Origin of the sequence: Myxococcus sp. AM010 (assembly GCF_013372585.1) — a bacterium.
Taxonomy (GTDB): Bacteria; Myxococcota; Myxococcia; order Myxococcales; family Myxococcaceae; genus Myxococcus; species Myxococcus vastator.
Window position 1 is genome coordinate 1 of record NZ_JABXEO010000070.1, and the last position, 47,711, is coordinate 47,711.

Consider the following 47,711-nt stretch of genomic DNA (forward strand, 5'->3'; position numbering starts at 1 on the left):
GTGATGGAGAGCGTCACGGTGCCCTCCACGCCCGCGCCCCTGGTGGTGGGGCTGTCGATGTCCTCCACGACCAGCGCCGGAGGTTTCGCGGCGCCCGTGGGCAACACGCTCTACGGCAGGACGGGGCCCACGGCGAAGGCGCCCCAGGACGTGAAGGGGTACAGCGCGCCGAAGTACGCGCCCATCTACCAGGTGGACTCCGAGCCCACGGTGGCCTCCGAGGTGAAGATTCCCTACCCAGAGGAGGCGCGCCGCGCGGGCGTGGAGGGCACCGTGACGCTCTCCATCACCATCGACCACGAAGGCAAGGTGGTGGCGGTGAAGCTTCTCAAGGGCCCCGGTTATGGCCTCAACGAGGCGGCGCGGGATGCCATTCGCCGCTTCCGCTTCAAGCCCGCAATCAAAGGCGGCGAGCCCGTCTCCACGGAGATGAAATACGCGTACACCTTCCTGCTCGATTGATGTCGCCACTCCCGCTGGGAGGGGGGCGGAGCGCGGGCGTGCCCGGCATGCCAGGGGTACCCCTCCCCACAGGCGCCGCCGGGATTCCACCTCGCCTTCGCTCCGGCTCTCTTTCAGCGGGAGCGGCAACTCCCTCACCCGTATGCTTGGACACGCCATGTCCTCCCTCCTGAAAGCCCGAGGCGCGCTCGTCGCGACCTCGCTCCTGCTGGCGGCGCCGGTGCTCGCGCAGGCACCCCAGGCCGGCGCGCCTCCCGCGGACGCGGCCACGCCACCCCCGGCGCAGGCCCAGCCCACCATCACCAGGCCTCCCGAGCTGGTGCAGCAGGTGGAGGCGCAGTACCCGCCCGAGGCGCTCGCGCAGGGGCTCACCGCGTCGGTGCGGCTCATCATCACCATCGCGGATGACGGCTCCGTCGCCGAGGTGCTGCCCACCGAGCCGGTGGGCAACGGCTTCGACGAGGCCGCCATGGCGGCGGTGCGCCAGTTCCGCTTCTCGCCCGCCGAGGTCGACGGCGTGCCCGCGCCGGTGCAGGTGGAGTACGTCTACCACTTCACCCTCACCGCGCCGGAGCCGGAGGCGGGCGCCGAGGCCGCGGAGGCCGAGCAGCCCAAGGCCACGCTCACCGGCCAGCTCATCTCCCGCGGCAGCCGCTCGCGCGTGCCCAACGCCACCGTGCGCTGCGGTGACGACCCGGACGCGCCCGAGGCGATGTCCGACGACGACGGCCGCTTCACGCTCGAGGTGCCCGCGGGCCCCTGCGAGGTGCGCGTGGTGGCCACGGGCTTCCAGCTCTACCAGACGAAGGAGGAGCTGAAGCCGAACGAGACGACGGAGGTGAACTTCTACCTCGCGCCCTCGGGTAGCGGCCTGGAGACGGTGGTGCGCTCCGCGCGGCCGAAGAAGGAGGTGGTGCGCCGCACCATCACCCGCGAGGAGGCGCAGAAGACGCCGGGCTCCTTCGGCGACCCCATCCGCGTCATCCAGTCGCTGCCGGGCGTGGCGCGCGCGCCCTTCATCTCCGGCGAGCTGCTGGTGCGTGGCTCCAACCCGGGCCAGACGTCGACGATGATGGACGGGGTCGAAATCCCCCTCCTGTTCCACCTGCTCGGCGGGCCGTCGGTGGTCAACGCCGAGTTCATCGACCAGCTCGACTTCTTCCCGGGCGGCTACGGCAGCCAGTACGGCCGCGCGGTGGGCGGCATCGTCGAGGTGGGCACGCGCAAGGGCGCCTCGGACACGCTGCATGGCTCGGTGAAGGTGGACCTGCTGGACGCGGGCTTCTTCCTGGAGAGCCCGATTACGGACGGCATCAGCGTGGCCGCAGCCGCGCGCCGCTCCTACATCGACGCGATTCTGCCCGCCGTCCTGCCGGAGTCGGAGGGGGGCACGCTCTCCGTGGTGCCGCGCTACTGGGACTACCAGCTCCGCGTGGACTTCGGTGCGAAGCGGGGCACGGCCAATGACGACACGGCCGTGACGCCAGGGGGCGCGCGCAGCTCCGGCTACATCATGGCCTTCGGCAGTGATGACCAGCTCCGCGTGGTGTCCACCGGCCCCGAGACGGAGCGGGACCTGGAGCTGGACACACGCACGAACTTCCACCGGGTGAAGGGCGACTGGACCTACCGCAAGGGCGCGATGTGGTCCGTCTTCACGCCCTTCGTCGGCATGGACCGCAGCAGCGTCGACTTCGGCCTCGCGCGGCAGGATGGCAGGACCTACACGCTGGGCGCCCGCGAGGTGCTCGGCATCGAGCTGTCCTCCGCGCTCACGCTCCGCACCGGTCTGGACATCGTCTTCGAGCACGAGCGCTACGACGTGTCCTTCCCCGCGCCGGGCGGCGTGGAGTACGTGCCCTTCCCTGGGGCCGAGCCGGTGGGCCAGCAGTTGGAGGAGCAGATTGCCTTGAGCGCCTTCGACGGCGCGCTCTTCCTCGAAGCCGACCTGCAGGTGGGGCAGTTCACCTTCACGCCGGGCGTGCGCGGCAACCTCCAGTCGGTGGGCAACACGCGGAACCTGGCGCTGGACCCGCGGCTGTGGGTCCGCTACGCGGCGACGTCGCGCACCAACCTCAAGGGCTCGCTGGGCCTCTACAGCCAGCCGCCGGAGACGTTCCGCTTCATCACCTTGCCCTACGGCAACCCGGACCTCGCCTACCAGCGCGCGTTCCAGAGCAGCCTCGGCGTGGAGCACCGCTTCAACGACGTGTTCAACGTGGACGTCACCGGCTTCTTCAACCGCCGCTTCAACAACGTGGTGTCCCCCGGTCAGCTCGTCACCAACGAGGGCGGGGGCGTCTTCACGCTGCCGTACTCCAACGACGGCATCGGCCGCGCGTATGGCGTGGAGGTGATGCTGAAGAAGGACCGCGCCTCCGCGACCGACAAGTGGTCCGGCTGGCTGTCGTACACCTTCAGCCGCGCCGAGGACGGCCGCGCGGGGCCTCGGCCTCAGGGCGGCGGCCTGTTCGGTGGCGGGGGCGCCGTGCCGGACGACTCCACGTACGGCCTCAGCCCGTGGGACCAGACGCACATCCTCACGCTGGTGGCCAGCTACGTGCTGGGCAACGGCTGGGAGCTGGGTGGCCGCTTCCGCTACACCAGCGGCCGGCCCATGACGCCGCTGGCGGGCGGCTATGATGTCTACGACTCGGACCGCAACCGCTTCAACGCGACGTTCGGCCCGTACTTCTCCGACCGCACGGGTGGCTTCCACCAACTGGACGTGCGCGTGGACAAGAGCTGGCGGTTCCAGAGCTGGACGCTCACGGCCTACCTGGACGTGCAGAACCTCTACAACGCGCAGAACGTCGAGTTCGTCTTCAATGACTACCGGTTCCGCCGCGAGTACGAGGTGCCGGGCATCCCCATCCTCCCCGTGGTGGGTGTGAAAGGAAGCTTCTGAGATGAAGGCCCTGCTCGAGTCCTGCGGCCTGTCGCTGCTGCTGTTGGGCGCCGCCGCGTGTGTCGACGTGGAGGACCAGCCGTCGCGCGTGTTTGACTTCCGCGTGCTCGGTATCGCCACGGAGCCTCCGGAGCTGATGGCGTCCGCCTGTGAAATCACGCAGGAGACGCTGGATGAGCTCTCCTCGGACGTGACGTACCGGACCCTGCTGGTGGACCCGGCGGGGGAAGGGCGGCCCATCCAGTACACGCTGTGGGCGTGCGCGGACAGGGAGGACCGGACGTGCGCGAACGCGTCCAACCGCGTGCTGCTCTCCGAGGGCGCCACCGTGGCGGGCGAGCTGGCGCTCAGCGTCCGTCCGGGCGCGTCCACGCTGGCGGAGGACATCCCGCTGCTCCAGCGCGTGCAGGAGCTGGACCCGTACCGGGGGCTGGGGGGCCTGCGCATGCCGCTGGTGCTGCGCGCGCAGGCGGGCGACGAGGTGGTGTACGCGCAGAAGCTGATGGTCTTCTGGTGCCCGGCGGTGGAGGGCATGCGGGTGAACGAACAGCCGGTGATTCCAGGCCTGCGCGTGGATGACGTCGCGTGGCCCGCGGAGGCGCCGCTGGAGCTGCGGGGGGCCGGGCCCTTCGTGGTGACGTCCGAGGACGTGGCCGCCTTGCAGGAGACCTACGTGGTGCCCGGGCTGCGGCTGGAGGCGGTGACGCTGCGGGAGAGCTGGGAGATTTCGTGGCACGCGACGCTGGGCGAGTTCGCGCCGCAGGAGACGGGAGGCTCGTCGTTCGGCGGGCAGGAAGGCCGGCACCGCACGGAGTGGGAGCCGCCCGCGGGCGCGCAGGCGCAAGAGGTGACGTTCTGGGCGGTGGTGCGGGATGGCCGGGGCGGCAGCTCCTGGGTGGTGCGGCGGGCGCTCTGGAGTCCGTGAGCCGCGCTCGCGCGCCGGCCACCAGTCGAGATATGCCGAGGGACTCGCTTGAGGCCGGGCCGGGCCTGACGCGTGGGGTGGAACGCGGATGATGAGACGCACCACTGCTGGGGGATGGGGCCGCCGGTGCGGTCTGCTGGCCGTCGCCTGCCTGGGCGTGTGGGCCACCGTGTCCGCCGCGGCCACGCCGCCCCCGGCGGAAGCGCCCCCGGTGACGCTGCGCCGCTTCGCGCTGCTCGTGGGCTCCAGCGAGGGCGGCGAGGGGCGCGAGCGGCTGCGCTACGCGGGCTCGGATGCGCTGGCCATGTCCCGCGTGCTGGAGGAGCTGGGCGGCGTGGCGGTGGCGGACCGCGTGCTGCTGCTGGAGGCGGACCGCAAGGGCCTGCTGGCGGCGCTGGCGCGGATGCGGGTGCTGGTGGAGGCCGCGACCGCGGACGGCGTTCGCAGCGAGCTGGTGCTCTACTACTCGGGCCATTCGGACGCGGAGGGGCTGCTGCCGCGCGGTGAGCGGCTGACCTACGCGGCGCTGAAGCAGGAGCTGGGTGCGGTGCCCGTGGACGTGCGCATCGCGATTCTGGACTCGTGCGGCTCCGGCGCGCTGACGCGCTTCAAGGGCGGGGTGCACCGGCCGGGCTTCCTCATGGACGCGGCGTCGCAGGTGAGGGGCCACGCGTACCTCGCCTCCAGCTCCGCGGACGAAGTGGCGCAGGAGTCGGACACCATCGGCGCGTCCTTCTTCACGCACTTCCTGGTGACGGGCCTGCGCGGCGCGGCGGATGCCAGCGGCGATGGCCGCGTCACCTTGCACGAGGCCTACCAGTTCGCCTTCCACGAGACGCTGGCGCGCACGGAGCGCTCGCAGGGTGGGCCGCAGCACGCGGCCTATGACATCCAGCTCGCGGGCAGCGGCGACCTGGTGCTGACGGACCTGCGCACCTCACGCGTGCGGCTCACGGTGGCGGAGGACGTGCAGGGCCGCCTCTTCGTGCGCGACTGGGGCAACCAGCTGGTCGCGGAGCTGCAGAAGCCCGCGGGCCGGCGCCTGGCGCTGGGACTGGAGGCGGGGCGCTACCACGTCGTGCTGGAGCGGCCGGCGCAGCGGCTCGAGGCGGAGTTGACGGTGTCGCCGAAGGGGGGCTCGGAGCTGCGCGCGGAGCACTTCGTGCCCATGACGCTCACCCGCACGGCGGCGCGAGGCGGGACGGACATGCGGGCCCAGGCCCTGTCCGTTGGCGAGCCGGTGGTCCTCGGCGACATGCCCTCCGTGCCCTTCAATCTGTCACTGGTGCCGCCGCTGGCCACCACCGCGCTGTGGGGTGGCGGCGGGCGCAACCACCTGGCGCTGGGCGTGCTGGGCGTGCGCTCGATGCAGCTCCAGGGGCTGGGCGTGGCCGTCGGCGTGGGGTGGGTGGACGGGACGTTGGAGGGGTTCCAGGTGTCGGGCATCGCGAACGTGGCGGGCGGGGAGATTTTCGGGCTCCAGACGGCGTTCGGCGGCAACCTCGCCTTCAGTGGCGGCACGGGCGGACAGGTGTCCGCCGTCTTCAACCTGGCCGAGCGGGACTTCACGGGCTTCCAGGTGAGCGCCACGGCGAACCGCGCGGCGGCGCGCCTTCGTGGCGTGCAGGCGGCCGTGGGCATCAACCTGGCGGAGCGGCTCGCGGGCGCGCAGGTGGGCCTCATCAACATCTCCGGGGACGTCGCGGGCGCGCAGGTGGGCCTCATCAACGTGGCGGCCGAGGTGCGCGGCGTGCAGTTGGGGCTCATCAACATCGCCGACGACGTGTCGGTGCCCATTGGCCTCTTGAGCATCGTCCGCAAGGGGCGCTTCGTGCTGGAGCTCTCCGCCGACGACGTCATGCCCCTGTCGGTGGGCATCAAGTATGGGAGCCGGACTGTCTATGTACTGGCCACCACGGGCGTGGGGATTGGCGAAGACTCGCTGCGGACCTTCCTCAACCTGGGCCTGGGCGTGCACGTCCCGCTGGATGCCGCGGACCGCTACTCGCTGGACGTGGACCTGTCATACGGGAGCTGGCAGCCGAACTTCTATGGCACGGGGCCCAAGAACACGCTGTTCCGGATGCGCGCCACGCTGGGGTGGGAGCTCAAGCGGCGCTTCGCGCTCTTCGGCGGTGTGTCGCTCAACGCGTACGACCCGTCGTCTCAGGACGAGGACCGCGACGTGAGCTGGCTGCCGCAGTGGAAGCTGGGGCGCGGCCCCGGCGGCGTCCGCATGTGGCCCGGCCTGTTGCTGGGCGTGCGCATCTGACCTGCCCTCGTGGAGGCGCGCAGCGCTAGCGAACGCTGGATGGCAGCCAGGCCAACACCGCCCGCGGCGCGTCTACGTGGACGAAGTGCCCGGCCTCCGGCAGCGTCTCCACCGGGCAGCCCGTGGCCACCAGGCGCTCCACGTCCGCGTCGCTCACGTACTTGGAGCGGCCACCCCGGAGGCAGCGCGTGGGTGGCCCGTCCTCGCGCTCCACCGCCGCCCACAGGTCCGTGTCATTCACGCGCGAGTGCAGGTCCGCCAGCCCCTGCCGGTCGAAGCGCCAGCGCACGCCGCGCTCCTCCGTCGCCAGGTTCATCAGCAGCCAGTCCGCCAGCGGCTCCGACAAGCCGCGGCCGGTGAGCTCCGCGCGCATCGCCCGGCGGTTCTCCGCCTGGGCCGGCGCCTGGAGCAGGATGCCCAGCACCTTGCCACTCTCCGACAAGTCCCCCGGGACAGGCCCCGGGGCGATGTCCAGCAGCGACACGCTCCGGACGGCCTCCGGCACATTCAGGCTCGCCGCGAGCGTCACCCGCCCTCCCAGCGAATGCCCCACCCAATCGAACGGACCTTGGAACCCCTGCGCACGCGCGGTGTCCACCACGTCCCGGGCCATGCTGTAGAGGTCCGAGTTCGCCGGCAGGGCAGGGGACGTCCCGTGCCCGGTGAGGTCTGGCAGGAGGATGCGCCGGCGCGGGTCCGCCGCGCTCCACGCCGCCGCCAGCGAGCGCAGGTTGCGCCCCGTGCCCAGGAAGCCGTGCAGCATCACCGTGGGCACATCGCCCTCACCCACCAGGAAGCTCTCGAGGACCATGCGATTCGTGCCTTTCTCTCCGCCCCGTTCGCCTTGACGCGGGGCGGGCCGTGCCGCTTCATACCTTGAACGCCCTGCCTGACGAGGTCTTCCGCGTGCCAACCGTTGCCTTGCTGTTCTTCGTGCTCGCCTCCACTCCCGCGAACACGGCTCCCGCTGACCCGAAGGCCGCCATCACCGCAGTGCTGGATGACTGGCACCAGGCCGCCGCCGCCGCGGACGAGGCGCGCTACTTCGGCCACTTCACCGAGGACGCGGTGTACCTGGGCACCGACGCCACCGAGCGCTGGACCCGCGACGCGTTCCGCGCGTGGGCGAAGCCGTACTTCGCCAAGGGCAAGGCCTGGAACTTCAAGGCGACGTCGCGGCACATCGCCCTCTCGAAGGACGGCGCGGTGGCCTGGTTCGACGAGACGCTGGACACGCCCAACCTGGGACCCAGCCGCGGCAGCGGCGTGCTGGTGAAGGACGGCGGCGCCTGGAAGATTGCGCAGTACAACCTCTCCATCCCCGTGCCCAACGACGTGCTGCCGGAGGTGAAGCGGCGCATCGAGCGGCACCTGGCCCGGGGCCAGAAGACGCCCGGGAAGTCGTCCACCTGGAAGGCGCCGCCGGCGAGGGTGCCCGCGCCTCAGACGCCGCCCATCAAGGAGAAGGCGCCCGCGCCGGCGAACTAGGAGCGTGTTTCAGTAAGGGGCAAGGGGCCGGGTAAAGAGCTCCCCGTTGCGTCCAGGCCAACTGCCCCGCTGTCTGCGGGGGGCTGCGGTGGAAGGAATGTTCATTCCACGGGCGCCTCGGAGGGGGGCCCCTACAGCTACGCGGCCACCGTCGCGCCGTGCAGCTTGCGCAGGTTGTGGGTGAGGCAGATGAGCGCCCACTCCCCACGCGCCTTCTCCAGCCCCCGCAGCTACGGTGCCTATTGGGTTTCGCGCTGGCCCTGAGAGTAGAAATGTAAAGCTGGCGGAGCTTGCTGAGGAACTGACTGCCGAGCGATAGCTGTCGGCGCGGGACGCACGCTTGCCTCGGACTGGATGCAGGAGCGCCCTGGTGGGTGGGAAAACGAGCTGCTCGTCGCGTACCTGCTGCCGACAGGGTACGTCGCGGCCTATGGCGTGCCGCTCGTCGGGGTCGCATTCATCTGGGGTGGAAAGGTGTACCGCTGAGTTGCGGCGGCGCGGACAGGATGCACGCGGTTCTGGCTCCACAGGGGCCGCGCTGCGAGACTCAGGCGCGTTCCGAGCACCTTTACTGTCGAGCGTGGCGGGCGGAACCCCATTCGTAAGGACGTGACCATGCGACTCCGCGCCTGCGCCGCACTTCTGCTCCTTCTCTCAGCCTGCGCTACGTCGGCGCCGAGCCGGAAAGGCTCAGCGGCCCGGAACCCGAGGGTCGCCAACCTCCAACGGGCCGCGACGTTGCCGTGGGCGGATGGCGGGCGATGCGTGGTGCGGGAGGCATCCAACGAATGGGCCGTGCTTGTGGAGCGGTGTTATCACGCGCTCGACCTTGACCGGATCGAGTTTCGCGATGTCACGGGAAGATGCTCTGTCGCCTCTGCGGGTGGTGCTGCTATTGGATTGGGCGTCTGCATTCTGATAGCACCCGAGATAATTATTGGGGCTGTGGTTGTCGCTGGCGCAGTCGTGGTGGCAGTCGCCATCAAAGAGGAGTTGGATGCATACCGGAGAGCGTCTCGTGAGCAAGCCAAGCCCGAGACTCAAACGCGGCCATCCAATGAGCAGGAGCGTTTGACGCACCGAAAGCCCAAGCCCGAGTCATCAGGGCAGGACTGGCTCCCCCCGGCGCCGACCGATCCACTGGACCGAGAGCGCCGCCCCGAGTGCAGGCCCGTCCCAGTGCCTCAACGAGGTGGTAATGACCCTCACAATGAGTGTGCCGACAAAGTCCCGAACAACAGCTTCCCCGGTTGGGACGTGCTCGTCAATGGAAAGCAATTCGACGCACTGGCGCTTGCTACGCGCACGCTGTGGGAAGTCAAGACTGATGATTTCGATATACACTCGCCTCGCTCACAAGCATTTTTTGCCAGAGTGAAATTGCCGGAGATACGACGCGAGGCCAAACTCGCAGCGGAATGTGGATATGATTTCTTCGTTGGCGTCAAAAGCGCAGCGCACAAAGCCGCCTTGCTCCGACTCGTCCCCAACCTCAACATTGTCGTCATGGATTGGTGCTGACGTGTCACCCATACAGAGTTCCCTACACCTTGCAGTCTATGCGCCTGCGCTGGTGGGCGACGATGGGCGTCCTGTCGCCATCGTCCATGGAATGGAGGGTGCGGTCCCCGGCCTGCGGCTGGGGTGGACGACTTCTGAAAAGGACGACCTCATTCCGTTGCCTCACCGCGACGAGTGGGTCGCGGCAGATAGGACAGACAATGGCTTTCCCTTCCTTTGCAACGATGACGACGACCGTGTCGTGACGCTTAGCGGGTGGGAAAATGCGATGGGCCTTGCCGCAATTGGGGCGCCTCATTTTGAAGTCCATGCGACGCTGCCACAGGATGCAGTCGGCATCGCAGCGGCAGCGGATGCGCTGGAAGCCGTAGCGGAGAGCGCACGTGCGTTCTGGGGGCGCGCGCTGCCGTCTGGCGTTGCCGATACAGTGGCGCAGCAGTATCGCCACCCCGGGGATGAGCGGTCTGTTCCGCCTCATGGGCTGCCTTGGCTCAAGCACTCATGGGACATCCCCGCGCCTGAGATTCCGCACTACCTCGGGTGGCTGAACTACTGGTCGGATGCTGCCGCCCGCGCCATCGGGTTCCCGGACCCTGCCCGCGACGCCGAGCTGCTCTCACGGGCACGGCGCACGGCATCGGGCGGATGGGTCGTGCGGCTCACGGACACGCCGCTCGACCTGGTCAACCCCGCCCACCTGGTCGCGCTTAAGCGGGCCTACGAGCGCTTCCCGGCGATTGGGGGGCGCTCGGCGCCTTGACTCCTCTGGTCGGGGCGCCCCTGCGCGTGCCGGCGATGGTAGGGTGACCATCTCAACTGCCGGATACGAAATGTCTCACTCACGTTGGCAGAGAGGGGGAGGCCGCGGATTCTGTCCGCGAGTTATTCAGAGCCGAAGGTCTCGGTAGGATCCGCGTCGTACACACCCCGCCGCTCCCATGGGTGAGGTACCAGATGACCGAAAAATACTACGCTGGCGCCTATTGGCCCGGACGACGTGAGCCGGTGGAAGAATACGCTCGACGTGCTGGAACCTTCTTCCGAAGGTTGGCCCCCTTGGACGGAGCCGTTTCGCAGTGGTACGAGCAAGCAAGCTCTCTGGAAGAAGCTCGAAGTCGTCGGTTCGAACCCGACGAAAAGACCCTGATGGGCCTGTTCGACAAGGAGAAATACCAACAGGGGGCTGGTGACGTTTCCTTCGCGGCTTGGAACGGCATGGTCGAGGGCAACAGTGTGGCGAGCCTCTCTTGCGGTTCGCGCTCGCGGCATGTGGTGGATCGCTGCACCCTCACACTTCCACCGATTGGACCCGTTGCGGAGCGACTCCTCTCCTCCCTTACTCTCTCCCAGGTCGTGAGTGCGCTGGCGCTGGCCTGGGACCCGGAATGGGGCATCGCCACATCCGTCACCCATCGGGACAGTTCTTCCGAGTTTGCGGACCCGGGCACGTTCGTTGGGTGGGTGACCTACCTCGCGCGGCATCGAGGGCCGGTGCCTCCCCTTCCTGCTCCGGTGCGCGTCGAGCAGGTAGAGGACAAGGGCACCATCCTCGTTCTCACGCCCGAGCGCTTCACGGCCAGCAATCCGGAGCATGTGGCGCTGGCTGAGCGGGTGCGAGCGCTGCTGGACCGAGCGGGACTGTTGAAGCCGCTACAGGCCCAACCGTAGGACGCGAGAGGGGCTGGGTCATCCGCTGCCCGGGCCCTGACACGCGAGCCCGTCGGTCCGAGGCGGCCGCGTGACGTCAGGCCCCCCGAGCCCCGGTGCGCTGCCGCCACGCGCCGAGGATGTGCTCGGCCACCGCGTCCACGCCCACGTCCTGGGTGACCTGGGTGAAGACGAAGGGCCCGTCGCCGCGCATCTTCCGCGCGTCGCGGTCCATGACGCCCAGGTCCGCGCCGACATACGGCGCCAGGTCCGTCTTGTTGATGACCAGCAGGTCGGACTGGGTGATGCCGGGGCCGCCCTTGCGTGGCACCTTGTCCCCGCCGGCCACGTCGATGACGTAGACGGTGTAGTCCGCCAGCTCGCGGCTGTACTGCGCCGCCAGGTTGTCGCCGCCGCTCTCCACGATGAGCAGCTCCGGCGCCAGCGCCTCCATCAGTTGCTCCAGCGCCAGCAGGTTGTGGCTGATGTCCTCGCGGATGGCCGCGTGGGGGCAGCCGCCTGTCTCCACCGCCTTGATACGGTCCGGGGACAGCGCCTGGTGGCGGACGAGGAACTCCGCGTCCTCCTGGGTGAAGATGTCGTTGGTGACGACGCCCAGGCGGTGGCGCTCGCGCAGCTTGCGGCACAGCGCCAGCACCAGCGCCGTCTTCCCGCTGCCCACCGGCCCGCCAATGCCAATGGTGAAGGCGCGGGCCTTGTAGTCGCGCCGCTGGGGCTCCTCGCGCTCGTGGTAGTGGCCCGGGTGGTCCCACTCCTCGTGCTCGTGGTCATGGTCGTCGTCGTGTCCGTGGCCGCGGTGGTCGTCGTGCATGTGCGCTTCACCTCACTCAGGACTGGAACAGCCTGGAATAGAGCCGGTCGTGCGTGGCGCCGAACAGGTCGAGCAGGGGAGACGGCTGCGCCAGCGCCTCCACCCCCAGCGCCGCGCACTGCGCCAGCACTTCGTCCAGCAGGGGCGTGGCCTGGTGCTGGAGTTGGTGGGATTCATGCGTGCCCGCGATGCCCAGCCTCACCGCCGCGGACAGCGCGCCCCTCAAGGTGAGGGACAGGAAGAGCTGCTGCGCGTCCTCCAGCGACACGTCCAGCGCGTGCAACACCGCGCCGAACACGGGCGCATGATGGAAGCGCAGCCCGGCGGCGCGGGCCGCCTCGCGGACCGGCGTCACCGGCCGGGGGAAGATGCGCGCGCAGGTGTCCAGGAAGGCCCGGCCCTGCGTGCGGCTGGCGCGGTTGGCCATGTGACTGGAGAGGAACGACTCCGCGCGCGCGTCCAGCGCGGGCAGCGACGTGGGCTCACGGTGCGCGGCGCTCAAGAGCGGCAGCGCGCCCTGGCCCGTCTGCCACAGCAGGTCCCGCACGAAGCGCCGCAGCTCCGCGGGGCCTCGCACCTCGCCCAGTTGCACCGCGGCCTCCAGCCCGCCGGAGTGCGCGAAGCCGCCGGTGGGAAAGCCGGAGTCCGAAAGCTGCAACACCCGCCACGTCGAGCCCATGTCTCGCGTCCCTCTCAGAACAACGAGTAGAGCTGGGCCAGGGGCAGGCGCCTGGCGGGCTCGCAGCGAAGCAGCTCGCCGTCCGCGCGGACCTCGTAGGTCTCCGGGTCCACGGTGATGGCGGGCAGGGCGTCATTGAGCTTCATGTCCTTCTTGCCCAGGCCGCGGCAGCCACTCACCGCGACCAGCCGCTTGGCGAGCCCCAGGTCCTTCACCGTGCCCTCGGCGAAGGCGCGTCCGGAGATGAAGGCCACGCTGGTGGCGCCTGTCGCGCGGCCTCGAGCGCCGAACATCGGCCGCATCATGTAGGGCTGCGGCGTGGGGATGGAGGCGTTGGCGTCCCCCATCTGCGCCCAGGCGATGAAGCCACCCTTCACCACCAGCTCCGGCCGGATGCCGAAGAAGGCTGGGTTCCACAGCACCAGGTCCGCCAGCTTGCCCACCTCCACCGAGCCCACCTCGTGGGACATGCCGTGGGCGATGGCGGGGTTGATGGTGTACTTCGCCACGTAGCGGCGGATGCGGAGGTTGTCATTGTCGCCGCGCTCGTCTGGCAACCGGCCGCGCTGCTCGCGCATCTTGTGCGCCGTCTGCCACGTCCGGCAGATGACCTCGCCCACGCGGCCCATGGCCTGGCTGTCCGAGGCCATGATGCTGATGGCGCCCAGGTCGTGGAGGATGTCCTCCGCGGCGATGGTCTCCCCCCGGATGCGGCTCTCCGCGAAGGCCACGTCCTCGGGAATCTCCCGGTCCAGGTGGTGACACACCATGAGCATGTCCAGGTGCTCATCCAGCGTGTTCACCGTGTACGGGCGCGTGGGGTTCGTCGAGCTGGGCAGCACGTTGGGCTCGCCGCACACGCGGATGATGTCCGGAGCGTGCCCGCCGCCCGCGCCCTCGGAGTGGTACGTGTGGAGGGTGCGGCCCTTGAACGCGGCCAGCGAGTCATCCACGTAGCCGGACTCATTGAGCGTGTCCGTGTGGATGGTGACCTGGATGTCCTCGCCCTCGGCCAGGGTGAGGCAGGTGTCGATGGCGGCCGGCGTGGTGCCCCAGTCCTCGTGCAGCTTCAGGCCGATGGCGCCCGCGCGCACCTGCTCCACCAGCCCCTGCGGCAGGGACGTGTTGCCCTTGCCGGTGAGGCCGATGTTCAGCGGAATCGCGTCCGTGGCCTCCAGCATCCGCTGGAGATTCCACGCGCCCGGCGTGCAGGTGGTGGCCTTGGTGCCCGTGGCGGGCCCGGTGCCGCCGCCCACCCAGGTGGTGACGCCGCTGGCCAGCGCCTCGTCCGCCTGCTGGGGACAGATGAAGTGGATGTGCGTGTCCAGCGCGCCCGCGGTGACGATGAGGCCCTCCCCGGAGATGGCCTCCGTGGTGACGCCCACCACCATGCCCGGCGTCACGCCCGCCATGACGTCCGGGTTGCCCGCCTTGCCGATGCCCGCGATGCGGCCGCCCTTGATGCCGATGTCCGCCTTGTAGATGCCCGTCCAGTCGAGGATGAGCGCGTTGGTGATGACGCAGTCGAGCGCGTCCGCGTCCCCCACGCCGGCCTGCTGGCCCATGCCCTCGCGCAGCACCTTGCCGCCGCCGAACTTGCACTCGTCGCCGTACACCGTGGCGTCGCGCTCCACCTCCGCCCAGAGCGCCGTGTCCCCCAGCCGCACCCGGTCTCCCGTGGTGGGGCCGAACATGTCCGCGTAGTGGCGGCGGTCCATCTTCCGGCTCATCAGCGCTCCTCCTCGTGGCCGAAGCCCCGCGCGCGCACCGCTTCCAATGCGCGCTCGCGGCCCTCTGGTGTCACCTTGCCGCTGCCCAGCGCGTTGCCGCCGCGCACCACCGCGCCGCCGGCGATGGCGACCAACTGCACCGTCTTGCGCTCACCCGGCTCGAAGCGCACCGCGGTGCCCGCGGGGATGTCCAGCCGGCGGCCGTAGGCCCGGGCCCGGTCGAACACCAGCGCGCGGTTCGTTTCGAAGAAGGGGTAGTGGCTGCCCACCTGGATGGGCCGGTCGCCCCGGTGGGTGACGCTCACGGTGACGGTGTCGCGTCCCTCGTTGAGGAGGACGTCGCCCGGCCGCACGCGCACTTCCCCGGGACGCCCTTCCTCCGTCCGCGCCGCCGCGCTGAAGCGCTCCAGCGGAGGAACAGGGAGGAAGCTGCCGTACAGCGCCAGCGCCAGGTCGCCGTGCTCGGCCACCACGGGGTGGTGCACCGTCACCAGCTTGGAGCCGTCCGGGAAGGTGCCCTCCACCTGCACCTCCGCCAGCAGCTCCGGCACGCCGTCCATCACCTGCGCGCGTCCCAGGAGCTGACGCCCCAGGTCCATCAGCTCGGCCACGCCCCGGCCGTCGCGGATGAACTCCAGGAGCTGCGTGGCGATGAGCGCCACCGCCTCCGGGTAGTTCAACCGAACCCCGCGCGCGAGGCGCTTCTGGGCGAGGAAGCCGGCCTGATGCAGCAGCAGCTTGTCGACATCGCGAGGGGACAGGTGCACCCCATCAGCCTAGCGCGCTGCGTCAACGGCTTCCAAGCGGGCACCGTCAGGCGCGGCGGGCCCAGGGGTCATCGCCCAACAGCGCGGGGAGGAAGGACAGCCACGCGTGTGTGGTGTGCAACAGCGCCTCCACGGAGATGGCCGCGGCCCGGAGGAGCAGGCCGTCCTCGCCCAGGGGGCTGACCGCGGGCACCAGCTCCGCGCGAGACGTCACCGGCAGCGCGGCGAGCTGGGCGGAGAGGGGCCCACGGGCCTCCGCGAGCCTGGGGCCCACCAGCAGCACGGTGGCCAGCGCGTTGAATCGGCCCAGGCGCTCGGGCAGCGCGCCATGCCGTGGGTCCAGGAGCCAGCGCTCGTCCACGAGCGCACGGCCGCCCACGGTGACGCGCAGGGTGGAGTCATAGTGGGTGAAGGCCCACCGTTCACCACTGGCGCCGCGGCCGGAGGTGATGACGTCCACGAGCACCAGCGAGGCGCGGGGCGCGAGCCGGACGTCCAGCGTCTGGGCATACCGGGCGCCGGCGAAGCACGCGGTGGGGTCCGGGACGAAGGCCAGCAGCGCGCCCTCCTCCACGCGGGCGGCCACGTCATTCCGGCAGCCATGGGGTGAGCGGTAGACGCGGTTGGCGCCCTGGCTGGCCAGCAGCGCCGTGGCACCCGGGGCCACGTCCACCTCCAAAGAGACGTGGTCGCCGTCCACCAGGCCGCCTCCGAAGGAGCTGGTGTAGGCCCAGGCCGCGTGGCCGTGGTTCCGGGGCGTGAGCAGCCGCAGCGGGCTGTGCGCCAGCGCGGTGCGCACGACGGTGCGAGGACCGACGCGCTCGAAGGCGAGCCGCGCGCGCCCGGCCCGCTGGGGTTCAGCCACCGCCATCTGCTCGGACGCCCTCACGGGGCCAAGCCTGCGGCAGGCGCGGCCGGAGCACAACGCCAGGGACGACGCCCACCCCCGGCCACGCGGCCAGGGCGATTGTCGTGAAAATATAGGTCGAATGACCTAATAAGTGCTTCGAGCGGCGTGGATGGCCCACGCCAGGCGGGTGGAGCGCGCAATGGTGTCTGAGGACAGTGTCGTTCTGGTGGGCGGCTACGGCGTGGTGGGGACGTGGCTCGCGCAGGTGCTGCGGGAGCGGCATCCGGAGCTCCCGCTGGTCATCGCGGGTCGTCGCCGCGAGCCCGCGGAGGCGTTGGCCCAGCGCTTGGGGAACGCGGAGGCGGCGGTGCTGGACGTGACGGCGTCCGATCCGCTGGCGTCCCTGTCCGGACGGCCCCGGGCCGTGGTGTCGCTGGTCAATGACCCGGACGACGCGGTGCTGCGCTCGGCGGTCCGGCGGGGCGTGGCGGTGCTCGACATCACCCGCTGGACGTCGCGGGTGAAGTCGGCGGTGCTGCGGTTGTCGGGGACGCCCCCACGGGCACCCGTCCTGCTCAGCTCCGCGTGGATGGCGGGGCTGGTGCCCAGGCTCGTCGCGGGCGCGGCGGAGCGGGTGGGGGGCGCCGAGCGCGTCGACGTGGGCATCCGCTTCGCCATGGCGGACCAGGCGGGCCCGGACTCGCTGGAGTACATGGACCGGCTGGGGGTGGCCTTCGACGTCACGGAGGGCGGGCTGGAGCGGCAGGTGTTGCCGCTGACGGACGGCCGGCGGGTGATGTTCTCGGATGGGCGCCCCACGCGGGTCTTCCGGCTCGACACGCCCGAGCAGGCCACGCTGCCGCTGGTGCTGGGCGCGCGCACGGTGTCGACGCGGCTGGGGTTCGACTCGGGCGCCGTCACCTGGCTGCTCGCGGCGTTCCAGCAGGTGGGGCTGCTCCGGCTGCTCCAGCATCCTCGCCTGACGTCCGTGCGGCGCGCGATGATGACCGGCAGCGGCACGGGCGGCGAGGCGGCGTGGGTGGCGGACGTGGAGGGCCCTCGCGGCGCGCTGCGCATCGAGGTGGTGGACCCGAAGGGCCAGGCCCACCTCACGGCGGTGGGCGCGGCGCTGGGGACGGAGCGGCTGCTGGGGTTGGATGGCGCGCCGCCTCCCGCCGCGGGCGTGTGGTTCCCGGAGCACGACGCGCGGATGGAGCAGACCCTGGAGGCCCTGCGCGCGTGCGGCGTCCAGGTGCGGCTCGAGGCGCCACGGCGCCAGGAGGCGGCCTGATGCCACGCGCCACGCGAGGGAAGCTGCCGTCGTCGAAGCCTCGCGAGGGGACCGCCGTCCACGCCAAGGGGACCGAGCGCGTGGCGTCCATCCTGGATGCGGCCACCGACACCCTGGTGGATGAGGGCCACTCGGGGCTCACGCTGCGCCGGGTGGCGCAGCGGGCGGGGCTCAGCGTGGGCAACCTCCAGTACTACTTCCCCGCGAAGCAGGACGTGGTGCGGGCGCTGCTCGCGCGCTACCTGGAAGCGGCCAGCCAGCGGGTGCATGCGCGGGTGGAGGAAGGCGGCAGCGCGCCGGTGGAGCGGCTGCGGCGCGCAGTGGAGGCCCTGCTGGAGGACCAGGCGTCACCGCGTCATTGTCAGCTCTTCGCGGAGCTGTGGGCGCTCGCCGCGCGGGATGAGATGGTCGCGGACGCGCTCGCCGTCTTCTACGCGGGCTTCCGGGCGGGCGTCGTGGAGCTGCTGCGAGACCTGGCTCCCGACCTCGGCCCGGCTCGCCTGGAGCGGCGCGCGGCGCTGGTGGTCGCCTTCCTGGAGGGGCTGTCCCTCTTCGGAGGGGGCGGTGCGCTCCGGAGGGCCTCGGTGCCGGGGTTGGAGCAGGAGCTGCGCGCGGTGCTGGAGGAAGCCCTGAACGGCGTCCCCGCCGCCCAGCGGCTATGAGTCGGCCGGGCCGCCCTCGTCATCCGTGACGAGCACCGACTTGAGCTTGTCCATGGCCAGCGGCGGTACGTCCGTGAAGGCCAGGCCGACTTCAAAGCGCGCCACCGCGTCCTTGGCGAGCTTGCGTGTCCAGGCCACCCGCGCCTTGCACTCCAACGAGGTGCCGTCGCGCAGGAACAGGTCCAGCTCCAGCTCGGAGTCCTGGGTGTACAGCTCGTCGGAGTAGATGCGGATGCCCCCCAGGCTGGCGTCCAGCACCTGCTGCTTGTCCACGCGCCTCAGGCGCGCGGGCCGGGCATAGAGCGGCGCCTCGAGCCGAGGAAAGCGGCGACGATCCATGGGGGATTCATTCACGCTTGCGCTGTTCATGTTCCAGCCTTCTCCGGGGGGAAGTCCGGCCGGGCTCCCGGGCGACTGTGACGAAGCATAGGGGATATGACGGGTTGGTACGAAATCCCGGAATCCAAGCCAGCCCGCAGTACAAGGGAGACAGGTGTCGCGCTGGACCCGTGCCCCGGGCCTCCTGAAGCCCGCCTGAAAGGCGCTCCTGGGCCGCCTGAGGTGTAGCAGGGCCCGCCACAGGAGCCGGGTCTCTGTGACGCCGCGCGCTACGTCCCGTGCTCCCGGGCGGGGTGGCCGCTGAGCCCGCACCGAGCGACGGCGCCGTGCGCGACGCGCTGGCGCGCCAGGTGCAAACGCGGCCCCCGGGTCTTCTGCCGACCCGGCAGTCGTCCATCCCCCCCAACGAGAGGTTTTTCATCCATGAGCATCAAGCTGACGGGCCGCCTGATGGCGGCGGCACTCCTGAGTCTGACGGCCGCGGGTTGCCAGGGCGAGGAGTCGCAGCCCGCCGAGGCTGACGCGCTTTCGAACCAGGAAGCGCCCGTGAAGCAGCAGTGTGTTGGGACCTTCGCCGGAGTCACCCACTGCGCGACGGGCGACGCGAAGCTCGCGCGCACGGAGACGGGCCTCAACGTCACCGGCCTGGCGAACGCCGCGAGCGACGGCGTCTCCAGCAACTTCGCCGCCGCGACGCAGTGGGAGCAGAAGGCCGTCTTCCAGGACCTGGCCAAGGCTGGCCAGGGCTTTGCCCTGGCGGCGCGTGACGGCGAGCAGGTGGTCAGCACCATCCAGGTCGGCATCGGCAATGAGCCGGGCCGGGTGACGTTCCAGCCGCAGTTCACCGGCACGCCGGGTGGCTCGACCTACAGCGTGTACGTGTACAGCGGCGGCCAGCTCCAGGGCCGGCACATCAACCGCGGCCTCTGGTTCCCGATGGACGCGTCCTGGTACGACATCCACATCCGCTTCACGCCCATCCACACGGGCTTCCGCAACCACACGTCCTTCGGCGCGCATGACCCCATCGCCTCGGGCGCGTGTGTGTGGGCCTTCCGCAGCGCGACGCCGGGCGCCTTCACGTTCGACTTCGACGGCCGCATCGTCAGCGGCGACCACGTCGAGTTCGTCGAGGAGCTGGGCGACGGCCACTACCCGTACACCAGCTTCTCGGCCATTGACCTGACGGCCGCCGCGAGCGCCCTGAGCATCCAGAGCGAGTCCATCATCCGCGGCAAGTAGTCCGCAGTCTGAAGCCTCCACGCCGGGCGGGAGCCGCTCCCGTCCGGCGTGCCGTCTCCGGCGCGCTACACCGCCAGCACGTCCTCGAAGGCGAGGATGCGGCGGAAGTCCGCCGCCCGCCAGAAGGTGTTCCCCTGGGCATGGAAGCGGCGCAGCTCCTCCCGCTCCGGCCAGGAGCGGTAGGGATGGCGCGCCCGGCTCACGTCGATGGGACGCGCGTCCGGCGTCTCACCGCGCTCCAGCGCCTCCAGGTGCCGCTTTAGCAAGGCGATGCCCGCCGCGGTCGCCTTCGCCGTCAGCGCCAGGTGGGAATCAGCGGCCGTGCGGGTGAACGCGCTCTGGGCCAGCACGTCGCCCGCGTCGATGCGCGCGGTGGTGCGGTGAAGCGTCGTTCCAATCTCAGACACGCCGTTCAGCATGGCCTGGAAGACGGAGTCCACGCCGCGAAACTCCGGCAGCAGCGACGGGTGGATGTTCAGACAGCCATGGCGCGGCAGGCTGAGCAGCGGCTCCCGGATGATTTGGTCGCACATGCTGGTGAGGAACAGCTCCACCCCGTGCCGCTGAAGCTCGCTCACCGTGGCCGCTCCGGAGAAGTCATCACTGATGACCAGCGGAATGCCATACGCCTGGGAGAGCGCCTGGAAGCTCATCAGCCCCGAGGCGGGGATGCTGAAGGGCAGCGAGCCGCTCAGCCCGGCGAGCACGTTGTAGCCGGTGAAGCGCGGGCCGAACTGCTTGAGGAAGACAGGGAGCACCTGGGCCGGGGTGTAGCGCTTCTTCTGGAAGCGCAGGCCCCCCGCGGACAGGAGGAGGCACGCGGGCACGAGCCCTGCTCGCCGCACCAGGGTGTTGGCGAAGTACAGGGACATGACGGAGGGGATGCAGCCGTAGGCGAAGCGGAGCATGGTCAGGCGGCCTGGTCAGTGGGGGGCTGCGAGTCGCCGTCGAACGTGGAGACGCGGAACTTCCGCCGCTCCTGCGGCTGCTTCTCGCTCAGCAGCGCGGGCAGCAGGGGGTTGAGCAGGGGACGCAGCCACGCGGACTGGACGCGGGCGGCCATCGTCATGCCCTCCAGCTCCGCGCCCACCGTCTGCTTCACGAAGTAGCTGGTGAGGCCCAGGTCCACCACGCGGCACCCGGTGCGCGCCGCGTGCTCGATTTCCTTCCACATCATCAGGTAGTAGGCCGGCGTGCCCTCCGTCCGGGCGTAGTCCATGCCGATGCAGAAGGGGTTGTTGATGCCGCCCCCGGTGCCCGTGAGGATGAAGGCAATCAGGTGCCCCGCCGAATCCCGCAGCGTGAGGAAGCTGCTGGTGGTGGGCATCCGCTCCGCGATGGTTTCAAAGAAGGCCCGGGGGAACGGGTTGCGCTTGAACTCCGAGGCGCCCTCATGGACCTGGAGGTAGAGCGGGTAGCACTCGTCCAGGAGGGGGCGGAAGTCCCGCACGCGCTCCACCTGGAAGCCCAGCGCCTCCGCGTCCTTCAGCTTCTTGCGCAGGTTCTGCCGCGACTTCTTCTTCAGCCGCTGGAAGTGGGCCTCGCTGCTCAGCCCGTCCAGCGTCACCGTGGCCATGGGGTGGTTGGCCACCTGCTTGAAGCCTCGCTGGAGGAACCACGACTCCAGGCGCACGTCTTCGGGCAGGGCCTCCATGAAGTCGCGCACCAGCAGCAGCGCGGCGCTGCCACACACCTCGTCGCAAGCGGCGAGCAGCGCCCGCGCGAAGTCATGCTCGGACACGCGCTGCGCGTCGTACCACCAGTGGCGCTCCGCTGTTTCGAAGGTGCCCACCATGCCCAGGCCCAGCGACAGGAAGCCGGGCAGCACCTTGCGCACGCCCTTGGCCAGCGCGCCCACCTGCTCCGGCAGCAGCAGGCTCAAGTCCAGCCGCTCCTCGGTGATGACCGCCAGTCCGACGACCTCCGCGCCCCGCGACACGATGAGGTAGCCGAACTTCCGCTCCGGAAAAGAGTCCTCCAGGCAGGAGAGGAACGCGGCGCTCTTGAAGGGGTGGCCCCGCGCCACCTTGTCGTCCCACAGCGCCTGGGGCACGTCCTGGATGCGAGGGACGACCTTCGTGGTGATGCCCGCCTTCGCCGTCATTCGTCGCCCCCCTCGTCCAGCCGCTCGAAGTGGATGCCATGGCGCGCCAGGCCGTCGTCGTTCTCCTTCATGTCCCGGAACACGCGCTGCGAGCGGGGCAGGGGCGTGGGAGGGAAGAGCTCCGCGCCGAAGCGCTTCAGCAGCGCGTCCATCACCGGGTTCGTGTGGTGCACGGCCAGGTACAGCCGGTCCACCACCGCGCCGATGCTGGCCTTCACCGCGTAGCTCGTCTGTCCCAACTGCACCACCGCCTTGCCCTGGGACTCCAGCACCTCCACGATTTTGTAGATGCTGTTGAAGTACAGCGCGCCCTCGTCGCGGAGGCTGTAGTCCAGGCCCAGGTAGATGGGGTGGACCCACTCCGCGTCCTTGAGGAACAGCTCGAAGGACACCAGCTGCTCGCCCTTGAAGCACAGGAGCGCGAAGACGCGGTCACCCAGGCGCTGGGGGAGCTGGGCGAAGAAGTCCACGCTGAGCGTCTCGAAGCGAATCTTCGAGCGGTTGAGGACCTGCAGGTACAGCGGGTGCATCTGCGCGGCGTACCGTGAGAAGTCGGAGACGGTCTCCCAGCGCATGCCCGCCTCCTGGACGCGGGCCATGCGGTTGTTCATCAGGGAGCGGTACTTCTTGCGCAGCCGGTCCTTGAAGGTGCTCTTCCCCGGCTCGCCCAGGTACAGGTAGGTGGTGGCCGCGCTCTCCACGAAGTTGAAGCGTGGGGACAGCACGTCCTTCACCTCGGGCAGCTTCTGGGAGGTGAACTCCTTCATGAAGACCAGGCCCAGCTTCAGGTGCCGGGCGCGGGCAATCACCTCGCGGGAGATGGCGCGCAGCACGTCGTCACGCCGCGCCTTCGGCAGGTCCGTGCGCACGCCCAGCAGGTCCTTGCAGATGGCGATGGGCGTGCCGATGACGAACGCGTTCAGGAAGAGGAAGTCCGGGAACGCGCGGCGGACCTGGGACACCACCTTGTTGACGTTCTCCGGGGCGATGACTGTCAGCGACATCCGGAAGCGGAAGCAGGGGACGATGGCCACCACCGCGCCCTCGCTCCGGAGGACCAGGTAGTGGAACTGCACGTCCTCGATGCTGGCGGCCTCGGTGGCCTGGTGCAGCTCGAAGGACTGCATCACGTCAGTGGGGGGAAAGCAGGTGTGCCAGTCCTCCCGGCCAAGGTCGTTGATGGAGCCGACCCAGCGCACGTCGAGGGGGCGCGGGAAGGTGTGGAAGGCGGGAGCGCTTCCGGTGACGGGTGCGGACGCGGTCATGTCTTTCGGGTGGGTTGGGGACGTCGGAGCAGGGAGCGGGGCGCTCAGGCGGCCAGGGCGCCGGAGCCTCGCGTGGAGGTGTCAGCGCCTTCGTGGAACGCGGCGCGGAAGCGCAGCAGCCACGCGGCGCTGAGGACGGGGTGGAGCAGGATGGGGAGCGCGCTGACCAGCGGCACACCCTCCATCAGCGCCAGGGCGGGACCCAGCAGGGCGATGCCCGCCAGCCGCGCGAGCTCCTGCCGCCACGCGAAGGCGCGCGAGTCCATCAGCGCGCCCAGGCTCCAGGCGCCGAAGAGGACCAGCCCCAGCGTCACGGCGCGGGCCAGGGGGCCGAGCGTGTCCAGGTACCACGCCAGCAAGAGGATGCTGGCCGCCAGGCTGAAGAACTGCGTCACGCAGTAGGCGGTGACGGGCAGGGGCAGGCGCGGGTCGTACTTCTTGAAGGTGGCGGAGGGGCCGTCATCCGGGTGGCCGGTGAAGCGCTCCTCACGCAGCGACGGCGGGCTCCAGTCCGGCCCCTTGATGAAGCACAGCACCTTGTCGCTCAGCCGCGCGCAGGCGGCGGACTTCTGGAACAGCTCCACGAAGTAGTGGAAGTGCGCGGTGAGGGGGTTCCACGAGCGCAGGCTGCTGCGCAGGCCGTAGACGGGCGGCTGGTCCCTCAGCTCCGGCTGGTAGGTGCGGAACAGCAAGTCCCAGACGACGAGGATGTTGCCGTAGTTCTTGTCGATGTACGGCGTATTGCGGCTGTGGTGGACGCGGTGCTGGGAGGGCGTGACGAGCACGTACTCCAGCCAGCCCAGCGGCGGCACGTAGGTGTTGTGGATGGCGTACTGGAAGATGAGCTGGATGCCGGTGATGCCCAGGAACACCTCCGGCGCGATGCCCAGCAGCGCCATGGGCACGAAGAAGGGCCACGTCGTCAGCTCACCCAGCGCGCTCTGCCGCACCGCGAGGCCGAAGTTCATGTCCTCGCCGGAGTGGTGGGCGACGTGGACGCCCCACATCCACGCCATGGTGTGGTGCAGCCGGTGCGCCCAGTAATAGAAGAAGTCGTAGGCGAAGAAGGCCACCACCCACGTCCACGCGGAGTCCTTCGCCAGGCTGAAGAGGGCGTGGTGCTGGTAGACGTAGCCGTAGAAGACGAAGGTGGCGCCCGCGATGACCACGCTGCCCAGGACGGTGAGCAGGCTCATCGTCACGTTGGTGAGCATGTCGTTGAGCCGGTAGGCCGGCTTGCGCCGCAAGCGCCCCACCACCAGCTCGATGAGGATGGGAGCGAGGAACACGGGCAGGCCGTAGAGGAGCTGTTCCTTGAGGTCCATGGCGGGTCTTCCAGTGGCGTGGGGGGCGAAGGGCGCCGGCTCAGGTGCCGGTCTGCTGGAGCGGCGGCGCGTCCAGGAGGTTGAGTCTGCGGCTGCAGCGGTCCAGCGCGTCCAGGAAGCGGTCCAGGTCCGCCTGGATGAGGTTGGCGCTGACGTTGATGCGCAGGCGCGTGCGGTTCTTGCTCACGGCGGGGTAGCCCACCGGGTTGACGTAGATGCCCTCCAGGTGGAGCAGCCGCGTCAGCTCGAACGTCTTCTCGTAGGCGGGCATCAGGATGGGGATGATGGGGGACTCACTGTTCATGCAGTCCAGGCCCATGGCGCGGATGCCGGCGCGCAGATAGTTCTCGTTGTGGTGCAGCCGCTCCTGCAGCTCGGGCTGCTCCTGGAGGATGCGGATGCCCTCCAGCAGGCCCGCGGCGATGGGCGGCGGCAGCGAGGCGGAGAAGATGTAGCCGTTGGAGCCGAAGCGCAGCAGGTCGATGGTGGCCTTGGACCCGGCGGCGAAGCCGCCGATGCCCGGCAGGCCCTTGCTGAGGCTGCCGGTGAGCACGTCCACCTGCGACTGGAGCCCGAAGCAGGCCGGGGTGCCGCGGCCGTTGGGGCCCATGGCGGCGGTGGCGTGCGCGTCATCCACGAGGACGAAGGCGTTGTAGCGCTCCGCCAGCGCCGCGATGCCCGGCAGGTCCGCCACGTCGCCGTCCATGCTGAAGACGCCGTCGGTGATGATGAACTTGCGCTGCTCGCGCGCCAGCTTCTTCAGCGTGGCCTCGATGCTGCGCAGGCTCTTGTGCCGGTAGGTGCGGATGTCCGCGCCGGACAGCTTCAGCCCGTCGATGATGGACTGGTGGTTGAGCATGTCCGACAGCACCACGTCGCCCTCGCCACACAGCGCGGACAGCACCGACAGGTTCGCCGCGTAGCCGCTGCTGTAGGTGACGCAGTCCTCGAAGCCCAGGAACTCCGCCAGCGCGCGCTCCAGCTCCAGGTGCAGCTCACACGTCCCGTTGAGCAGCCGCACTCCGCTGACCGTCGTCCCGTAGCGGCGCAGCGCCGCCTCCGCCGCGGCCACCACGCGCGGGTGCCCGTTCAGCCCGGAGTAGTTGTAGGAGCCGAAGTGGAGGACGTCCCGAGGCCCCTCCGCGTCCAGGCGCGCATCCCGGCGCGTCGGGCTGAAGCTGACGCGCGCCTCCCGGCCCGGCATCCCGTGAAACACCCGCCCGATGACGTCACAGTGATGGTTGTCCACGTAGTAATGGACCGCCTTCTGGACTTCCTGGAGCCGGGCGGAGCCCACGGCGAGGTCGCGGTTCTTTTCGGGAAAGGCATTGCTGGTGAGGTCCATGGCGGTGGCTTCCTGGTGCGCGTCTCGCGGGCGCTCCCATCCGCCGGGCAGACACGTCCCACCCACCGCGCCGCTCAAGCCGCGGATACGAGCGTACGAATCCTGACCGGCGGCCCGGGAGGAGGGGGCCGCTGTTCGTGGAGAGGTCTCCAGCGCAGTTGTGGCGATGTGTGGGTTCTGGGCAGCCACGCCGCTGAGCATCCCTGAGAATGCTCGATACGGTCCCCCGTTCGTGGCGAATTACAAGTATCGAGCAATGGATATCGTGTCAATGGATAACCGGATTTTTACGTAAATACCATATTCGCTACCTGAGCCATCCTTCAACTCGCTTTGGTGCGCTCAACCCGTGGCGTGTGCCGGGAGCGCCTGACACGAAGGAAGGAGGAGCGGGCGCGGCGGGCGCGCCCGCTCCGGCAGACGGCTTACGGGTCTTCAGCGGGGATGGTGCAGATCCACGTGCCGTTGGAGCGGCAGAAGCAGCCGCCGGTGGGCACGCCCGGCACGCAGCAGTCACGCGAGACGCCGGGGGTGGCGCAGCGGGTGCCGTTGAGGTTCACGCACATCTGGCGCGGGTCCGTGCAGTCGGGCGGCACGGGGGGCGGGCAGTACTGGTAGTTGCCATTACACTGGACGAAGTCCTGGTCCGAGGCGGAGCAGGTGGTGCCCGTACACGACAGCACGGTGCCGTCGGAGCAGGACGTCGAACAGGAGACGAGGGCGCTCGACTCCTCGCCCAGCGCCTCCCCCGGCTCCACGGCTTCAACGCCACCACAGGCCACCAGGGTCGACACGGCGAGCGCCGCCAGGACAGCAAAAGTCTGCTTCATGAGGTGTTTCTCCTTGGGTGAGGGCTACTGCTTGCAACAGACGTAGTGCCTGCCGAGCCACGGGTCGGAGGTGGTCCCATGGACGCAGCGTGCCATGTGGCTGACGCCGCCCAGGTCCGCGCAGAGGGACGGGGCCAGGGCTCGAGCCCTGGCGCAGGCATCGTCTTGGGATATCGAGGACTCGGCTTGGGCGTAGAGACAGGTTCTCAGCCCGGCCTCGGCCTGTGTCAAATCCTGCTCAACTGAATCCACTGGACCACAGGCGGAGAGCCCGCCGGACATCAACAGCAGCGAGGCGTACACCGCGCGCTTCACAGGTGTCATCTGACCGCTCCTTGGGGATGTGGCCTCCGCGTGACAGCCAGAGGCTGAGAGGAATTGAAACATTTTGCGTTACAGTCACGCCAGGGGTGGGGCGGAGGGGGCCCCAGTCGGTGTAGAGAAGACACATGCATCCCCCGCTGGAGAATGGCGCCCGCCGAGGGGCCCAGGTTCGCTGCCCGGCCTGCACGCGCTTCCACGCGCCGGGCCTTCTGTGTCCCCGGTGCGACTGTGGCCCGGTTGCTCCGGAGCGGTACGGCGCCGCGCGGATGCTCGTGCACGCGGGGGTGGACCGGTATGCGCTGGCGGACCGGGTGTTGCTCCTGCCCACTTCCATGGCGGAGCACCTGGAGGCGCGCTACGCGCGGATGTGGGCCCTTGTGCGGCGCCTGCTCGTCGGCGTGCGGCGTCACGCGCCGGCGTTGTTGCTCCAGGGCTTCGAGGCGGAGGTCGAGGACCGGTGGGCCCAGCGGCTCCCCTGGAACGTCCCCGAGGCGGAGTCCGCCGGCGAGCCGGAGGAGGGGTTGCACGCCGCCGCCCCCGCGCCGGAGCTCCGGTGGCTCTCCGCGTTGGTGGAAGTCCACGGAGAGGCGCCTTCGCCCGCGGCGCTCGAAGCGGTGCTGCCGTGTCTGGAGGATGATGGCCGCTTCGGCTGCGAGGCGGCGCTGGCGCTCACCCGGTGGCGGGTGTGGCCGCGCGCGCGCAGGTACAGGGTGGACACCGCGCGCATCGCGCGGCTTGCGCTCGCCGCCTTCTCCCGGTTCCCGGAGCAGGGGGCGCGCGCCGCCGTGGCGTGGGTGCGGGCCACCGGGCAGGCGCCGGAGGTGGACCTGCTGCTCGCGCTGCGCGAGGGCCTGCGGCATCCAGACGAGGACGTGCGCTTCGAATGCGCGCTCTGCTTGCAGGACGAGGACGGCCTCTTCGACGCCGTGGAGTCCGAGGACCTGGCGAGGGCCTCGGAGGCGCGCGGGGCGTTGGCGGCACGCGGCTCCGTGCGGTTGCTGGAGCGGATGGCGTCGCGAGGGGACGCGGCCTTCGCGCTCGACGTGTTGCGGCGGCTGCCCGCGCAGGCGCCTCCGGGGGCGCTGAGCGCGTTGCTCGCCGTGTCGGACCGGGTGGAGGGCGGGCTGGCGGCGGCGCTGCATGGCTGGGCCCGGGGACGGCCGTTCGCGGAGCTGTCGCTGGAGGAACGGGCGTTGTGGGCGGACTGGGCGCTCGCGCGGCTGGCGCGGCTCTCCGCGGAGGATGCCCTTCGTTTCCTCGAGTGGGCCGCCGCCGCGTCGGAGGCGGACCGCGTGGAGGAGACGCGCGCCTTCGTCTCCGCCGTGTCCGAGTCCCTGGCGCGGGAGCCACCGTCGCTGCGCGTCAGCCGCTTCCAGGACGCGGCCTTCTCCCGCTTCCTCACGCTCGCCGACGACGAGGACGCACTCCGGCTGCACGCGTGGAGTCGCGAGGCGCCGTGCATGGAGCCGTTGCTGGAGGCGGTGCTGTCGCTGCCCTCGCGGCAGCGGTGGGGTGACGCGCTCGCTCCCGGCCAGGGGGCGCGCCTGCTGATGGCGCTCTGGACAGGGGAGGGCCGTGAGGGCCTGCTGGCGCCGCTGGCGAAGGTGGTGCGCGCGTGGAGTGGCGGCAGTCAGGAGGCCGTGTTCATCGACGCCGTGTGGCGGCGTTTCCAGCAGCACCCGGACGAGCGCGCGGACCTGCTCGCCACCTTCACGCCGTGGCGGGCGGCGCTCTGGGAGCGGCAGCAGGCGGCGGAGGCTGACGCGGTGGTGTGCTTCCAGACATGGTGGCCGGTGGAGGACCCGGAGCAGTTGCCAGAGCGCGTGGAGACGCTGGTCCGTCAGTCGCCTCCGGAGGACCTGTCGCGCCGCCTCGAGCCTGTGTGGAAGGCGGCGGAGGCCCGGGTGGAGGCGTGGCCGCGTGCGACCTCGCTCGCGGTGTCGTACGCGGCGGCGGTGCTGTCGGGGGCCGTGCGGCAGGGCGTCGACGTGCTGGGGCCGGACGCGGAGCGCTTCCTGTCCTGGTTCCCCGGCCTGCGGGAGCGTGTCGCCGCCGCGTCACCCACGTCGCGCGAGCGGCGCTGCTCCCGCGACTTCCTGGAGGACATCGAGGTCGATGTCCGGCTGATTCGGGAGCACCTCGAGCGGAGGCGGGAGCGAGAGGAACAGGCGCGCGAGGCGGAGCTCCAGCGCATGGTGGCGGCGTCCCGCCAGCGGGACCTGGAGCGCCAGCGGGAGCTGCTGACGCACCAGGTGGAGGCGTCACCGCCCGCGCATGTCGTGGAGGTCGCGCCGCTGGTGTTGCTGAGTCCGCGCGGGCCGGTGCAGCCGCTCGACCTGGAGGAGTGGTTTCCGGAGGCCCGGCTGCGCACGCTGCTGGACTACACGCGGCTGTTGAAGGTCATGAGCGCGAACAACGACGTGATGGCGGTGTTCGAGGCGCATGGCCTGTCGGTGGCCACCTGGACGTCGGAGGCCACCGCCTGGGGGGCGCTGCTGGTGCGGCGCCCGGAGCTGGCGCTGCGCTTCTCCGAGTTGTTCCAGGGCCCCTGGGCCTGACGGAGCGGCGGCGCTCGGCGCCTCAGAGCGGGCCGTTGGGCGTGAGGAGCACCTTGCCGGCGCGCCCACCTTCCATGGCGCGCGTCAGGGCCTCCTGGATGGACTCCAGGGGGAAGGTGCCCTCCACCGGGACGTGGAGCGCGCCCTCGGCCACCTGCTTCGCGAGCCGGGCGAACAGGGCGCCTTGCTCCTCGCGCGGCGTCTTCTTCATCCACGTCACCAGCCAGAAGCCGCGCAGGGTGACGTCCTTGAAGATGGTGGCGGCGGCCGACAGTCGAGGGCCCTTGCCGCTCATCACGCCGTAGTTCACGACCACGCCGCCGCGCGCGAGCGCGTCACCGAGGCGCTGGGTGGACTCACCGCCGACGGCGTCGATGGCCAGCCGGACCTTGGCGCCGCCCGTCACCTCGCGCACGCGCACCGGCAGCTCATCCGAGTCCAGCAGCACGGCGTCCGCGCCCAGCGCGGTGAGCTCCGGCGCCAGCTCCTCGCGCCGCACCACGTTCAGCGTCTTGAAGCCCGCCTGCTTCGCCAGGGTGATGATGGAGCGGCCCACCGCCGAGTTGGCGGCGTTCTGTATCACCCACTCGCCGGGCTGAAGCGCGACGAAGTCCCGCAGCAGCAGGTCCGCGGTGGGCGGATTGATGAACAGCATGGCGGCCTGCCGCAGGTCGGTCCCCGGCGGCACCCGCAGGAGCGAGTCCGCGGGGGCGACCAGGTGGCTGCACCAGGTGCCCGCGCCCACCGGGAGGAACACGACGTCACCCACCTTCACGGCGCTGGAGTCCTGGACCTCGACGACGCGGCCGACGCCTTCGTTGCCGGGCACCGCGGGCAGCTTCGGGAGCTGTCCGTACTGGCCGCTGAGCGTGAGGAGGTCGGAGGGATTGATGGGCGTGGCCAGCACTTCAATCCGGGCCTCGCCCGGCTTCAGCGCCACGTCCGGCTGCTCCACGACCTCCACCACCTTCAGGGGGTGCCCGAAGGCCGAGAACCGTACTGCTTTCATGGGACGCTCCATGTTCCGTGTGGGAGTGCGGGCCGCACCCTAGCGGCCTTCGGCGGGCGCGCCGAGTGTCCAGACGGACGATGTGATTCACCGCCTCGTGGGTGGGACGGCGGCTGCCTGTCCACCGCTGGACGCGATGTCGGTCGAGAGTCTCCTGCGTGGAGCCGTCGGACGCCTCGGTGCCGGTTCAGCTTCGCCACGCCTGCTATCATCCACATGTGCTCCGCTGCCCGGTGACTTGAAGAAGAGGCCGTGTCCATGCGTTCCCTCGCGTGCGTCGCACTCCTGACGTTCCTCGCGGCCTGTGCCACGTCGGCACCGGCTCGGGGCGCACACGGAGGCCGGAGTCAGAGAGTGGCCAACCTCCAGCGCGCGGCGGCGCTGCCGTGGAGGGATGGTGGGCGGTGCGTCGTCCGTGAGGCGTCGCGGCCTTGGCCGGTGCTGGTGGAGCGGTGCTATCAGGCCCTGGAGCATGAGCGTCTCAAGCTCCACGACACCACGGGAAGCTGCGCGGTCGCCTCGGCGGGCGCCGCCGCCGTGGGAGTCGGGCTGTGCGTGCTGGCGGCGCCTGAGATTGCGGTGGGGGCAGTCATTGTTCTTGGCGTGGTGGTGGTGGCAGTCGCCATCAAGGAGGCGTTGGACGCGTATGAGCTTCGATACGGCTCCCCCGAGGAGGCAGGGGCCTCGCGAGGAGCGAAGGTCGCCAGCCGGGAAGGTGAAGCGAAGCGGAAGCCTGAACTGGAGCCAGCGCCAGCGGGGCAGGACTGGCACCCCCCGGTGCCCCCTGGGCCCGTGGACCGGCCGCGCCGCGCCAGTTGCGAACCTGTTCCGGTGCCGCGCGCGTCCAATGGCGCACACGCTCGCGTGGAGTGCCGCCGCGCAGACCCAGCCGGCCACGGGGACGCGCGTCGAGCGTCGACGCTCAGTGACCATCGCCAGCACATCCGGCGAACCGATGCCCGTCGTGCATGTGGCGGCGGACTCGCCGACGTTGTTCCTCTTCTCATCGCCCATTCAGCGGAAGTCCCTCACCTTCGACGAGTCCCGGATTCGCGTCCTGGATGCCGGCGAGCGCTCCGTCATCATCCAACCCCTGGCCAACCTTGGTGAGGGCGAGCGCCAGGAACTCGGCGTCTTCTTCGCCGACAGTCGGGCGCCAGCGCGGGCTTCCTTTGTCCTCATGACTGTCCCGGCCGAAGTGGACTCACGGATTGACGTTCAGCGCCCGGAGCCGCCGAATCCGGCCTGCCCGCCCACGGCTCAAACCCTGGCACCGAAGCCGGAAGACTTCGTGTTGCTTGGCTATGTGGGCAAGGCAGGCGTCACGACTTCCATCCGCGAGGACAGGGGCGACTCCGCGCAAGGGCTTGAACTGCAGTCGGTCGTCTCCTATCGGGGCGCGGGTTGGATTCTGATGGACGTGTGTCAATCATGAACATTTCCGGCCACCCGGGCTGGATACCACGAGAGGCGACATTCGCGGAGCGTGCCGGTGTGCCTCTTCGGGCGCGGCTCGTCATGAAGAAGCCAGGGCCCATCTTTCCGGGGGAGATGGGGCGTGTTCTGGCCGTCCTGGAAGTGCCAGAGACGGAAGCGGAGCTCGTCTTCACCCTGGAGGTCCACGGAGATGGGGGGCGTCGCTTCAACATTCACGACGTGCGCTTCCCGAAGCCCTCCTCGGAGGAGGCTCGATGACCCCGACGCTCAACTCGACGACCGCCAGGCGCGTTTGGACAGGTGTGGTTCACCGCTGGCGCGGAGGTGGTGGGGGTTGTCCCGAAAGACCACAACGACGACCGGCAACATGCGGTCGCTCCGACCGGGACGCGCTTCTACGGCAAGGCCTACTACCTCTCCGACAAGATGGGCCGCGCGGATGGGCCAGCGCTCGTCGTCCGGTATGACCGTGTGAAGCTCCCGGGACAGGACGAGCAGCCGATTTGCCTGGTGGTTGAGGGCACGGTCTACGGGTTCAAGGACGGCAGAGTGAAGGCGTCCAACCGGAACGTGGGGTGGGGCGTGCACCGCTGGCCCTGAGTGGGCCTGCGGTGACGTGGCGGGTAGGTGCTCTATTCCGGCCCCCTGCTCACCAGCGTCGACAGAACCTCTCAGGGTCGTTCCATGCCTGCCAATCCCATGGGGAACATGGTCCGCGATGCGCTGGCTGGGGATGCCCGCGCGAGAGGAGGACAGAACATGTCGGCGAGCGAGTTCAGGCTCCCACGAGGGGCGATTCTCTTCACGAGGGACGGCTTCCAGTATGAGTTCCGCGAGGACCTGGGCGAGGCCCATCACGGGTTGCGCCTCCTGCTGGCCCGGCGCCGCACGGTGGACGGCAACATCCGCGGCAAGGTGCTGCTCAAGGCGGTCGGGGTCCCGAAGTTGATGGAACTGCCCCGCATCAAGCGGGCGCGGGCGAAGCTTGAAGAGCAGGTGCACCTGGCGACGTACCTCGACCATCCGGGCATCCTCCGTGTCCACGGACTGCACAAGGCGGAAGGGGGCTGGTACGTCATCACCGAGCATCCCTCGGGGCACAGCATCGGCGACCTGTTGACGCTCGCAGGGGAGTGCGGCCGACGGTTCTCGCCCCTCTTCACCCTCCATGTCGGGGCTCGCGTCGCCGCGGCCCTGGCGCATGCCCACGACGCGACGGACGGACAGGGGCGCTCCCTCCACATCGTCCACCGGGCGCTCGACGTGGAGCACCTCGTTGTCGGCTGGAATGGCGACGTGCGGATCTCTGATTTCGGGCTCGCGCTCTCGGACCTGCCCGGCCGCGTTTCGTCCACGGTGCGCTGGCCGCAGGGGGGCGCGTTCTACTCCTCCCTGGAGATGCTCCTGACCGGCTGCGTGGATGCGCGCTCGGACCTCTTCGCGCTTGGCAATGTCCTGCTCGAACTGGCGACGGGGAGGAACATCCTGGATGCCCCGGATGCCCTCACCGAAGAGGTGAAGGACGCCCTGTCGGCGAGGCAGCGCGTGCGGGTCCGGCGTGCCGTCAAGCGGGCCCGGCTCGCAGGAAGCGCGCCCCAGGTGGCGGATGCCATCTGGCGCGCGGCGACCTACACGCAGGCGGACCTGGAGGCGTTGACGGAGGGGCTTCCGCAGGGGCTGGGTCTGGTGCTGCGCAAGCTCCTCCAGCCCCGGCCGGATGCCCGCTACCAGACGGCGCGCGAGCTGGCGACGGACCTCCGCCGCTGGCTTGGAGAGGGGGATGCCTACGGCCAGGAAGAAGCGGCGGCGGAGCTGCATGGAATGGCGAAGCGGGCCCACGAAGTGTTGATGGAACTGTGCATGCGGCGCCCCCGTGGCCTTCAGGCGTCTCAGGATGCGGTCAGCACGAACTGAGCCTGCCGATTTCGTGGATGCCCGAGATTGGTTGGGAGGAGTACGGGCGGTCCACGGAAGCTCACGGGACTTGACCGGACGCTCGCCGACTTGATTTCGATTCAGGAGAAGGAATCGAATCAGATAGACAAGGTGCGAAGAGCCGCTGTGGCCTGCGGAGATGGCTTCATCGTCGAGCGGATATCTCAGGCCAGGGCCGGCACATCAACGAACCTCCACAGGCACTTCTCCCACCTGAGAAGCTCGCGGGCCATGCCCGCCGTCTTCTTCTCACCGGGGCGAGCCCCGGCCTCCCGCGGCTCACCCCCGGGGCCGCTCGTGGAGCAGGGGGCGCACGGCCGCGAACACGGCGTCCCGCGCCCACCGGTGGGCTGCATCGTGCTGGAAGCGCTCGTGCCACAGCATCGCGAAGCGGACGCGGGGAAGGGCCAGGGGCGCGGGGTGGACCTCCAGCCCCAGCGCGCCGGCCGCCTCGTTGACGAGGGGCACGGGGACGTTCATGAGCAGGTCCGAGCGGGCCACCACCTGGAGGCCCGCCAGGAACGAGGGCACCTCGAGGGCCACGCGGCGCCGCAGTCCGCGGCGCGTGAGCGCGTCCGCCACCGCGTTCGCACGCTCGTTGCCGATGTGGACGACGACATGCCCGTGGGCCAGCCAGCGGGCAACCGTCAACCGCGGGCGCAGCGCCGGGTGCCCCCGGCGTCCGGCGACGGCGAACCGCAATTCCCCTAGCAGGCGCGAGCGGGTGTGCCCGCCGACGAAGTGCGCGGGCGCGAGCGCGAGGGTCAGCGGACCCGCGGCGAGCAGGTGCGGCAGCTCGGCAGAGACGGGCCGCACGCGGAGGCCCATGCCCGGGGCCGAGCGCCCGACGGCGGTGAGGACGTGGGGGAGCACCGGCGCCAGGAGGTCCGGCAGCATCAGCGTCAAGGTCTGGGTGCAGGCCGCCGGGTCGAAGGCCGCCTCTGGCGTCACCGCGGCCTCGAGCGCCCGGAGGGCCTCGGCCAGCCGCGGCGCGAGGGCCTCGGCGCGAGGCGTGGGCAGCAGGCTTCCGCCCGCGCGCGCCAGGAGAGGGTCTCCCAGCGCCACGCGCAGGCGCTGCAGCCGGTGGCTCATGGACGACTGGGTGATGCCCAGGCGCCGGGCGGCGCGCGTGACGTGCCGCTCCTCCAGCAGAACGTGCAGCGAGTAGAAGTGCGAGGCGTCGAGGCGGTCGAGCAACATCATCGAAAAGTACCATGATGGAGATGTGCAACATGCAGGATGTGGATGGCCTGCGTGCCGCTAGGTTCGCGGCATGATCTCCAAGACCTCCCGCCGCCAGCCGGGCGACGTCCTCGCCCCCTTCTCCGTCACCACGCTGTCCCACGGCCTCCTGGAGCTGCCCATGAGGGCGCCCGGCGCGTTCACACACCTCCAATTCCGCCGCTTCGCGGGCTGCCCCATCTGCAACCTGCACATGCGCAGTTTCGCCGCGGCGCAGGGGCGGATCGAGGAGGCGGGGATCCACACCGTGGCGTTCTTCCATTCCTCAGCGGAGGCGATGCGGCCCTACCAGGGGGACCTGCCATTCCCCGTCGTGCCGGACCTCGAGCGCCGGTGGTACGGCCACTTCGGCGTGGAGCAGTCCGTCCTCGCGGTGGCCCATCCTCGCGTCATGCTCTCCGCGGTGCGGGGGCTGGCCTCGGCCCCGTCGAATCCGTTCGCCGGAGAGGGGGGACAGCGAGGGCTGCCCGCGGACTTCCTCCTCGACGCCACCGGCCGGGTGCGCGCGGTCCACTACGGGCGCCATGCGGATGACCACTGGGAGGTGGACGACGTCATCGCCCTCGCGCGGAGCGGGCGAGCACGCGACGAGAGAGAGGCCGTCGTCCCGGCCCGGGGGGCGGTGAGGCCGGGCTGAGGCGTCGCACACCGGCAGGCCCGGTGCCTGAGGCGGGGGCCCGGGGACGCGCCACGCTCAATGTAGGGGGCGTCTCCTCCGCCGCTGAGGGCCGCCTGGGAGTGCGGAGTCCCAGCCAGGGCACGCGCACCAACGCCACCGTGTTGGCCGCCAGCTCAATGCCCTCCACGCGGGAGCGCACCAGGCCGCGCTGGAGATACCGTCCTTCACCTCGCGCACGCGCAGCTCCACCCAGTTGTCCGTCAGCCATAGGTAGGCGCGCGGCTCCAACTCATCGGCGTGGATGAGGTAGCGCTCGCGCATGTTGGCCAGCTCGTGGCGGCCTTCGTCGATGATGCCGGCGGTGGCCTCGCGCACGGTGGCGACGATGATGGCCTCGGCCCGCTGGAAGTCGGTGTCGTAGCGCAGCGGCAGCTCCTCCCAGAGGAAGTTGAAGTTGCGCGTGTGTCGTAGGTTGGCTGCTTGAAGACCTCCGCGTTGGTGATGGTGACGACGCGGCCGGTGTACTGTCGGGCCTGCACCCAGTGGTGCGGGGCTGGGCGCAGCAGCGCGGGCACGGCCAGCTGCATCTCCGTCGTCTTCAGGAGGCTGATGTCCAGCACGTCTCCTCGCGCGCACCTGCGCCACCGTGCACCGCAGCAGCCCGAAGAGCGCCAGGGTTATGGCCGAGGCCGCGTACAGCCTCCGCGACAGCACCTCCCCGAGGGCAGATGGTGCATGCGGCCCCGCACCGGGTGCACCGGTAGCGGCGCACGGCCATCCCTCGCGCCTGGGAGCCGTCGCCCCATTCCCGCGCCCCAGCGCCTGCCTGCCTCGCAGCCCATGCCCATGCAGTCCCAACCCTTTCCCAACGCACCTGCTGGCCGCACCGCCACTGGGACAATGTGCTGAACGGACGTCCTCCACCGAGGGCAATCCCCGGCCCAGGACTCGACTCCCACCGCGCTTCGGATGACTTCGCGGGTGCTCCGAGAGTCTCTCGTCACAGTCTTCTCGCGGGGCATTGGTGGGCAGGGGGGGCGACCTCCTCCCACCGCCTACCCGCCCCGTCCGCTCGCCAGCCGGTAGTCGGACATCACCGACAGCGACACGCAAGAAACCGGCTCGCTGAGCTGCTCGAAGGTCCTGGCCCGAATCACCTCGCGCATCAGCGACATCCACCCGTCCAGAATGCGCCACACGGTGTCCACGCCCAGGTAGGCGATGGCCGTGGCCGTCAGCAGCGCTGCCATTCCCTTGCGCACCGGTTCGGGGAGCGACCAGGGGAGCAGGTACATGCTGACGGAGGCACTCACCGTCGCCAGCAGCGCCCGCCGGCCGGTCATGTCCTCCAGCGCCTCGGCCGTCGCTCCCCACACCGAATCCATGGCCAGCGGCGGGCCTTCGGTCGGCGGGCGCAGGACTCACCTGGGGATGCGCTTGACGTTGGCGCGGCTCACCGCCGGGTTGGAGGCGTGCTGTATCCCCCACCGCCGTGTCTGCCACGGGCGCGCGCCTGTCCACCGCTGGACGCGGGCCCAGGTGGGCAGGGACAGGCGGACAGACGGGGCTCGCCAGTCGCGTCCGTGCTGCCCACCTTCCGCTGCGGGCAACGGGACGGTGAGGAGGTCGATGGTGAGCAACGCGCACGGGGAGCTGTCCCTGGCCCAGCCAGCCGCCGCGGTGGGAGCAGCGGCGCCGCAGCGGGTCCTGAAGCGGTGGATGGTGGTGGGGCTCCGGCCCGTCTTCGCGCTGGCGGGGGTGGGCACGCTGGCGTTGCTGGTCCACAAGGTTGGGCCTCGTGAGCTGGGCGCCGTGCTGTCCGGCGCGGCGCCCTGGCTGCCGTGGGTGGTGCTGCTGGAGCTGGGGCGGCAGTGCATGGACGGACTGGCCACGCGGTGCGCCTATGGACCGGGTGCCCGAAGCGTGCCCTGGCGCGTCCTGGCCCGCGCGCAGCTCATCGGCACCGCGGTGTCCAGCATGGCCCCGGCGGGCCGCGCCGCGGCGGAGGCCACCAAGGCGGCCCTGCTGAGTCCCTATATGGGCGGGGGAACCGCCACCGCGGCGGCGGCCACCTCCCAGGCGGCGTCCCTGGCGGCGGGAGGCTTCATCTCGTTCCCCTGCGCGCTGGCGTCCTACTTGCTGACGGGCATGTCGCTCTTCACGCTGCTCATGCTGGCGCATGGCGTGTTGCTGGTGCTGCTGTCTGTGGGCGTGCGCGCGTGCATGCGCGCGAAGCGGCCCGGCGCGTGGCTGGTGTGCCGCTTCAGCCGCTGGGCGCTCCACGCGGAGCAGTTCCAGGCCTCGGCGCGGTGTGGCGCGTTGCTGCCGTGGTCGCCCATGCGGGCGTTCCTGTGCAGCCGGCTGTTCCAGGTGGCGCAGTACGGCGTGCTGACCTACGCGGTGGGCATCGACACGTCCCTGGTGCAGGCGTTCTTCGCCCAGGGCCTCTACCTGTGCGCGCTGGCGGTGGGCTCGCTGGTGCCGGGGCAGGTGGGCGTGAGTGACGGCGCCTTCGCGCTGGCGGCGGGCGTGCTGGACACCACGGCCGCGCGCGCCATGTCGGTGGCGCTGCTGGGGCACCTGGTGCAGCTGCTGTTCGTGCTGGTGGGCGCGCTCATCCCGCTGGTGTGGCGGATTCGGGCGCCGCTGCCCGCAGCACCCGCACCGGCGTGCCGCTGAAGGCGGCGTTGCCGCAGAGCGCGTCCACGGCCTGCGCGTCCGTGAGGTCGTTGTGGCTGGCGCCCGCGTGCGCGGCGGCCACGGCGAGCCGCGTGCCCTGGCGTCCATGCCCGTAGCCGTGGGGCAGGCTCACCACGCCGGGCATCACCTCGTCCGTCACGTGGATGGGCACCGTCACCGTCCCCACGCGCGAGGTGATGGTGGCCTCCATGCCGTCGGCCAGCGCCCGCCGCGCCGCGTCCTCCGGATGCATCATCAGCGTGCAGCGCGGCTTGCCCTTCAGCAGGCCCGGAACGTTGTGCATCCAGGAGTTGTTGTCGCGCAGGTGCCGCCGGCCGATGAGCAGCAGCTCGTCGCTGTCCGGCGCGGGAACTGTGTCCTGGGGGAAGGCTGCTCGCAGACGCTGGACGTCCGCCACCAGCACCTCCGGCGCCAGATGGATGCGGCGGTCCTTCGTCTGGAGGCGCTGGGGCAGGCAGGACTGGAGCGGCCCCAGGTCGATGCCGTGGGGAGATTGACGCAGCTTCGCCAGGCTGAGGCCGTGCTTCGCCGGGTGGAAGCGCGCCCCGTAGGGCCCCAGCCGCAGGCCCAGGTCCAGCACCCGCTCCGGACCCAGCCGGGACAGGGCCTGGTACTTGAGCGTGGCGCGCACGGAGGGACGGCCCCGCCGCAGCGTCAGCAGCCGGTGCTGGAGGGCGAGCAGAATCTGCCAGTCCTGCCGGCTGCCCGGCCCGGGCTCGAAGAGGGCGGGCGAGTACTTCGCGGTGTTGCGCACCGCCAGCGCGTGGAACGCGACGTCGTAGTGGCTGCGCTCCAGCGGTGACACCGGCGGGAGGATGAGGTGCGCGTGGCGCGTCGTCTCGTTGAGGTACGGGTCGATGCTCACCATGAAGTCCAGGCCCGCGAGCGCCTGCTCCAGCCGCGCGCCATCCGGCGTGGACAGCGCGGGGTTTCCCGCGACGGTGACGAGCGCGCGGACGCGGCCCGGGCCTGGCGTGAGCATCTCCTCCGCCATCGCCGCCGCGGGCAATTCCCCCGCGAACTCGGGGAGCCCTCGCACGCGGCTCTTCCAGCGGCCGAAGCCGCCGTGGCCCAAGGCCAGGGCCCGGGGGCCTCCGACGATGTCGAACGCGGGCAGGGTGAACATGGCGCCGCCGCGCCGGTCCAGGTTGCCGCTCACCACGTTGAGCACGGTGATGAGCCACTGGCACAGCGCGCCGAAGGCCTGGGTGGACACGCCCATGCGGCCGTAACACACGGCGGCCCGGGCGGAGAGGAAGTCCCGGGCGATGCGGCGCAGGGTGTGCGCGGGCACGCTCGTGTGCGGCGCGACCTGCTCCGGAGGAAAGTCCCGGGCCAGCGCGCACACCGTCTCCAGGCCGTCGGTGAAGGCCTCCAGCGGCCCCAGGCGGGGCGCGTGCTCCACCACCGCGACGTGCAGCAGGGCGAGCAGCGCGAGCGCATCGGTGCCCGGCCGGATGAAGACGTGCGTGTCGGCGATGGCCGCCGTCTCCGTGCGGCGCGGGTCCATCACCACGACGCGGCCGCCGCGCTGCTGGATGGCGCGCAGGCGGGCGCGAACGTCGGGCGCCGTCATCAGGCTGCCATTGGACGCCAGGGGATTGGCGCCCAGCACGAGCATGTAGTCGGTGTGGTCGATGTCTGGAATCGGCACCATCAGCTGGTGGCCGAACATGAGGTAGGCGGTGAACTGGTGCGGCAGCTGGTCCACGGACGTCGCGGAGAAGCGGTTGCGCGAGCGCAGCGTGCGCAGCAGCTCCGGACCGAACAGCATGTTGCCCAGGTTGTGGACGTTGGGGTTGCCCAGGTACGAGCCCACCGCGTCACGGCCGTGCGCTTGCTGGATGGCATGCAGGCGGCGCGTGGTCTCATCCAACGCGTCGTCCCAGGAGACGGGCTCCCAGCCGCTGGCGGTGCGCCGCAGGGGGCCTCGCAGCCGGTCCGGGTCCTGGTGCAGGTCCTCCAGCGCCAGCGCCTTGGGACAGACGTGGCCCCGGCTGAAGGGGTCCTCCGCGTCGCCCCGGATGGAGGTGATGCGGCCGGCGTCCAGTTCGATGCGCAGGCCGCACATGGCCTCGCAGAGGTTGCAGGTGCGGAAGTGGACCTGGGGGGCCGGCGTCGCGCTCATCCGCGGAACTGTAGCGCGAGGCGAAAGGACCTCCGCGGGGCGCGCTTGAATCCGTCTGGGTTCAGACGAAGGGCTTCCTGGCGGACTGCACGATTTCAGCGGAACACCTGCAAAGCGCCCGTGAAAGGATGGCGTCCCAGGAGGGCAGCACATGCACCGCGTGTATCCGTTCGTCGTCTCCCTGGGGCTCTCGCTCGCGCCGCTCGCCGCCCATGCCCAGGCGCCGGGTGCGCCCGCGGCGGAGGTGAAGGCGCCGACCCTCCAGTTCAAGCAGGTGAATGTCCGCGTGGGGGACCAGGAGGTGCTGGACAACGCCGTGGACATGCGGCTGGCGCTCGACCTGCGCGCCTCGGACATGGACAAGCCGATGTCGGTGGCGATGTCGGTGACCTCGTCCAGCCGCCACACGGTGACGGTGCTGGCCGCGAAGGGGAACGTCGTCTCCAAGGTGAAGCTGGCGTTCGGCGACGTGGGCGAGGTGGCCGAGGAGCAGGGCGAGGTCCAGCGCAAGGCGAGCCCCATCAGCCGGAAGACGTACCTGGCGGAGTGGAAGAAGGCGCGCGTGGCCATCACCGATGTGAAGGGCAAGCCGGTGTCCAAGGAGGAGGCGGACGAGGTGACGAAGCACCTGCCGGAGCTCGGCAAGCCAGACGCGCTGGAGGCCGCCTTCCCGAAGACGCCGCTGTCGGTGGGCGCCACGCTGGACGGCTTCTCCGATGCGCTCGCGAAGCAAATCGTGGACGAGCAGGGCGATGACACCCGCGTCACCCAGACGCGCGCGCGCCTGGTCGAAGTGCGTCAGGAGTCGCGCGGCGCCGTGGGCATCTTCGACGTGGCGATGACGGTGTCGCGCCAGGAAACCAACGCGCCCTTCCTGATGACCATTCCCCTGCAAGGGCAGATGTCCGTCCTCGCGGAGGGCATCCAGTTGTTGGAGCTCACCTTGTCCGGGCCGGTGAAGGTGGCGCTGACCGACGACGCCGTCGAGCAGGGCTTCGAGGCGCGCGGTGAGGGCGCGATGCGGCTGCGACTCACGGGCCGGAAGACTGACGCCGCGCGTTAGGTGGATGGCCTGGCAGGCCGTCCGCTGTGCGCGAAGGCGCGAGGGCGTGACAAACGGCTGACAGAGTTTTGGGAGGCTGAGCGGTTAGAGGGTTCTGAATGTATCTCCACGCGCTCGGCCACTTCCATCCTCCCAACCTCCTGACCAACGCCTTCTTCGAAGAGCTGGGGCTGGAGACCAGCGACGCGTGGATTGTGGACCGCGTGGGCATCCGCACGCGGCACACGGTGCTGCCGCTGGACTACCTCCGGGAGACGCGCAACCGCGACGTGCGCGCGGCGCAGGAGGCGGCGCTCTTCAGCAACGCGGAGACGGGACGCCGCGCGGCGCTGATGGCGCTGGAGCGCGCGGGGCTGAAGCCGTCCGACATCGGGCTGGTGGTGGCGGGCGGATGCAGTCCGGACGAGTGCATCCCCGCGGAGTCCAACCGGGTGGCGCAGCTGCTGAACATCAACGCGCCGGCGGTGGACCTGCAGAGCGCTTGCTCGTCCTTCTGCATGCAGCTGCACTTCCTGGCGGGCATGCGGCCGGAGCGCCTGCCGGACTACGTGCTGGTGGTCAACATGGACAACTCCACGCGCGTGGTGGACTACACGGACCGCTCCAGCGCGGTGCTGTGGGGAGACGGCGCGTCCGCGGCCATCCTGTCGCCGCGCGTGCCGGGGCGCTGGCTCCTCACGGAGACGCTGCTGGCCGGAGACCCGTCGGGCGCGGACAAGGTGCGCGTGCCGCGCATGGGGCACTTCACCCAGAACGGCGGCGAGGTGCAGAAGTTCGCCATCCGCCGCGCGGGGGAGACGTTCCAGGCCCTGCGCGCGCGCTTCATGGACCGCCACCCGGACCAGGGCGCGGAGGCCGTCACCCTCATCGGTCACCAGGCCAACCTGCGCATGCTGGAGGCCGTGCAGCGGCGGTGTGAGGTGCCGGACGCGCGGCACTTCTTCAACGTGCACACCCGGGGGAACACGGGCGCCGCGGGCGCGCCCGGCGTCCTGAGCGAGCACTGGGACGACCCCACCGTGGGAGACGCGGTGGTGCTGAGCGTCGTGGGCAGCGGCCTGACGTGGGCCGGGGCCCTGCTGGAGCGCACCCCGGCGCCGTGAGCCGCCCGACGCTGAGCCACCAGGACCTGTCGCCGTCCACTGCCTGACAGCGCTGCCCTTCCGGGCGTTGGCGATGCCGGGCAGCGTGTGCAGCGTATGTCCTGTCGGATTCAGTGGGGTCGGGGGTCGGGCGCATGCGTACTCAGGCGTGGGGTGGGAAACTGCGGTGTCTCGTGGTGGGCGTGCTGCTCGTCGCGGGCGCCGCGCAGGCGGGGCAGAAGCAGGTCGGCGGCGTGCTCATGCCGGTGTCGCTGAACCTCAAGGGGCGCACCGTCGAGCTCGCCCACATGGAGCTGCACAAGCAGCTCTTCTTCAAGGTCTACGTCTGGAGCCTCTACATGGAGGACCGACCACGCTCCACGCACGAGGCCATCCACTCCAACTCCGTGAAGCGGCTCCACTTCCGCTTCCTGCGCAGCATCTCCAAGGATCAGCTCGTGGGCAGCTTCCGGGACGGGTTGGAGCACAGCCCCGCCCTGCGCCACGGCGGGCCGCTGGCGAACCACCTGCGCATCATGCTCGCGTCGCTGAAGGACGTGGAGAAGGGCGAGGACCTCGTCATCACCTACACGCCGGGCGTTGGCCTTGAAGTCGGGGGAGCTGCCTCCGGTGGCGTCTTCATCCCCGGCAAGCACTTCGCGGACGCACTCTTCTCCGTCTGGCTCGACTCTCATCCTATTTTTCCGCGCTGACTGACGCGCTTGGCTGTCTGTCAGCCATTCAGTCGTTTCAGCTCAAAATATGTGCGAGGTTCTTCCTGACCCGGAGCACCACCGGCGATAGGCTGGCGCTTCATCCACAGGTGTCAGGAGGACACGTACATATGCGGAAACCGTTGGCTCTGGCTGCTCTCGTCGCGCTCTCCACCACCACGGGCTGTGTTTCGCAGGGGAAGTTCGACGCCAAGGCGCTCGAGGCGGAGAGCTTCGCCAAGGGCCTCAACGACGAGAAGGGCGCTCGCGAGGCCGCCGAGGCCAAGGTGAAGGCCCTGGAAGAGAAGATTGCCGAGCTGGAGCAGGAGCGGGAGGCGCTGAACACCCGCCTGAGCACCGCCGAGTCCCGCCTCACCGCGGGCACCGCGGAGCGCCGCGCGCTGGAGGAGAAGAACGCGCAGCTGGCCGCCCTCAACGATGAGCTGGCGCGCAACACGAAGAAGCTGGCCCAGGCGAAGGAGGAGCTGGAGAAGCGCAGCTCCGAGTACGAGAACCTGGCCCAGAGCCTCAAGCAGGAGATTTCCGACGGCAAGATTCAGCTGTCCGAGCTCAAGGGCAAGATGACCGTCCAGCTCAAGGACAAGATTCTCTTCGCCTCCGGCTCCGCCCGCGTCGGCAAGGAGGGCGAGGAGGCGCTGAAGAAGATCGCCGACGCGCTCAAGACGGTGCAGGGGAAGATCATCCGCGTGGAAGGCCACACGGACGACGTCCCGACCGGCGGCGGTCAGTTCCCGTCCAACTGGGAGCTGAGCCTGGCGCGCGCCATGGCGGTGGTCCGTTCACTCCAGAACGCTGGCGTGGACCCGACGTTCCTCTCCGCCGCGGGCTACGGGCAGTACCAGCCCATCGCGGCCAACGACTCGGCGGAAAACCGCAGTCTGAACCGCCGCATCGAAATCGTGCTCGCGCCGAAGTAGCCGCCGCACTAGGAGGGGCGCGGGAGTCCCGCGCCCCTCATGAAAATCCTCCTCGCCTTCCTCTGTCTCCTCGCCGCCACTGGCGCCTCCGCCCAGCAGGACGCGGGCGTCACCGACGCCGGCGCGCCGCAGGGCGTGCTGACGAAGCCCCCCGCGCTGATGCGCCAGGTGGAGGCGGCCTATCCGCCCCTAGCCGCTGCCCAGCAGCTCGAGGGCACGGTGGTGATGTGGGTCGACATCTCGGAGACGGGCGCCGTCTCCAATGTCGAGGTGTCCCAGTCCGCCGGCCACGGCTTCGACGAGGCCGCCATGGAGGCGGTCCGCCAGTTCCAGTTCGAGCCCGCCGAGGTGGACAACGTCCCCGCGCCGGTGCGCATCGAATACGCCTACCAGTTCGTCTTCCGTCCACCGCCGCCGCCCGCGGGTGAGGACGCCGCCGCCGTGGAGCCCGAGGCCCCGGTGAACTTCAGCGGCCGGGCGCTGGAGCGGGGCACGCGGGACGCCCTCCTGGGCGCGGAGGTGGTGCTGCCCGCGCTGGAGCGCTCCACCGTCACCGACGAGGAAGGCCGCTTCTCCTTCCGCGGCATCCCCCTGGGCACGCACGAGGTGCTGGTGGTGCAGAGCGGCTACGAGCGCTTCCGCACCGAGGAGACCTTCACGGAAGGCCAGGAGACGCGCGCCACGTACTACGTGCGAAAGCGCATCTTCGGCGCGTTCGAGACGGTGGTGCGCAGCGAGCGCGAGCGCAAGGAGGTGACGCAGACCACGCTCCAACTGGCGGAGGTGCAGCGCGTCCCCGGCACCCAGGGTGACACGCTGAAGGTGGTGCAGAACCTGCCCGGCGTGGCGCGCCCCGCCTTCAACGGGGGCCAGCTCGTCATCCGCGGCACGGGCCCGCAGGAGTCCGGCGTCTTCCTCGACGGGCAGCGCATCCCGCTGCTCTACCACTTCGGTGGCCTCACCTCCGTCTACAACTCGGAGCTGCTGGAGGCGGTGGACTACCTGCCCGGCAACTTCTCCGCGTACTACGGCGACATCACCGGCGGCGTCATCAACGTGCGCAGCCGCGAGCCGCGCACGGACCGGCTCCACGCCACCGTGGGCGTCAGCCTCATCGAATCCAACGCGGTGGTGGAGGGGCCCATCACCGACACGCTGAGCTTCGCGGTGGCGGGGCGGCGCTCGTACATTGACCTGGTGCTGGGCCTGGTACCGCAGGGCGACAACGGCCCCAGCCTCCAGGTGGCGCCGCGCTACTACGACGCGCAGCTCAAGCTGGTGTGGAAGCCGAGGTCGCGCCACACCTTCACGCTGCAGGGCCTCACCTCGCGCGACAGGCTGGGGCTCGTCTTCGACCGGCCGGCGGATGACGACCCCACCGTCACCGGCGGCTTGAACGTCACCACCGGCTTCAACCAGTTGCGCCTGCGGCACCAGTACCGCGCGGACGCGCTCACCCTGGACACGCACGGCCTGGTGGGCAACACGCTGGTCCAGTTCGGCATTGGTGACCGCGGCCTGCGCATCGCCTCCACGGACCTGAACCTGCGCTCCACGGTGGAGTACGCCTTCGGTGAGGCGCTCACGCTGGCGGGCGGCATCGACGTGGTGAGCAACCTCGCCCGCGTCACCGCGCGCATCCAGGGCCTCTCCCGCGAGGGTGAGCCGCCCACGCCCACCGTCACCGACGACGTGCTCACCGCGGACGGCGACTTCCTCCAGTACTTCCCCTCCACCTGGGTGGAGGCGCGCTGGCGCCCCGTGCCGCGCCTGCTGTTGGTGCCGGGCCTGCGCGCGGAGAGCTACGTCTTCACCGACCAGACCCAGGCCCGCCGCACCTTCAACCCGCGGCTGGCGGTCCGCTACGGGCTGACGGACACGCTGACGCTCAAGGGCGGCGCGGGCGTCTACCACGGGCCCCCCGTGCAGGACGAGCCGAGCGTGGCCTTCGGCAACCCGGACCTGCGCGCGAAGCGGTCGCTCCAGTACAGCGTGGGCGCGGAGTGGCAGGCGCGGCCGGAGTGGTTCGTCGGCGGCGAGGTCTTCTACAATGACTTGGACGGGCTCATCGTCCGCTCCAACGCCACGGTGGTGCGCAACGGCCAGCAGGTGCCCGAGCGCTTGAGCAACGGCGGCGTGGGCCGCATCTACGGCCTGGAGGTGCTGGTGCGCCGCGCGCTGACGGACCGGCTCTTCGGCTGGGTCTCCTACACGCTCAGCCGCAGCGAGCGCCGCGACGCGCCGGGCGTGGGCTGGCGCCTCTTCGACAATGACCAGACGCACGTGCTGACAGCGATTGCGTCCTACAAGCTGCCGGCGGGCTGGGAGGTGGGCGCGCGCATGCGCTTCGCTTCGGGCAACCCCACGACGCCGGTGGTGGGCTCGGTGCGCGACGACGGGTCGGACGTCTTCATCCCGCTCTACGCGGCGGTGAACTCGCGCCGGCTGCCGTCCTTCAACCAGCTGGACATCCGCGTGGACAAGAACTTCGTCTTCGAGAAGTGGGCGCTCAATGTCTACCTGGATCTGACGAACGCCTACAACAACCCGGCGGTGGAAGGCATCGCCTACAACTACAACTACACCCAAAGCGCCTTCTTCGAAGGACTGCCCATCCTTCCCATCATCGGCGCCCGGGGGAGCTTCTGAGCATGCGTTCCATCCTCCCCGCGCTCGGGGCGCTGCTGCTGGCCGGCTGCGCCCCCGACTTTGAACTGCAGAGTGAAATCCGGCGCGTGCGCGTGCTGGCCATCCAGGCGGAGCCCGCCGAGTTGGTGGTGGACCCGGACGCCTCCACGCTGCCCGGGCCCGTGACGTTCAGCGCGCTGGCGGTGACGCCGGACGCGCGCCCCGTCACCGTCCGCTACGCGCTGTGCCGCTTCACCGGCAATCCCTATGACGGGCGGTGCCCGGGGGACGACAGCGTGCCGTTGCCGGACGGCGAGCTGTCGCTTTCGGACGCGAACGTGCAGGCGGTGTTGCTGGAGGCGCTGGCCGCCGGCAATCCGGGCGGCGGCGGAGCGCTGGACCCGGAGGACCCGGCGCTGCGCGAGGCGCTGGCCCGGGGCATTCCCCTCTTCATCGGTTACGAGGCCACGGACGGCAGCGGCACGCCGGAAGGCACGGAGCGCGGCGTGCGCCGGGTGACGCTGCGGGCCACCCCCACGCCCAACCAGAACCCGGTGGTGTCGGACGTCCTGTGGGACGGCGCGCCGCTCACCGGTCCGCTGCCCGTGTCGCGCGAAGTCACCTTCACACCGGTGCTGGCCGAGGGCAGCGTCGAAATCGAGGAGACGGACGAAGGCCCGCGCCCCGAGCAGGTCTTCTTCAGTTGGTTCGCCACGGGCGACGGCGAGGTGAAGGAGTTCCGCTCCCAGGAGCCCGTGGAGGGCCGGCCGGGTGACCCGACGTCTGCCTACGACACCCCCGCCACGCCCCAGCGCGTCACCTTCTGGGTGGTGGCGCGGGATGGGCGGGGC

At 70.4% G+C, this 47,711-nt stretch carries 40 protein-coding genes and 4 pseudogenes; 25 read left to right on the forward strand and 19 right to left on the reverse strand.

The window, feature by feature from the left end:
* From HV826_RS26765 to HV826_RS26780, 4 genes are all read left to right on the forward strand, one after another.
* Positions 1-462 (forward strand): energy transducer TonB (locus HV826_RS26765; RefSeq protein WP_176419812.1); only part of this gene is annotated, 462 nt, incomplete at its 5' end.
* A 142-nt stretch (positions 463-604) separates the two neighbouring features.
* Positions 605-3,370: a TonB family protein gene (locus tag HV826_RS26770; protein ID WP_176419813.1), complete on the forward strand. Its 2,766-nt coding sequence runs from the start codon at positions 605-607 to the stop codon at positions 3,368-3,370.
* 1 nt (position 3,371) lies between these two features.
* Positions 3,372-4,295: a hypothetical protein gene (locus HV826_RS26775; RefSeq protein WP_176419814.1), complete on the forward strand. Its 924-nt coding sequence runs from the start codon at positions 3,372-3,374 to the stop codon at positions 4,293-4,295.
* Positions 4,296-4,383: 88 nt separating this feature from the next.
* Positions 4,384-6,567: an LA_2272 family surface repeat-containing protein gene (locus HV826_RS26780; protein ID WP_176419815.1), complete on the forward strand. Its 2,184-nt coding sequence runs from the start codon at positions 4,384-4,386 to the stop codon at positions 6,565-6,567.
* Positions 6,568-6,592: 25 nt separating this feature from the next.
* On the opposite strand, the gene HV826_RS26785 is transcribed toward HV826_RS26780, so the two are convergent.
* On the reverse strand, positions 6,593-7,378 hold the full coding sequence (locus tag HV826_RS26785) for an alpha/beta fold hydrolase (RefSeq protein ID WP_176419816.1): 786 nt from the start codon (positions 7,376-7,378) through the stop codon (positions 6,593-6,595).
* 95 nt (positions 7,379-7,473) lie between these two features.
* On the opposite strand from HV826_RS26785, the gene HV826_RS26790 reads away from it, so the two are divergent.
* The 5 genes from HV826_RS26790 (at position 7,474) to HV826_RS26805 (ending at position 11,244) form a co-directional block, all read left to right on the forward strand.
* Positions 7,474-8,055 carry a nuclear transport factor 2 family protein gene (locus tag HV826_RS26790; protein WP_407938437.1) on the forward strand — a complete coding sequence of 194 codons (582 nt, stop codon included), beginning with the start codon at positions 7,474-7,476 and terminating at the stop codon, positions 8,053-8,055.
* Between the two features lie 354 nt (positions 8,056-8,409).
* The gene (locus HV826_RS37465) at positions 8,410-8,541 is read left to right on the forward strand and encodes a hypothetical protein (RefSeq protein WP_255208078.1); all 132 of its coding nucleotides are present in this window, start codon (positions 8,410-8,412) and stop codon (positions 8,539-8,541) included.
* A 129-nt stretch (positions 8,542-8,670) separates the two neighbouring features.
* The gene (locus tag HV826_RS26795) at positions 8,671-9,576 is read left to right on the forward strand and encodes a DUF6310 domain-containing protein (protein ID WP_176419818.1); all 906 of its coding nucleotides are present in this window, start codon (positions 8,671-8,673) and stop codon (positions 9,574-9,576) included.
* A 91-nt stretch (positions 9,577-9,667) separates the two neighbouring features.
* The gene (locus HV826_RS26800; RefSeq protein WP_407938438.1) at positions 9,668-10,336 is read left to right on the forward strand and encodes a DUF5953 family protein; all 669 of its coding nucleotides are present in this window, start codon (positions 9,668-9,670) and stop codon (positions 10,334-10,336) included.
* Between the two features lie 194 nt (positions 10,337-10,530).
* Positions 10,531-11,244, forward strand: coding sequence for an immunity 52 family protein (locus HV826_RS26805; RefSeq protein ID WP_176419820.1), 714 nt, complete (start codon positions 10,531-10,533; stop codon positions 11,242-11,244).
* Between the two features lie 76 nt (positions 11,245-11,320).
* Here the strand turns inward: HV826_RS26805 and ureG are convergent, their stop codons facing one another.
* The 5 genes from ureG to HV826_RS26830 are packed head-to-tail and all read right to left on the reverse strand — an operon-like array spanning position 11,321 to position 16,102.
* The gene (ureG, locus tag HV826_RS26810) at positions 11,321-12,055 is read right to left on the reverse strand and encodes an urease accessory protein UreG (protein WP_176419821.1); all 735 of its coding nucleotides are present in this window, start codon (positions 12,053-12,055) and stop codon (positions 11,321-11,323) included.
* A gap of 16 nt (positions 12,056-12,071) precedes the next feature.
* Entirely contained in the window at positions 12,072-12,734 is a 663-nt protein-coding gene (locus HV826_RS26815; RefSeq protein WP_176419822.1) for an urease accessory protein UreF, read from the reverse strand.
* Between the two features lie 14 nt (positions 12,735-12,748).
* Positions 12,749-14,464 (reverse strand): urease subunit alpha, encoded by a 1,716-nt coding sequence (gene ureC, locus HV826_RS26820; protein ID WP_176419823.1) that lies wholly within the window; start codon positions 14,462-14,464, stop codon positions 12,749-12,751.
* Entirely contained in the window at positions 14,464-15,231 is a 768-nt protein-coding gene (gene ureA, locus HV826_RS26825; protein ID WP_176419824.1) for an urease subunit gamma, read from the reverse strand. The genes ureC and ureA overlap by 1 nt, the downstream gene beginning before the upstream one ends.
* A gap of 46 nt (positions 15,232-15,277) precedes the next feature.
* Positions 15,278-16,102: an urease accessory protein UreD gene (locus HV826_RS26830; RefSeq protein ID WP_176419845.1), complete on the reverse strand. Its 825-nt coding sequence runs from the start codon at positions 16,100-16,102 to the stop codon at positions 15,278-15,280.
* A gap of 178 nt (positions 16,103-16,280) precedes the next feature.
* On the opposite strand from HV826_RS26830, the gene HV826_RS26835 reads away from it, so the two are divergent.
* Together HV826_RS26835 and HV826_RS26840 are read left to right on the forward strand one after the other, a co-directional pair.
* Positions 16,281-17,372 (forward strand): saccharopine dehydrogenase NADP-binding domain-containing protein, encoded by a 1,092-nt coding sequence (locus HV826_RS26835; protein WP_176419825.1) that lies wholly within the window; start codon positions 16,281-16,283, stop codon positions 17,370-17,372.
* A complete protein-coding gene (locus HV826_RS26840) occupies positions 17,372-18,034 on the forward strand; it encodes a TetR/AcrR family transcriptional regulator (RefSeq protein ID WP_176419826.1) in 663 nt (220 codons plus the stop codon). The genes HV826_RS26835 and HV826_RS26840 overlap by 1 nt, the downstream gene beginning before the upstream one ends.
* Here HV826_RS26840 and HV826_RS26845 read toward each other — a convergent pair.
* A complete protein-coding gene (locus tag HV826_RS26845) occupies positions 18,029-18,373 on the reverse strand; it encodes a PilZ domain-containing protein (protein WP_255208076.1) in 345 nt (114 codons plus the stop codon). The genes HV826_RS26840 and HV826_RS26845 overlap by 6 nt on opposite strands.
* Positions 18,374-18,796: 423 nt before the next feature.
* Here HV826_RS26845 and HV826_RS26850 point away from each other — a divergent pair, with 423 nt between their 5' ends.
* Positions 18,797-19,615, forward strand: coding sequence for a hypothetical protein (locus HV826_RS26850; protein ID WP_176419827.1), 819 nt, complete (start codon positions 18,797-18,799; stop codon positions 19,613-19,615).
* A 65-nt stretch (positions 19,616-19,680) separates the two neighbouring features.
* On the opposite strand, the gene HV826_RS26855 is transcribed toward HV826_RS26850, so the two are convergent.
* The 7 genes from HV826_RS26855 to HV826_RS26885 form a co-directional block, all read right to left on the reverse strand.
* Complete coding sequence (locus HV826_RS26855; protein ID WP_176419828.1) at positions 19,681-20,523, reverse strand: formyltransferase family protein; 843 nt, start codon at positions 20,521-20,523, stop codon at positions 19,681-19,683.
* Positions 20,524-20,525: 2 nt separating this feature from the next.
* Positions 20,526-21,719 (reverse strand): GNAT family N-acetyltransferase, encoded by a 1,194-nt coding sequence (locus HV826_RS26860; RefSeq protein ID WP_176419829.1) that lies wholly within the window; start codon positions 21,717-21,719, stop codon positions 20,526-20,528.
* Positions 21,716-22,984 carry a GNAT family N-acetyltransferase gene (locus HV826_RS26865; protein WP_176419830.1) on the reverse strand — a complete coding sequence of 423 codons (1,269 nt, stop codon included), beginning with the start codon at positions 22,982-22,984 and terminating at the stop codon, positions 21,716-21,718. Before HV826_RS26865 ends, HV826_RS26860 begins: the two co-directional genes overlap by 4 nt.
* 44 nt (positions 22,985-23,028) lie before the next feature.
* Positions 23,029-24,309 (reverse strand): sterol desaturase family protein, encoded by a 1,281-nt coding sequence (locus HV826_RS26870; protein WP_176419831.1) that lies wholly within the window; start codon positions 24,307-24,309, stop codon positions 23,029-23,031.
* A gap of 40 nt (positions 24,310-24,349) precedes the next feature.
* A complete protein-coding gene (locus tag HV826_RS26875; RefSeq protein ID WP_176419832.1) occupies positions 24,350-25,654 on the reverse strand; it encodes an aminotransferase class I/II-fold pyridoxal phosphate-dependent enzyme in 1,305 nt (434 codons plus the stop codon).
* Between the two features lie 425 nt (positions 25,655-26,079).
* Complete coding sequence (locus tag HV826_RS26880) at positions 26,080-26,484, reverse strand: hypothetical protein (protein ID WP_163784619.1); 405 nt, start codon at positions 26,482-26,484, stop codon at positions 26,080-26,082.
* 24 nt (positions 26,485-26,508) lie between these two features.
* Positions 26,509-26,808 (reverse strand): hypothetical protein, encoded by a 300-nt coding sequence (locus HV826_RS26885; RefSeq protein WP_176419833.1) that lies wholly within the window; start codon positions 26,806-26,808, stop codon positions 26,509-26,511.
* 125 nt (positions 26,809-26,933) lie between these two features.
* Here HV826_RS26885 and HV826_RS26890 point away from each other — a divergent pair, with 125 nt between their 5' ends.
* Positions 26,934-29,366 carry a hypothetical protein gene (locus HV826_RS26890; protein WP_176419834.1) on the forward strand — a complete coding sequence of 811 codons (2,433 nt, stop codon included), beginning with the start codon at positions 26,934-26,936 and terminating at the stop codon, positions 29,364-29,366.
* Between the two features lie 22 nt (positions 29,367-29,388).
* Here the strand turns inward: HV826_RS26890 and HV826_RS26895 are convergent, their stop codons facing one another.
* Positions 29,389-30,375: a zinc-dependent alcohol dehydrogenase family protein gene (locus HV826_RS26895; protein ID WP_176419835.1), complete on the reverse strand. Its 987-nt coding sequence runs from the start codon at positions 30,373-30,375 to the stop codon at positions 29,389-29,391.
* Between the two features lie 258 nt (positions 30,376-30,633).
* Between HV826_RS26895 and HV826_RS38290 the strand changes: the two are divergent.
* The 4 genes and pseudogenes from HV826_RS38290 to HV826_RS26910 form a co-directional block, all read left to right on the forward strand.
* A pseudogene (locus HV826_RS38290) lies at positions 30,634-31,233 on the forward strand (hypothetical protein); the annotation flags it as partial.
* A pseudogene (locus HV826_RS26900) lies at positions 31,223-32,070 on the forward strand (DUF2381 family protein). The pseudogenes HV826_RS38290 and HV826_RS26900, both read left to right, overlap by 11 nt.
* 36 nt (positions 32,071-32,106) lie before the next feature.
* Positions 32,107-32,412, forward strand: a pseudogene (locus HV826_RS26905) (serine/threonine protein kinase); the annotation flags it as partial.
* Between the two features lie 159 nt (positions 32,413-32,571).
* Positions 32,572-33,726, forward strand: a complete 1,155-nt coding sequence (locus HV826_RS26910; protein WP_176419836.1) for a protein kinase domain-containing protein — start codon at positions 32,572-32,574, stop codon at positions 33,724-33,726.
* A gap of 300 nt (positions 33,727-34,026) precedes the next feature.
* Here HV826_RS26910 and HV826_RS26915 read toward each other — a convergent pair whose 3' ends face one another.
* The gene (locus HV826_RS26915) at positions 34,027-34,950 is read right to left on the reverse strand and encodes a LysR family transcriptional regulator (protein ID WP_176419837.1); all 924 of its coding nucleotides are present in this window, start codon (positions 34,948-34,950) and stop codon (positions 34,027-34,029) included.
* Positions 34,951-35,020: 70 nt separating this feature from the next.
* Between HV826_RS26915 and HV826_RS26920 the strand changes: the two genes are divergently transcribed.
* Positions 35,021-35,626: a peroxiredoxin-like family protein gene (locus tag HV826_RS26920; RefSeq protein WP_217918795.1), complete on the forward strand. Its 606-nt coding sequence runs from the start codon at positions 35,021-35,023 to the stop codon at positions 35,624-35,626.
* A gap of 57 nt (positions 35,627-35,683) precedes the next feature.
* Here the strand turns inward: HV826_RS26920 and HV826_RS26925 are convergent, their stop codons facing one another.
* Together HV826_RS26925 and HV826_RS26930 are read right to left on the reverse strand one after the other, a co-directional pair.
* Positions 35,684-36,322, reverse strand: a complete 639-nt coding sequence (locus tag HV826_RS26925) for a hypothetical protein (RefSeq protein WP_176419838.1) — start codon at positions 36,320-36,322, stop codon at positions 35,684-35,686.
* 407 nt (positions 36,323-36,729) lie between these two features.
* Positions 36,730-36,999 (reverse strand): annotated as a pseudogene (locus HV826_RS26930) (hypothetical protein); the annotation flags it as partial.
* Between the two features lie 238 nt (positions 37,000-37,237).
* Here HV826_RS26930 and HV826_RS26935 point away from each other — a divergent pair.
* On the forward strand, positions 37,238-38,287 hold the full coding sequence (locus tag HV826_RS26935) for a lysylphosphatidylglycerol synthase domain-containing protein (RefSeq protein ID WP_255217436.1): 1,050 nt from the start codon (positions 37,238-37,240) through the stop codon (positions 38,285-38,287).
* Here the strand turns inward: HV826_RS26935 and HV826_RS26940 are convergent.
* Complete coding sequence (locus HV826_RS26940) at positions 38,223-40,436, reverse strand: molybdopterin-dependent oxidoreductase (RefSeq protein WP_176419839.1); 2,214 nt, start codon at positions 40,434-40,436, stop codon at positions 38,223-38,225. The two genes, HV826_RS26935 and HV826_RS26940, sit on opposite strands and share 65 nt — an antisense overlap.
* A gap of 151 nt (positions 40,437-40,587) precedes the next feature.
* On the opposite strand from HV826_RS26940, the gene HV826_RS26945 reads away from it, so the two are divergent.
* The 6 genes from HV826_RS26945 to HV826_RS26970 all read left to right on the forward strand — a co-directional run.
* Positions 40,588-41,499: a hypothetical protein gene (locus tag HV826_RS26945; RefSeq protein ID WP_176419840.1), complete on the forward strand. Its 912-nt coding sequence runs from the start codon at positions 40,588-40,590 to the stop codon at positions 41,497-41,499.
* 98 nt (positions 41,500-41,597) lie between these two features.
* A complete protein-coding gene (locus HV826_RS26950) occupies positions 41,598-42,602 on the forward strand; it encodes a 3-oxoacyl-ACP synthase III family protein (RefSeq protein WP_176419841.1) in 1,005 nt (334 codons plus the stop codon).
* Positions 42,603-42,736: 134 nt separating this feature from the next.
* Entirely contained in the window at positions 42,737-43,294 is a 558-nt protein-coding gene (locus HV826_RS26955; protein WP_176419842.1) for a chalcone isomerase family protein, read from the forward strand.
* 131 nt (positions 43,295-43,425) lie between these two features.
* Positions 43,426-44,232, forward strand: coding sequence for an OmpA family protein (locus tag HV826_RS26960; RefSeq protein WP_163786750.1), 807 nt, complete (start codon positions 43,426-43,428; stop codon positions 44,230-44,232).
* A 39-nt stretch (positions 44,233-44,271) separates the two neighbouring features.
* Entirely contained in the window at positions 44,272-46,881 is a 2,610-nt protein-coding gene (locus HV826_RS26965; RefSeq protein ID WP_176419843.1) for a TonB-dependent receptor domain-containing protein, read from the forward strand.
* Between the two features lie 2 nt (positions 46,882-46,883).
* A partial coding sequence (locus HV826_RS26970) for a hypothetical protein (RefSeq protein ID WP_176419844.1) occupies positions 46,884-47,711 on the forward strand: 828 nt, incomplete at its 3' end.

Coding starts and splice junctions, on each gene's coding strand:
- HV826_RS26955 (WP_176419842.1), top strand. CDS start 42,737: ATGCGTACTCAGGCGTGGGGTGGGAAACTGCGGTGTCTCGTGGTGGGC.
- HV826_RS26870 (WP_176419831.1), bottom strand. CDS start 24,309: ATGGACCTCAAGGAACAGCTCCTCTACGGCCTGCCCGTGTTCCTCGCT.
- HV826_RS26915 (WP_176419837.1), bottom strand. CDS start 34,950: ATGATGTTGCTCGACCGCCTCGACGCCTCGCACTTCTACTCGCTGCAC.
- HV826_RS26770 (WP_176419813.1), top strand. CDS start 605: ATGCTTGGACACGCCATGTCCTCCCTCCTGAAAGCCCGAGGCGCGCTC.
- HV826_RS26805 (WP_176419820.1), top strand. CDS start 10,531: ATGACCGAAAAATACTACGCTGGCGCCTATTGGCCCGGACGACGTGAG.
- HV826_RS26910 (WP_176419836.1), top strand. CDS start 32,572: ATGTCGGCGAGCGAGTTCAGGCTCCCACGAGGGGCGATTCTCTTCACG.
- HV826_RS26920 (WP_217918795.1), top strand. CDS start 35,021: ATGATCTCCAAGACCTCCCGCCGCCAGCCGGGCGACGTCCTCGCCCCC.
- HV826_RS26835 (WP_176419825.1), top strand. CDS start 16,281: ATGGTGTCTGAGGACAGTGTCGTTCTGGTGGGCGGCTACGGCGTGGTG.
- HV826_RS26815 (WP_176419822.1), bottom strand. CDS start 12,734: ATGGGCTCGACGTGGCGGGTGTTGCAGCTTTCGGACTCCGGCTTTCCC.
- HV826_RS26840 (WP_176419826.1), top strand. CDS start 17,372: ATGCCACGCGCCACGCGAGGGAAGCTGCCGTCGTCGAAGCCTCGCGAG.
- HV826_RS26880 (WP_163784619.1), bottom strand. CDS start 26,484: ATGAAGCAGACTTTTGCTGTCCTGGCGGCGCTCGCCGTGTCGACCCTG.
- HV826_RS26795 (WP_176419818.1), top strand. CDS start 8,671: ATGCGACTCCGCGCCTGCGCCGCACTTCTGCTCCTTCTCTCAGCCTGC.
- HV826_RS26875 (WP_176419832.1), bottom strand. CDS start 25,654: ATGGACCTCACCAGCAATGCCTTTCCCGAAAAGAACCGCGACCTCGCC.
- ureC (WP_176419823.1), bottom strand. CDS start 14,464: ATGAGCCGGAAGATGGACCGCCGCCACTACGCGGACATGTTCGGCCCC.
- HV826_RS26775 (WP_176419814.1), top strand. CDS start 3,372: ATGAAGGCCCTGCTCGAGTCCTGCGGCCTGTCGCTGCTGCTGTTGGGC.
- HV826_RS26960 (WP_163786750.1), top strand. CDS start 43,426: ATGCGGAAACCGTTGGCTCTGGCTGCTCTCGTCGCGCTCTCCACCACC.
- HV826_RS26950 (WP_176419841.1), top strand. CDS start 41,598: ATGTATCTCCACGCGCTCGGCCACTTCCATCCTCCCAACCTCCTGACC.
- HV826_RS37465 (WP_255208078.1), top strand. CDS start 8,410: ATGCAGGAGCGCCCTGGTGGGTGGGAAAACGAGCTGCTCGTCGCGTAC.
- HV826_RS26890 (WP_176419834.1), top strand. CDS start 26,934: ATGCATCCCCCGCTGGAGAATGGCGCCCGCCGAGGGGCCCAGGTTCGC.
- HV826_RS26865 (WP_176419830.1), bottom strand. CDS start 22,984: ATGACCGCGTCCGCACCCGTCACCGGAAGCGCTCCCGCCTTCCACACC.
- HV826_RS26780 (WP_176419815.1), top strand. CDS start 4,384: ATGATGAGACGCACCACTGCTGGGGGATGGGGCCGCCGGTGCGGTCTG.
- HV826_RS26945 (WP_176419840.1), top strand. CDS start 40,588: ATGCACCGCGTGTATCCGTTCGTCGTCTCCCTGGGGCTCTCGCTCGCG.
- HV826_RS26845 (WP_255208076.1), bottom strand. CDS start 18,373: ATGGATCGTCGCCGCTTTCCTCGGCTCGAGGCGCCGCTCTATGCCCGG.
- HV826_RS26830 (WP_176419845.1), bottom strand. CDS start 16,102: ATGGCGGTGGCTGAACCCCAGCGGGCCGGGCGCGCGCGGCTCGCCTTC.
- HV826_RS26855 (WP_176419828.1), bottom strand. CDS start 20,523: ATGCTCCGCTTCGCCTACGGCTGCATCCCCTCCGTCATGTCCCTGTAC.
- ureG (WP_176419821.1), bottom strand. CDS start 12,055: ATGCACGACGACCACCGCGGCCACGGACACGACGACGACCATGACCAC.
- HV826_RS26965 (WP_176419843.1), top strand. CDS start 44,272: ATGAAAATCCTCCTCGCCTTCCTCTGTCTCCTCGCCGCCACTGGCGCC.
- HV826_RS26785 (WP_176419816.1), bottom strand. CDS start 7,378: ATGGTCCTCGAGAGCTTCCTGGTGGGTGAGGGCGATGTGCCCACGGTG.
- HV826_RS26850 (WP_176419827.1), top strand. CDS start 18,797: ATGAGCATCAAGCTGACGGGCCGCCTGATGGCGGCGGCACTCCTGAGT.
- HV826_RS26860 (WP_176419829.1), bottom strand. CDS start 21,719: ATGACGGCGAAGGCGGGCATCACCACGAAGGTCGTCCCTCGCATCCAG.
- HV826_RS26800 (WP_407938438.1), top strand. CDS start 9,668: ATGGAGGGTGCGGTCCCCGGCCTGCGGCTGGGGTGGACGACTTCTGAA.
- HV826_RS26935 (WP_255217436.1), top strand. CDS start 37,238: ATGGTGAGCAACGCGCACGGGGAGCTGTCCCTGGCCCAGCCAGCCGCC.
- HV826_RS26940 (WP_176419839.1), bottom strand. CDS start 40,436: ATGAGCGCGACGCCGGCCCCCCAGGTCCACTTCCGCACCTGCAACCTC.
- HV826_RS26895 (WP_176419835.1), bottom strand. CDS start 30,375: ATGAAAGCAGTACGGTTCTCGGCCTTCGGGCACCCCCTGAAGGTGGTG.
- HV826_RS26885 (WP_176419833.1), bottom strand. CDS start 26,808: ATGACACCTGTGAAGCGCGCGGTGTACGCCTCGCTGCTGTTGATGTCC.